The sequence below is a fragment of the Methylibium sp. genome (assembly GCF_013817345.1).
Taxonomy (GTDB): domain Bacteria; phylum Pseudomonadota; class Gammaproteobacteria; order Burkholderiales; family Burkholderiaceae_C; genus Methylibium.
In genome coordinates this window covers 1-57399 of the sequence record NZ_JACDCW010000012.1, presented here as the reverse complement: position 1 = coordinate 57399, position 57399 = coordinate 1, and the positions used below count along the sequence as shown (strand labels likewise).

Annotated in this window: 55 protein-coding genes, 2 tRNA genes and 1 pseudogene; 15 read left to right on the top strand and 43 right to left on the bottom strand. The window is 66.5% G+C overall.

Translation table 11 applies throughout. From position 1 onward, the window contains the following. The 8 genes from H0W40_RS04010 to H0W40_RS03975 form a co-directional block, all read right to left on the bottom strand. Positions 1-175 (bottom strand): ATP-binding cassette domain-containing protein (locus H0W40_RS04010; protein ID WP_292443437.1); only part of this gene is annotated, 175 nt, incomplete at its 3' end. Positions 176-194: 19 nt separating this feature from the next. Continuing rightward, positions 195-1079, bottom strand: coding sequence for a phosphate ABC transporter permease PstA (pstA, locus tag H0W40_RS04005; protein WP_292443429.1), 885 nt, complete (start codon positions 1077-1079; stop codon positions 195-197). Next, positions 1076-2053 carry a phosphate ABC transporter permease PstC gene (pstC, locus tag H0W40_RS04000; protein WP_292443434.1) on the bottom strand — a complete coding sequence of 326 codons (978 nt, stop codon included), beginning with the start codon at positions 2051-2053 and terminating at the stop codon, positions 1076-1078. The genes pstA and pstC overlap by 4 nt, the downstream gene beginning before the upstream one ends. Positions 2054-2182: 129 nt before the next feature. Then, positions 2183-3223 carry a phosphate ABC transporter substrate-binding protein PstS gene (gene pstS, locus H0W40_RS03995; protein ID WP_292443426.1) on the bottom strand — a complete coding sequence of 347 codons (1041 nt, stop codon included), beginning with the start codon at positions 3221-3223 and terminating at the stop codon, positions 2183-2185. 189 nt (positions 3224-3412) lie between these two features. Further along, positions 3413-4747 carry a phosphoglucosamine mutase gene (gene glmM / locus H0W40_RS03990; RefSeq protein WP_292443423.1) on the bottom strand — a complete coding sequence of 445 codons (1335 nt, stop codon included), beginning with the start codon at positions 4745-4747 and terminating at the stop codon, positions 3413-3415. 76 nt (positions 4748-4823) lie between these two features. Then, a complete protein-coding gene (gene folP / locus H0W40_RS03985; RefSeq protein ID WP_292443420.1) occupies positions 4824-5654 on the bottom strand; it encodes a dihydropteroate synthase in 831 nt (276 codons plus the stop codon). Between the two features lie 70 nt (positions 5655-5724). Next, positions 5725-7650 carry an ATP-dependent zinc metalloprotease FtsH gene (gene ftsH / locus H0W40_RS03980; protein WP_292443417.1) on the bottom strand — a complete coding sequence of 642 codons (1926 nt, stop codon included), beginning with the start codon at positions 7648-7650 and terminating at the stop codon, positions 5725-5727. Positions 7651-7827: 177 nt separating this feature from the next. Continuing rightward, positions 7828-8502: an RlmE family RNA methyltransferase gene (locus H0W40_RS03975; RefSeq protein ID WP_292443415.1), complete on the bottom strand. Its 675-nt coding sequence runs from the start codon at positions 8500-8502 to the stop codon at positions 7828-7830. Between the two features lie 20 nt (positions 8503-8522). Between H0W40_RS03975 and H0W40_RS03970 the strand changes: the two genes are divergently transcribed. Beyond that, positions 8523-8999 carry a YhbY family RNA-binding protein gene (locus H0W40_RS03970; protein WP_292443412.1) on the top strand — a complete coding sequence of 159 codons (477 nt, stop codon included), beginning with the start codon at positions 8523-8525 and terminating at the stop codon, positions 8997-8999. On the opposite strand, the gene H0W40_RS03965 is transcribed toward H0W40_RS03970, so the two are convergent. The 5 genes from H0W40_RS03965 to carA all read right to left on the bottom strand — a co-directional run bounded on the left by H0W40_RS03965 (position 9000) and on the right by carA (position 15223). Further along, on the bottom strand, positions 9000-9668 hold the full coding sequence (locus H0W40_RS03965; protein ID WP_292443408.1) for a DUF502 domain-containing protein: 669 nt from the start codon (positions 9666-9668) through the stop codon (positions 9000-9002). 118 nt (positions 9669-9786) lie between these two features. Continuing rightward, positions 9787-10245, bottom strand: a complete 459-nt coding sequence (locus H0W40_RS03960; RefSeq protein WP_292443406.1) for a DUF4149 domain-containing protein — start codon at positions 10243-10245, stop codon at positions 9787-9789. Further along, complete coding sequence (gene greA / locus H0W40_RS03955; RefSeq protein ID WP_292443403.1) at positions 10242-10721, bottom strand: transcription elongation factor GreA; 480 nt, start codon at positions 10719-10721, stop codon at positions 10242-10244. Before greA ends, H0W40_RS03960 begins: the two co-directional genes overlap by 4 nt. 76 nt (positions 10722-10797) lie before the next feature. Next, positions 10798-14070 (bottom strand): carbamoyl-phosphate synthase large subunit, encoded by a 3273-nt coding sequence (gene carB / locus H0W40_RS03950; protein ID WP_292443400.1) that lies wholly within the window; start codon positions 14068-14070, stop codon positions 10798-10800. A gap of 1 nt (position 14071) precedes the next feature. Further along, on the bottom strand, positions 14072-15223 hold the full coding sequence (gene carA, locus H0W40_RS03945; protein ID WP_292443398.1) for a glutamine-hydrolyzing carbamoyl-phosphate synthase small subunit: 1152 nt from the start codon (positions 15221-15223) through the stop codon (positions 14072-14074). Between the two features lie 217 nt (positions 15224-15440). Here carA and bfr point away from each other — a divergent pair, with 217 nt between their 5' ends. Continuing rightward, positions 15441-15920 (top strand): bacterioferritin, encoded by a 480-nt coding sequence (gene bfr / locus H0W40_RS03940; protein ID WP_292443396.1) that lies wholly within the window; start codon positions 15441-15443, stop codon positions 15918-15920. 119 nt (positions 15921-16039) lie between these two features. Beyond that, on the top strand, positions 16040-16264 hold the full coding sequence (locus tag H0W40_RS03935) for a (2Fe-2S)-binding protein (RefSeq protein ID WP_292443431.1): 225 nt from the start codon (positions 16040-16042) through the stop codon (positions 16262-16264). A gap of 106 nt (positions 16265-16370) precedes the next feature. Here H0W40_RS03935 and H0W40_RS03930 read toward each other — a convergent pair whose 3' ends face one another. Further along, a complete protein-coding gene (locus tag H0W40_RS03930; protein WP_292443395.1) occupies positions 16371-16775 on the bottom strand; it encodes a heme-binding protein in 405 nt (134 codons plus the stop codon). 177 nt (positions 16776-16952) lie between these two features. Between H0W40_RS03930 and H0W40_RS03925 the strand changes: the two genes are divergently transcribed. Beyond that, the gene (locus H0W40_RS03925; RefSeq protein WP_292443393.1) at positions 16953-17645 is read left to right on the top strand and encodes a Bax inhibitor-1/YccA family protein; all 693 of its coding nucleotides are present in this window, start codon (positions 16953-16955) and stop codon (positions 17643-17645) included. A 70-nt stretch (positions 17646-17715) separates the two neighbouring features. Here H0W40_RS03925 and rlmD read toward each other — a convergent pair whose 3' ends face one another. The 5 genes from rlmD to surE form a co-directional block, all read right to left on the bottom strand. After that, a complete protein-coding gene (rlmD, locus tag H0W40_RS03920; RefSeq protein WP_292443390.1) occupies positions 17716-19077 on the bottom strand; it encodes a 23S rRNA (uracil(1939)-C(5))-methyltransferase RlmD in 1362 nt (453 codons plus the stop codon). 120 nt (positions 19078-19197) lie between these two features. After that, positions 19198-20229 (bottom strand): RNA polymerase sigma factor RpoS, encoded by a 1032-nt coding sequence (gene rpoS / locus H0W40_RS03915; RefSeq protein ID WP_292443387.1) that lies wholly within the window; start codon positions 20227-20229, stop codon positions 19198-19200. Positions 20230-20244: 15 nt separating this feature from the next. Then, positions 20245-21132, bottom strand: a complete 888-nt coding sequence (locus H0W40_RS03910; protein WP_292443384.1) for a peptidoglycan DD-metalloendopeptidase family protein — start codon at positions 21130-21132, stop codon at positions 20245-20247. Between the two features lie 48 nt (positions 21133-21180). After that, positions 21181-22011: a protein-L-isoaspartate(D-aspartate) O-methyltransferase gene (locus tag H0W40_RS03905; RefSeq protein WP_292443381.1), complete on the bottom strand. Its 831-nt coding sequence runs from the start codon at positions 22009-22011 to the stop codon at positions 21181-21183. 151 nt (positions 22012-22162) lie between these two features. After that, entirely contained in the window at positions 22163-22924 is a 762-nt protein-coding gene (gene surE / locus H0W40_RS03900) for a 5'/3'-nucleotidase SurE (protein ID WP_292443379.1), read from the bottom strand. Between the two features lie 125 nt (positions 22925-23049). Here surE and H0W40_RS03895 point away from each other — a divergent pair. The 4 genes and pseudogenes from H0W40_RS03895 (at position 23050) to H0W40_RS03880 (ending at position 27322) form a co-directional block, all read left to right on the top strand. After that, positions 23050-23744 (top strand): annotated as a pseudogene (locus H0W40_RS03895) (zinc-binding dehydrogenase). A gap of 125 nt (positions 23745-23869) precedes the next feature. After that, entirely contained in the window at positions 23870-24253 is a 384-nt protein-coding gene (locus H0W40_RS03890) for a PhnD/SsuA/transferrin family substrate-binding protein (RefSeq protein WP_292443377.1), read from the top strand. Beyond that, a complete protein-coding gene (locus tag H0W40_RS03885; protein WP_292443375.1) occupies positions 24244-24975 on the top strand; it encodes a response regulator transcription factor in 732 nt (243 codons plus the stop codon). Before H0W40_RS03890 ends, H0W40_RS03885 begins: the two co-directional genes overlap by 10 nt. Before the next feature lie 55 nt (positions 24976-25030). Beyond that, entirely contained in the window at positions 25031-27322 is a 2292-nt protein-coding gene (locus H0W40_RS03880; protein ID WP_292443373.1) for an ATP-binding protein, read from the top strand. Positions 27323-27355: 33 nt separating this feature from the next. On the opposite strand, the gene H0W40_RS03875 is transcribed toward H0W40_RS03880, so the two are convergent. Then, complete coding sequence (locus H0W40_RS03875; protein ID WP_292443371.1) at positions 27356-28654, bottom strand: mechanosensitive ion channel domain-containing protein; 1299 nt, start codon at positions 28652-28654, stop codon at positions 27356-27358. Positions 28655-28862: 208 nt separating this feature from the next. Beyond that, positions 28863-29798 (bottom strand): histone deacetylase family protein, encoded by a 936-nt coding sequence (locus tag H0W40_RS03870; RefSeq protein ID WP_292443368.1) that lies wholly within the window; start codon positions 29796-29798, stop codon positions 28863-28865. Positions 29799-29853: 55 nt separating this feature from the next. On the opposite strand from H0W40_RS03870, the gene H0W40_RS03865 reads away from it, so the two are divergent. The 4 genes from H0W40_RS03865 to mltB all read left to right on the top strand — a co-directional run bounded on the left by H0W40_RS03865 (position 29854) and on the right by mltB (position 35135). Beyond that, positions 29854-30774 (top strand): AAA family ATPase, encoded by a 921-nt coding sequence (locus tag H0W40_RS03865; protein WP_292443366.1) that lies wholly within the window; start codon positions 29854-29856, stop codon positions 30772-30774. Positions 30775-30791: 17 nt separating this feature from the next. Beyond that, positions 30792-31796, top strand: coding sequence for a DUF58 domain-containing protein (locus tag H0W40_RS03860; RefSeq protein ID WP_292443364.1), 1005 nt, complete (start codon positions 30792-30794; stop codon positions 31794-31796). A gap of 73 nt (positions 31797-31869) precedes the next feature. Next, a complete protein-coding gene (locus tag H0W40_RS03855) occupies positions 31870-34053 on the top strand; it encodes a DUF3488 and transglutaminase-like domain-containing protein (protein WP_292443361.1) in 2184 nt (727 codons plus the stop codon). Continuing rightward, entirely contained in the window at positions 34050-35135 is a 1086-nt protein-coding gene (mltB, locus tag H0W40_RS03850) for a lytic murein transglycosylase B (RefSeq protein WP_292443359.1), read from the top strand. Before H0W40_RS03855 ends, mltB begins: the two co-directional genes overlap by 4 nt. A 164-nt stretch (positions 35136-35299) precedes the next feature. Here the strand turns inward: mltB and alaS are convergent, their stop codons facing one another. From alaS to H0W40_RS03835, 3 genes are read right to left on the bottom strand one after another with little or no spacing between them, the layout of a single operon-like run. Continuing rightward, positions 35300-38014, bottom strand: coding sequence for an alanine--tRNA ligase (gene alaS, locus H0W40_RS03845; protein WP_292443357.1), 2715 nt, complete (start codon positions 38012-38014; stop codon positions 35300-35302). Further along, positions 38011-38430: a type II toxin-antitoxin system VapC family toxin gene (locus H0W40_RS03840; RefSeq protein ID WP_292443353.1), complete on the bottom strand. Its 420-nt coding sequence runs from the start codon at positions 38428-38430 to the stop codon at positions 38011-38013. The genes alaS and H0W40_RS03840 overlap by 4 nt, the downstream gene beginning before the upstream one ends. 14 nt (positions 38431-38444) lie before the next feature. Beyond that, positions 38445-38693 carry a type II toxin-antitoxin system Phd/YefM family antitoxin gene (locus tag H0W40_RS03835; RefSeq protein WP_292443350.1) on the bottom strand — a complete coding sequence of 83 codons (249 nt, stop codon included), beginning with the start codon at positions 38691-38693 and terminating at the stop codon, positions 38445-38447. Positions 38694-38801: 108 nt separating this feature from the next. On the opposite strand from H0W40_RS03835, the gene H0W40_RS03830 reads away from it, so the two are divergent. Then, positions 38802-40286, top strand: coding sequence for an NAD-dependent succinate-semialdehyde dehydrogenase (locus H0W40_RS03830; protein ID WP_292443347.1), 1485 nt, complete (start codon positions 38802-38804; stop codon positions 40284-40286). A gap of 44 nt (positions 40287-40330) precedes the next feature. Here the strand turns inward: H0W40_RS03830 and H0W40_RS03825 are convergent, their stop codons facing one another. Further along, positions 40331-41257: a diguanylate cyclase gene (locus H0W40_RS03825; RefSeq protein ID WP_292443345.1), complete on the bottom strand. Its 927-nt coding sequence runs from the start codon at positions 41255-41257 to the stop codon at positions 40331-40333. Positions 41258-41470: 213 nt separating this feature from the next. Between H0W40_RS03825 and H0W40_RS03820 the strand changes: the two genes are divergently transcribed. Both H0W40_RS03820 and H0W40_RS03815 read left to right on the top strand, forming a co-directional pair. Further along, on the top strand, positions 41471-42130 hold the full coding sequence (locus H0W40_RS03820) for a peroxiredoxin (protein WP_292443342.1): 660 nt from the start codon (positions 41471-41473) through the stop codon (positions 42128-42130). Between the two features lie 7 nt (positions 42131-42137). Further along, complete coding sequence (locus H0W40_RS03815; protein ID WP_292443339.1) at positions 42138-43178, top strand: MBL fold metallo-hydrolase; 1041 nt, start codon at positions 42138-42140, stop codon at positions 43176-43178. Between the two features lie 19 nt (positions 43179-43197). Here the strand turns inward: H0W40_RS03815 and H0W40_RS03810 are convergent. The 18 genes from H0W40_RS03810 to tilS form a co-directional block, all read right to left on the bottom strand. Continuing rightward, positions 43198-43271: transfer RNA gene (locus tag H0W40_RS03810), tRNA-Gly, on the bottom strand. Between the two features lie 109 nt (positions 43272-43380). Next, positions 43381-44190, bottom strand: a complete 810-nt coding sequence (locus H0W40_RS03805; protein ID WP_292443337.1) for a transglutaminase family protein — start codon at positions 44188-44190, stop codon at positions 43381-43383. A gap of 92 nt (positions 44191-44282) precedes the next feature. Next, positions 44283-45047, bottom strand: coding sequence for an N-formylglutamate amidohydrolase (locus H0W40_RS03800; RefSeq protein WP_292443334.1), 765 nt, complete (start codon positions 45045-45047; stop codon positions 44283-44285). A 74-nt stretch (positions 45048-45121) separates the two neighbouring features. After that, positions 45122-45583 (bottom strand): LEA type 2 family protein, encoded by a 462-nt coding sequence (locus H0W40_RS03795; RefSeq protein WP_292443331.1) that lies wholly within the window; start codon positions 45581-45583, stop codon positions 45122-45124. A 612-nt stretch (positions 45584-46195) separates the two neighbouring features. Continuing rightward, on the bottom strand, positions 46196-47086 hold the full coding sequence (locus H0W40_RS03790; protein ID WP_292443329.1) for a hypothetical protein: 891 nt from the start codon (positions 47084-47086) through the stop codon (positions 46196-46198). 201 nt (positions 47087-47287) lie between these two features. Beyond that, the gene (locus H0W40_RS03785) at positions 47288-48142 is read right to left on the bottom strand and encodes a hypothetical protein (RefSeq protein WP_292443327.1); all 855 of its coding nucleotides are present in this window, start codon (positions 48140-48142) and stop codon (positions 47288-47290) included. 36 nt (positions 48143-48178) lie between these two features. Further along, a complete protein-coding gene (locus tag H0W40_RS03780; protein ID WP_292443325.1) occupies positions 48179-48898 on the bottom strand; it encodes a hypothetical protein in 720 nt (239 codons plus the stop codon). A gap of 1 nt (position 48899) precedes the next feature. Continuing rightward, positions 48900-49190 (bottom strand): hypothetical protein, encoded by a 291-nt coding sequence (locus H0W40_RS03775; RefSeq protein ID WP_292443323.1) that lies wholly within the window; start codon positions 49188-49190, stop codon positions 48900-48902. 303 nt (positions 49191-49493) lie between these two features. After that, a complete protein-coding gene (locus tag H0W40_RS03770; protein WP_292443320.1) occupies positions 49494-49934 on the bottom strand; it encodes a hypothetical protein in 441 nt (146 codons plus the stop codon). Beyond that, a complete protein-coding gene (locus H0W40_RS03765) occupies positions 49931-50287 on the bottom strand; it encodes a hypothetical protein (protein WP_292443318.1) in 357 nt (118 codons plus the stop codon). Before H0W40_RS03765 ends, H0W40_RS03770 begins: the two co-directional genes overlap by 4 nt. Positions 50288-50570: 283 nt before the next feature. After that, on the bottom strand, positions 50571-52898 hold the full coding sequence (locus H0W40_RS03760) for a phage/plasmid primase, P4 family (protein ID WP_292443316.1): 2328 nt from the start codon (positions 52896-52898) through the stop codon (positions 50571-50573). Positions 52899-52983: 85 nt separating this feature from the next. Continuing rightward, positions 52984-53205 carry a hypothetical protein gene (locus H0W40_RS03755; RefSeq protein ID WP_292443314.1) on the bottom strand — a complete coding sequence of 74 codons (222 nt, stop codon included), beginning with the start codon at positions 53203-53205 and terminating at the stop codon, positions 52984-52986. Next, positions 53202-53492: an AlpA family transcriptional regulator gene (locus H0W40_RS03750; RefSeq protein WP_292443311.1), complete on the bottom strand. Its 291-nt coding sequence runs from the start codon at positions 53490-53492 to the stop codon at positions 53202-53204. The genes H0W40_RS03755 and H0W40_RS03750 overlap by 4 nt, the downstream gene beginning before the upstream one ends. 86 nt (positions 53493-53578) lie before the next feature. Next, positions 53579-54199, bottom strand: coding sequence for a hypothetical protein (locus tag H0W40_RS03745; RefSeq protein WP_292443308.1), 621 nt, complete (start codon positions 54197-54199; stop codon positions 53579-53581). Positions 54200-54213: 14 nt separating this feature from the next. Beyond that, complete coding sequence (locus H0W40_RS03740; protein ID WP_292443306.1) at positions 54214-55500, bottom strand: site-specific integrase; 1287 nt, start codon at positions 55498-55500, stop codon at positions 54214-54216. A 179-nt stretch (positions 55501-55679) separates the two neighbouring features. After that, positions 55680-55772 (bottom strand) — tRNA-Ser (locus tag H0W40_RS03735). A 13-nt stretch (positions 55773-55785) separates the two neighbouring features. Beyond that, positions 55786-57066 carry an aspartate kinase gene (locus H0W40_RS03730; protein WP_292443304.1) on the bottom strand — a complete coding sequence of 427 codons (1281 nt, stop codon included), beginning with the start codon at positions 57064-57066 and terminating at the stop codon, positions 55786-55788. A 97-nt stretch (positions 57067-57163) separates the two neighbouring features. Continuing rightward, on the bottom strand, positions 57164-57399 hold a 236-nt coding region (gene tilS / locus H0W40_RS03725), incomplete at its 5' end, for a tRNA lysidine(34) synthetase TilS (RefSeq protein WP_292443301.1).

Sequence of the window (57399 nt, the reverse complement as noted above, 5' to 3'; positions counted from 1 at the left end):
AACGCAGCAGCGTCGACTTGCCGCAGCCGGAGGGGCCGATGAAGGCAGTGACCTTGTTCTCCGGGATGTCGAGGTCGATGTGCTTGAGCGCCAGGAAGTGGCCGTAGTAGAAATTCAGGCCGCGCACCGAAAGCTTGGGCTTTTCGGTCACCGGCATCTCGACTTTTGCGTCCATGTCGAAGCGTCCTCCGATTTCAGTGTTTGTTGCGGAACAGCACGCGCGCGAGGATGTTGAGCATCAGCACGCCGAAAGTGATCAGGAAGACGCCGGCCCAGGCGAGCTGCTGCCAGTTCTCGTAAGGGCTCAATGCGAACTTGAAGATCGTCACCGGCAAGCTGGCCATCGGATTGCTCAGGTCGCTGGTCCAGAACTGATTGGACAGCGCGGTGAAGAGCAGTGGCGCCGTTTCGCCGGCGATGCGCGCCAATGCCAGCAGCACGCCGGTGACCACGCCGGCGCGCGCCGCCTTCAACGTGACCGTCATGACCACCCGCCATTTCGGCGTGCCCAGCGCATAGGCCGCCTCGCGCAGCGAATTCGGGATCAATGCCAGCATGTTCTCAGTGGTGCGGACCACCACCGGAATCACGATCAGTGCGAGCGCCAGGACGCCCGCCCACCCCGAAAAGGAATTGAACCGCGCCACCACCACCGCGTAGATGAAAAGGCCGATGACGATCGAAGGCGCCGACAGCAGGATGTCGTTGATAAAGCGGGTTACCGAGCCCAACCAGGTCTTCTGGCCATACTCGGCCAGGTAGACGCCGGCCAGAATGCCGATCGGCGTGCCCAGCGCGGTGGCCAGGGTCACCATCAGCAGCGAGCCGAAGATCGCGTTGGCCAGGCCACCGGTCTCCGCCAGCGGCGGCGGCGTCATCTCGGTGAACAGTGAGAGCGACAGACCGCCGACCCCGAGACGCACCGTCTCGATCAGGATCCAGATCAGCCAGAACAAGCCGAAGGACATGGCGGCCAGAGACAGCACCAGCGCGATCGCGTTCACCTGCTTGCGCGCCCGGTGCTTGCTCATGCGGCGCGCCTGATGCTCGGCCGTAGCCGGGGTCGTGATGCTGCTCATGAGCGCCTCCCCTCGCCCTTTTGCAACTGCATCAGCAGCAGCTTCGAGCACGACAGGACGACGAAGGTGATGAAGAACAGCACCAGACCGAGGTAGATCAGCGACGCTTGGTGCAGGCCCTCGTCGGCCTCGGCGAATTCGTTGGCGAGCGCCGATGCGATGCTGTTGGCGGCCTCGAACAGCGACAGCGAATCGAGCTGGTTGAAGTTGCCGATGACGAAGGTCACGGCCATGGTTTCGCCCAGAGCCCGGCCGAGACCGAGCATGATGCCGCCGACCACACCCGTCTTGGTATAGGGCAACACGACCTTGGAGACGACCTCCCACGTGGTCGAGCCCAACGCGTAGGCCGACTCCTTGAGCATCGGGGGCGTGACCTCGAACACGTCGCGCATCACCGACGCGATGAAAGGAATGATCATGATCGCCAGGATGATCCCCGCCGACAAGATGCCGATCCCCACCGGCGGACCGCTGAAGAGAGCCCCGAGCACGGGCACGTCACCGAAGGCGTTTTGCAGCGGCTGCTGCACGAAGGTCGTGAGAATGGGGCTGAACACGAGCAAACCCCACATGCCATAGACGATCGATGGCACCGCGGCCAGCAGTTCGATCGCCGTGCCCAGCGGGCGCCTCAGCCAACTTGGCGACAGCTCGGTCAGGAACAACGCGATGCCGAAACTGACCGGCACCGCGATCAGCAGCGCAATGAACGAGGTCATGATCGTGCCGTAGATCATCACCAGGCCACCGTACTCGTCTTGCACGGGGTCCCACTCGCTGCGCCAAAGAAAGCTCAGGCCGTAAGCGCTGATCGACGGCCAGGCGCCGATGACCAGTGTCACGATGATCGCGCCCAGGATCGCCAGCGTGAAAAGGGCTGCGCCATGCGCGAGGGCGGAAAACAGCGTGTCGACCCACGGCGATGTCCGCCTGCCAGGGGGCGGCCGCCCCCGAGGGTCCGATCGATCCATCTTCTTTTCGTGGTCGTAAGGGGTAGCTGGCAGTGTAGCGGCCACGTTCGGTCCTCCTGCAACGTAAAAGCGGGGCGTGCCTCGACGGCATCACCCCGCTTCCCAGCCCGAAAGCCGGGAGTCAACGCATCACTTGAACGCGATCTGTTTGCCGCCGGCGTCCTTGATGTTGGCCGCCCATTGCTCGCGAACCAGTTCCTTGACCGAATCGGGCATCGGCACATAGTCGAGTTCGGAGGCCATCTTGTCGCCGTTGGCGTAGGCCCAGTCGAAGAACTTCAGCGCATTGGCGGCGTTCTCGGGCTTGTCCTGCGACTTGTACATCAGGATGTAGGTCGCGCCGCTGATCGGCCAGGTGTCCTTGCCGGGCTGCTCGGTCAGGATCTGATAGAAGCTCTTGTCCCACTCGGCGCCGGCCGCAGCCGCCTTGAAATTCGCCTCGTCAGGGGCGGCGAAGTTGCCGTCCTTGTTCTTCAGCAGCACATGCGACATCTTGTTCTGCTTCGCGTAGGCGTACTCGACGTAGCCGATCGAGTTCGGCAGGCGCTGCACGAAGGCCGACACGCCCTCGTTGCCCTTGCCGCCCGCGCCCGTCGGCCACTTGACCGCCGTGCCCTCACCGGCCTTTTCCTTCCATTCGGCGTTCACCTTCGAAAGGTAGTTCGTGAAGATGAACGTCGTGCCGGAGCCGTCGGCGCGGCGCACCACCGCGATCTGAGCGTCGGGCAACGGCACTCCAGGGTTCAGCGCGGTCAATGCCGGATCGTCCCACTTGGTGATCTTGCCCAGGTAGATGTCACCGAGCACCTGGCCGGTGATCTTGATCTGGCCCGGGGCGATACCCTTGATGTTGACCACCGGCACCACGCCGCCGATCACGGTCGGGAACTGGATCATGCCGTCCTTGGCCAGATCCTCGTCCGTCAGCGGCATGTCCGTGGCACCGAAGTCCACTGTCTTGGCCCTGATCTGCTTGATGCCGCCGCCCGAACCGATCGACTGATAGTTCACGCGAGCACCGGTTGCCTTGTTGTAGGCATCGGCCCATTTGGCATAAACGGGCGCCGGGAAGGTCGCGCCAGCACCGGTGATCTCTTGGGCGAGGGCGATGGTCGAGCCGCCGATCATCGCGGCCGCCACGAAGGCCGAACGCAGGAATGTGTGTTTCATGGACTGCCCTTTCCAGAGGTGTTTCGATATGACAGCACTCTAGGCAGTGTTTGTGACAGCGGCATGAATGGCCTGCCGCCTGCAAGAATGGCAGTACGGTCACGGATAAGTCATCGAATCGTCGCCCGTTTGTCACGGGCTTACTCAGGCTGCCGGAGCAAGGCAGCCGCCCTGCTCCCCTGGGGTGGCTCAGCCTTGGCGCACGACCTCGGCGAGCCGCTGGGCGCAGCGCTCGGCCAAGTCCGCATCGTCGGCCTCGACCATCACGCGCAGCAGCGGCTCGGTCCCCGACGGCCGGATAAGCAAGCGGCCGCGCTGACCCAACTCGGCCAAGGCGCTGTGCTGCGCGTCGGCCAGGGCAGTGTTGGTTTTCCAGTCCTGCCCCGGGCGCAGCCTGACGTTGATCAGCACCTGTGGAAAGAGCGTCACACCGTCGAGCAGCTGCGCCAGCGTGCGGCCGCTGCGCACCGCCGCCTGAAGCACCTGCAGGGCGCTGATCAAGCCATCGCCAGTGGTGTGGCAGTCGAGCGCAATCAGGTGCCCGGAGCCTTCGCCGCCGAGCTGCCAACCGCGCGCCAGCAATTCCTCCAGCACGTAGCGATCGCCGACCTTGGCGCGGACGAAAGCCACGCCGCGCCGCTTGAGCGCCTGCTCGACGCCCAGATTGGTCATCAGCGTGCCGACCACGCCGGCGATCCGGTGACCGCGCGCCAGCCGCTCCGCCACCATCAGGTAAAGCAACTCGTCGCCATCGTAGAGCCGCCCGTCGGCATCGACGATCTGCAGCCGGTCGGCATCGCCGTCCAGCGCCACGCCGTAGTCGGCCTGGTGCTCGCCCACCGCACGGACCAGCGCCTCGGGGTGGGTGGCGCCGAAGCCGTCGTTGATGTTGAGCCCGTCGGGGCTGCAGCCGATCGCCACCACTTCCGCGCCGAGCTCGTGGAACACACTGGGCGCAACGACGTAGGCGGCGCCGTGGGCGCCGTCGACGACGAGCTTCAAGCCTTTGAGGGTGAAATCTGCGGCGACAGTGCTCTTGCAGAACTCGACATAGCGGCCTTGCGCGTCGTCGAGGCGGCGGGCCTTGCCGAGACCCCCCGAGTCGACCCACTGCGGCGCCTCTTCCAGAGCAGCCTCGACCGCCTGCTCCCAGGAATCGGACAGCTTGGCGCCCTGTGCCGAAAAGAACTTGATGCCGTTGTCGCCGAACGGGTTGTGCGAGGCGCTGATCACCACGCCCAGATTCAGGCGCAGCGCGCGCGTCAGGTAAGCCACGCCGGGTGTCGGAAGCGGGCCGGTCAGCAACACATCGACGCCGGCCGAGGCAAAGCCGGCCTCGAGCGCGGACTCGAGCATGTAGCCGGAAATGCGGGTGTCCTTGCCGATTAGCACCGTCGGCCTCGCCTCCTGCGCCTTGAGCACGCGGCCCACCGCGTGGCCGAGGCGCAGCATGAAATCGGGAGTGATCGGGGGCTCGCCGACCGTGCCACGGATGCCGTCGGTGCCGAAGTAGCGTCTGCTCATGGGGCGCGATTGTGACCGGCAGCGGCGCGGCGGCAGCACGAGCGGTCCCCCGGCTCGGGCGATCTCGTCGACCCGTTCAGGCGCACAGACCCGCGGCGCGCCATACCTTCAGCGCATCGACCGTTTCCGCCACGTCGTGGACCCGCACGATGCGCGCACCCAGCTGCACCGAGGCCAACGCGGCGGCCACGCTGGCCACCAGACGCTCCTCGACCGGCCGCCCGGTCAAAGTGCCGAGCGACGACTTACGCGACCATCCGGCCAGCAAGGGTGCGCCGAGCGTCAGCAGCTCGCGCTGGCGCGCCAGCAGCTCGAAGTTGTGTGCCGGGGTCTTTCCGAAACCGATGCCCGGATCGAGCGCAATGCGCGAGGGCCCGACCCCCCGCATCAGCAGGGCCTGCAGGCGTTCGCGCAGAAAGTCAGCCACTTCGGCCACCACGTCGCCGTAGTGCGGATCGGCTTGCATGGACTTCGGCTCGCCGCGCATGTGCATCAGGCAAACGCCGCAAGTCGGGTGCGCGGCCACGACCTCGAGCGCGCCGGGCGCTCGCAGGGCATTGATGTCGTTGACGATGTCGCAGCCCACCTCGAGCGCCGCTCGCATGACTTCAGGCTTGGTGGTGTCCACCGACACCGGCACGCCGAACTTCACGGCTTCCTGCAACACCGGCATGACCCGGGCCAGTTCCTCGGCGAGAACGACCGCGTCCGAGCCGGGACGGCTCGACTCGCCGCCGATGTCCAGAATATCGGCGCCCTCGCGGAGCAGGGCTTCGCAGTGCAACAGCGCGGCCTTTGCGCCGGCATGGCGACCGCCGTCAGAAAAGGAATCCGGCGTGGTGTTGACGATGCCCATCACCCGCGGCACCGCGAGGTCGATGGTTTGGCGAGCGGTCTGCCAGATCATGTTCGAAGTGAATGCCGAGGAAAAACGCAAGACGGGGCCGAAGCCCCGTCCTCTGTTATCGGAAAACCGGTCAGACCACCGTCACCGGTGTGCCGTCGGGGTTGCCGCTCGGTGCACCGCCGCTGCCGCTGCCACCATTGACGCCGGCGGCGTTGGTCGAGGTCCAGTCCTTGGGCGCGCGCGGTGGTTTGCCAGACATGATGTCGTCGATCTGCTCGGCATCGATGGTTTCCCATTCGAGCAGGGCCTTGGCCATGATGTGCATCTTGTCCTGGTTGTCCTCGATCAGCTTGCGTGCGATCGAGTACTGCTCATCGATGATCTTGCGGATCTCGCGATCCACCTTCTGCATCGTCTGCTCGGAAACGTTCACCTGCTTGGTCACCGATCGGCCGAGGAAAACCTCGCCCTCGTTTTCGGCATAGACCATCGGGCCGAGCTCATTGGTCATGCCGTAGCGGGTGACCATGTCACGGGCTAGCTGCGTGGCACGTTCGAAGTCGTTGGAGGCGCCCGTGGTCATCTGGTTCATGAACACTTCTTCGGCTATGCGCCCGCCGAACAGCACCGAAATCGTGCTGAGCATGCGTTCCTTGTCGAGGCTGTAGCGGTCACCCTCGGGCAGCTGCATCGTCACGCCGAGCGCACGGCCGCGCGGTATGACGGTCACCTTGTGCACCGGGTCGGTCTTGGGCATCAGCCGCGCAACCAGCGCATGGCCGGACTCGTGATAGGCCGTGTTCTTGCGCTCTTCCTCCGGCATGACCATCGACTTGCGCTCGGGGCCCATCATGATCTTGTCCTTGGCCTTCTCGAAGTCGACCATCTCGACCACGCGCGCACTGCGCCGCGCTGCGAACAATGCCGCCTCGTTAACCAGATTAGCCAGATCGGCGCCCGAAAAACCCGGCGTGCCGCGCGCCAGGATGTCGGCGCGGATGTCCTGGCCGATCGGTACCTTGCGCGTGTGCACGTTGAGGATCTGCTCGCGGCCGCGAACGTCCGGCAAGGTCACATAAACCTGCCGGTCGAAGCGGCCGGGGCGCAGCAGCGCCGGGTCGAGGATGTCAGGCCGGTTGGTGGCCGCCATGACGATCACGCCGACGTTGGTCTCGAAGCCGTCCATCTCGACCAGCATCTGGTTCAGGGTCTGCTCGCGCTCGTCGTTGCCGCCTCCCAGACCGGCGCCACGGTGGCGGCCGACCGCATCGATCTCGTCGATGAAGATGATGCAGGGTGCGTTCTTCTTGGCTTGGTCGAACATGTCGCGCACGCGGGCGGCGCCCACGCCGACGAACATTTCAACAAAGTCGGAGCCCGAAATGCTGAAGAACGGCACCTTGGCCTCGCCCGCAATCGCCTTGGCGAGCAGGGTCTTACCGGTGCCGGGGGGGCCAACCAGCAGAACCCCGCGCGGGATGCGTCCGCCGAGCTTCTGGAACTTTTGCGGGTCCTTGAGGAAGTCGACCAGTTCCTTCACCTCTTCCTTGGCCTCGTCGCAGCCGGCAACGTCCTGGAAGGTCGTGGAGTTGTTCGCCTCGTCGAGCATGCGCGCCTTCGATTTTCCGAAGCTGAAAGCGCCGCCCTTGCCGCCGCCCTGCATCTGACGCATGAAGTAGATCCACACGCCGATCAGCAGGAGCATCGGGCCCCAGCTAAGCAGAATGCTCATGAGGATCGACTGTTCTTCACGGGGCTTCACGTCGAACTTGACGTTGTTGTCGATCAGGTCGCCCACCAAGCCGCGGTCGAGATAGGTCGCCGTGGTGCGTAGAGTCTTACCATCGGTGGTTTGCGCGCGGATATCGGTCGCCCCGCTGCCGCTTTCCTGCAAGGTCACCGAAGCAATCCGATTGGTGCGCACTTCTTCCAGAAAGTCGGAATATCCGATCTGTGCGCCGGCCGTGGCAGTACGGTTGAACTGGTTGAATACCGTGAACAGGACCAAGGCAATGACCAGCCAGACAGCGACCTTAGAGAACCATTGATTGTTCACCGCGTCTCCTCCACCGAATCTCGCCCGCAAAGGGCGTTGAACATTTGCTGCAAGAAAATTCCTACATCTACGGGCAAGTGAGGTTGAGTTTAGTCGAGTCAACCCCTTCGTCCGATCGGCTTTGCCATGGTCGGTGATAGGTCTTGCCGACCTCCGCGTTTTGTTTCGACCGGGTTTTCACCTTTTCTTGGGACCGATGCCGACCAAAAAGGTTTCGGCTGATTTGTCGCGGGAAGCTTTCGGTTTGATGGGCTTGACGACGCGAAAGCTCTTCTTGAACAGCTCGACCAACTGGCTGTGCCCGCTGCCATGGAAAACCTTGCAAACCAAGGCCCCCGTCGGCTTCAGGTTGATCAAGGCGAACTCGAGCGCCAGCTCGATCAGCAGCGCCATGCGCGCCGAGTCCGAAGCGGCGATGCCCGACAGGTTGGGCGCCATGTCGGAAACAACGACGTCAACCGCCCGGCCGCCCAGTGCAGCTTGCAGCTCGGCCAAGGTGGCCGGCTCGTGGAAATCGCCCTGGATGAAACGCACGCCTTCGATCGGCTCCAGCTCGGCCAGGTCGAGCGCAATGATCGTGCCGTCGAGCTCGCCGACCGCCGCACCGCCCGAGCCGGCCTTCGCAGGCGCGAAGCGGCGCCGCAGGTACTGGCTCCAGGCGCCCGGAGCGGCGCCCAGGTCGACCACCAATTGCCCGGGGCGGATCAACCCCAGCGCCTCGTCGATCTCCTTGAGCTTGTACGCGGCGCGGGCGCGGTAGCCCTCCTTGCGCGCCAGCTTCACATACGTATCGTTGACATGGTCGTTTAACCAAGCCTTGTTGACCTTCTTGCTCTTGGTGTTTGTCTTCATCTGCGATCGATAATAGGGGCATGCCTGCCCTTTCACTCACGCCTGCCGAGCGCAAGGCCCACCGCGCCGAAGCGCACCACCTCGATCCGGTCGTCATGATCGGCGCAGAGGGCCTGACACCCGCGGTGCTCAAGGAGGCCGACGCCGGTCTCTCGGCCCACGGACTGATCAAGGTGCGTGTCTTCTCCGACGAGCGCTCAAGCCGCGAAGCCCTGTTCGCCAGCCTGTGCGATCAGCTCGGTGCCGCTCCCATCCAGCACATCGGCAAGCTGCTGGTGCTGTGGCGACCGGTCACACCGAAGCCGAAAGTCGAGGACGAGAGGCGAAAAGCCGGGCCACGAACCGTGAAGATCCTGAAGTTCTCCAAGAGCGGCAATCACCGCGCCCAGGTGAAGAAGCTGACCGTGCTGGGCAACCAGCGACTGACGGCAGGTGGCATCGTCAAGCGCGCCAAGCGGCGCGTGCCCAGCAGCAAAAAGGGGGGTGGCGGCGCCTGATCACGCCGCCGGCGCCGCCATCGGCAGATGCTGCGTCGAGGTAACGCCCATCGACACGTAGATGCTGGTGAGCGCCTCGATGCCGATTTCGGCTGGCGTCACCCAGGCCTGCGGCACATACAGCAGCCCGCCGCCCACAGGCACCGGCGAGGTCGGCAGCAGCACCGCATGAAAAGGCGCGCCGTTCAGCAAGATCGGCTCGGCGCACGACAGCAGGCCGAGCACCGCCACGCCACCCGGCCCGCCGAAGTGACACCACACCGGGCGCATCGACTGCAACCCGCCCGTCTCTCGCGTCGACAACAGGCCGACGAAACGCTCGACCAGACTGTAGATGTTGCGCACCACAGGGATGCGCTGTACCAGGGCGTTGGTGGTGCGTCCGAGCCAGCTCCGCAGCTTTGTCTGAACGAGCAGGCCGAGCGCAAAGATCGCCAGCAGCACGATCGCCACGCCGATCAGGTAGCCCACCACCTCGGATCCCGCGCCGCCCAGGCCGAGCGCGACGAGCAATTGCCCGATGAAGCTGCCCGGCCCGACGTAGTCGAACAGAAGCCGCAGCACCCACACCACGACCAGCAGCGTCGCGGCAAGTGGCAGGGCGGCAATCAAGCCTGCGAAGAAAATGCCGGCCAGTGTTCGGGCGGGCGGATGCCTGGCGTCGCTCATGGTTCTCGGCTCCTAACCGAAGGGCAAAGGCGAACGGGTTGCCGCCACAAACGGCGGATGGCGGGCATCCAGCCGCCGGTTTTCCGCGCTTTGCGGCACGCCACGACCCCGGCACGGGTCATGACCGCGCGCCTCGCCACGCCAACGCAGCGACGAGCAGCGTCTTGAGGCCATAAAAGCCGACCGAGACCGCATGCAGGACTCCAAAGGACCAGCGCCCCTCGCCGGCACGGGCGGCTTCCATCAATGGCTGCAACGCGAACTGACCGCACACCGTGCAAAACAGCGCGCCGAGCACCAGCAGCAGTTCGGCGCTGATTCGCGAACCGTGACCAGCGGCAGCCCGCAGCGAAGCGCGCCGGCGCTCGATCAATCCCAGGGCGATGCACAAGGCAAGACTGAGCTGCGCCTCTAGGGCAAACAGCCGACCGGCCACCCGGCCGGCCGCGGCCCGTTCGAGCTGGGCAAACAGGGTCGGCGCTGCGATCAGGGCGATGGCCAGCAACACGCCCAGCCACAGGGCCGGGAACAGCCGGCGCAGGCGCTCGCCGAAGCCGCCGGGCTGCGCCAGGCTCACTGGTAACGCACCTCGACGATCTCGTAGCGGCGCACCCCGCCCGGTGCCTGGAATTCGGCGACCTCGCCGGCTTCCTTGCCGATCATGGCGCGGGCGATCGGCGAGCTGACCGAGACGAGGCCCTGCTTCAGGTCAGCCTCGTCGTCGCCGACGATCTGGTAAGTCACCGCCTCGCCCGAGGCCTCGTCTTCCAGGTCTACCGTGGCGCCGAAAACCACCTTGCCGCCGGCCTCGAGCGCCTGCGGGTCGATGATCTGCGCGGCGGCCATCTTGCTCTCGATCTCGGCGATACGGCCTTCGATGAAGCCTTGCTTGTCCTTGGCCGCCTCATATTCGGCGTTCTCCGACAGGTCGCCCTGGGCACGCGCCTCGGCGATGGCCTGGATCACGGCGTGGCGCTCCACGGACTTGAGCCGCTGCAGCTCGTCCTTGAGTTTTTCGGCGCCGCGCAGGGTGAGCGGGATGGTGGTAGCCATGGCTGTCTCTCGAAAACGTCAGTCTCAAAAAAGTCAGCCGCCCCGGACTCCGGGGCGGCCGCATCGAGTCTGCAGTTTAGTGGAGTTGCGCGTGCAATTCCTGCAGCGACAGCACGGTCAAGTCGTCCTGGTGCTTGAGCGCCTCGACTGCCGCCTCGCAACCCGCCATGGTGGTGTAGTAGCTGACGCGGTTGGCGATCGCCGCCGTGCGGATGTAGCGCGAGTCGGCGATCGCGGTGCGCGTTTCGTCCACCGTGGTGAACACGAGCTGGATCTCGCCCGCCTTGATCATGTCGGCGATGTGCGGGCGGCCGTCCTTGACCTTGTTGACCGTCTTCACCTCCACGCCGGCTTGGCTGAACGCCGCCGCCGTGCCTTTGGTCGCCGCGATCGTGAAGCCGAGCGCGACGAGTTCTTTCGCCACCACCAACGCGCGGGCCTTGTCGGCGTTCTTGACGGTGATGCACACCACGCCCTTGCTCGGCAGCTTCGAGCCGGCGCCGAGCTGGCTCTTGAGCATGGCCTCGCCGAAGCTGCGACCCGCGCCCATGACCTCACCGGTCGAGCGCATTTCCGGGCCGAGGATCGGGTCGACGCCGGGGAACTTGTTGAAGGGGAACACCGCCTCCTTGACGCTGAAGTAGGGCGGCACCGTCTCGCGCGGCGGCCTGCCGCCCAGCGCTTTCTGCGAATTCAACTTCTGACCGACCATGCAGCGCGCCGCGATCTTGGCCAGCGGCTGGCCGGTCGCCTTGGACACGAAAGGAACGGTGCGCGAGGCCCGGGGATTGACCTCGAGCACGTAGACGACCGCGTTCTCGCCCTCCCCCTGAATCGCAAACTGCACGTTCATGAGGCCGACCACCTTCAGAGCCATGGCCATCGCCGCGGTCTGCCGGCGCAGTTCGTCTTGCAGACGCTCGCTCAGCGCGTAGGGCGGCAACGAACAGGCCGAGTCGCCGGAGTGCACCCCGGCTTGCTCGATGTGCTCCATGATCGCGCCGATCATCACCTGTTCGCCATCGCTGATGCAGTCGACATCGACCTCGACCGCATCGTCGAGAAAGCGGTCGAGCAGCACCGGCGACTTCTCGCTGACCTTGACCGCCTCCCGCATGTAGCGCTCCAGGTCCTTGTCGCCATGCACGATCTCCATGGCGCGGCCGCCGAGCACATAGCTCGGCCGCACGACCAGCGGGTAGCCAATCTCCTGCGCCAGAACGAGCGCCTGCTCTTCTGTGCGTGCAGTGCGGTTGGGCGGCTGCTTCAAGCCCAGCTTGTGCAGCAGCTGCTGGAAGCGCTCGCGGTCTTCGGCGATGTCGATGCTGTCGGGACTGGTGCCGACGATGGGCACGCCGGCCCGCTCCAAGTCGAGTGCCAGCTTGAGCGGCGTCTGGCCGCCGTACTGAACGATCACGCCGGCCGGCTTTTCCTTGTCGACGATCTCGAGCACGTCTTCGAGCGTCACCGGTTCGAAATACAAGCGGTCCGAGGTGTCGTAGTCGGTCGAAACCGTCTCCGGATTGCAGTTGACCATGATGGTCTCGTAGCCGTCCTCCCGCAAAGCAAGCGCAGCGTGCACGCAGCAATAGTCGAACTCGATGCCTTGGCCGATGCGGTTGGGGCCGCCGCCCAGGACCATGATCTTCTTGCGATCGGTCGGCTCGGCCTCGCATTCCTCGTCGTAGGTCGAGTAAAGGTAGGCGGTCTGCGTCGCAAACTCCGCCGCGCAGGTGTCCACGCGCTTGTAGACCGGGCGCACTCCCAGAGCATGCCGCGCAGCGCGCACCGCGTGCTGGTTCGTGGCCATCAGCTTGGCCAGGCGCTTGTCGGAGAAGCCCTTGCGCTTGAGAAAACGGAGCTCTTCCTTGCTCAACCCCGCGAGGCTTCGACCCCTGAGCGCGGTCTCGGCCTGCACGAGCTGCTCGATCTGCGCCAGGAACCAGGGATCGATCGCGGTCTCTTCGAATATCTCCTTGCGGCTCATGCCGATACGAAAGGCATCGGCCACGAACAGGATGCGCTCGGGCCCGGCCTCGCCGATCTCCTGCACGATCTCTTCGCGATCGCTGCTGCGCTCGTCGAGGCCGTCGATGCCGGTCTCCAGACCGCGCAGCGCTTTCTGAAAACTTTCCTGGAAAGTGCGGCCCATGGCCATGACCTCGCCCACCGACTTCATCTGGGTGGTCAGGCGTGAGTCGGCGGCCGGAAACTTCTCGAACGCGAAGCGCGGGATCTTCGTGACCACATAGTCGATGCTCGGCTCGAACGAGGCCGGCGTGGCACCGCCCGTGATGTCGTTCTTCAACTCGTCGAGCGTATAGCCCACCGCCAGCTTGGCGGCCACCTTGGCGATCGGAAACCCGGTCGCCTTGGAGGCCAATGCCGAGGAGCGGCTCACGCGCGGGTTCATCTCGATGACGACCATGCGGCCATCAACCGGGTTGATCGAGAACTGCACGTTGGAGCCGCCGGTATCGACGCCGATCTCGCGCAGGATCGCGATCGAGGCGTTGCGCAGCAGTTGGTATTCCTTGTCGGTCAGGGTCTGCGCGGGGGCCACGGTGATCGAGTCGCCGGTGTGGATGCCCATCGGGTCCAGGTTCTCGATCGAGCACACGATGATGCAGTTGTCCGCCTTGTCGCGGACCACCTCCATTTCGTATTCCTTCCAGCCGATCAGCGACTCCTCGATGAGCAATTCCTTGGTCGGCGAGAGATCCAGACCCCGCTTGCAGATCTCTTCGAACTCTTCCGGGTTGTAGGCGATCCCGCCGCCGGTGCCGCCCAGGGTAAAGCTGGGACGCACGACCATCGGAAAGCCGGAGCCGCCGATGTCCTTGGTGATGCGCCGCTGGACCTCGAGCGCTTCGTCCATGGAGTGGGCGATGCCGCTCTTGGCAGAGGCCAGGCCGATGCCGGTCATCGCGTCCTTGAACTTGAGGCGGTCTTCGGCTTTCTCGATGGCGTGTTCGTTGGCGCCGATCATCTCGACGCCGTGCTTGGCCAGCACGCCATGCTTGTGGAGATCGAGCGCGCAGTTGAGCGCGGTCTGCCCGCCCATCGTGGGCAGCACCGCCATCTTCTCGTCGGGCCGGGCCTGCCGTTCCTTGGCGATGATCTTCTCGACCACCTGCCAGGTGATCGGCTCGATGTAGGTGGCGTCAGCCATCTCCGGATCGGTCATGATCGTCGCCGGATTGCTGTTCACGAGAACGACGCGAAAGCCTTCCTCGCGCAGCGCCTTGCAGGCCTGAGCGCCGGAATAATCGAACTCGCAGGCCTGTCCGATGACGATCGGGCCGGCGCCGATGATGAGGATGCTTTGAAGGTCGGTGCGCTTGGGCATGTCAGTGTTTTTCCATCAGCGCAATGAAGCGATCGAACAGGTAGCCGATGTCGTGCGGACCGGGCGATGCTTCGGGATGGCCCTGGAAGCAGAAGGCGGGCTTGTCGGTGCGGGCGAGGCCCTGCAGCGTGCCGTCGAACAAACTCACGTGCGTGGTCCGCAAGTTGGCCGGCAACGTGCTCTCGTCGACTGCGAAGCCGTGGTTCTGGCTGGTGATGCACACGCGCCCGTTGTCGAGGTCCTTCACGGGGTGATTGGCACCGTGGTGGCCGAATTTCATCTTGAAGGTCTTCGCGCCCGAAGCCAGCGCCATGATCTGGTGGCCCAGGCAGATGCCGAAGGTAGGCAGGCTGCGCTCGATCAGTTCTCGGGTGGATTCGATGGCGTAGTCGCAGGGCTCGGGATCACCCGGTCCGTTGGCGAGGAAGATGCCGTCGGGTTTCAGCAGCAAGGCTTCCGAAGCCGGCGTACGCGCCGGCACCACCGTGATCTGGCAGCCGCGCTCGGCGAGCATGCGAAGGATGTTGCGCTTGACGCCGTAGTCGTAGGCCACCACGTGGAAACGCGGCTCGCGTTGAGTGCCGCAGCCGCTGCCGAGGACCCATTCGGTCTCCGTCCACGCATAGGGCATGGCGGTACTGACCACCTTGGCGAGATCGAGGCCGGCCATGTTGGGCGCCGCCTTCGCTTTGGACAAGGCAGCATCGACATGCGCCGGCGTTACCGCCACGCCGCCGGGCAGCGCCAGGATGCAACCGTTCTGCGCGCCGCGCGTGCGCAGCAAGCGCGTGAGCCGGCGCGTGTCGATGTCGGCGATGGCCACGGTCCCCTCGTCGCGCAGATACTGGCCAAGGCTGCGCGTGCTGCGGAAGTTCGATTCGACCTGCGGCAGATCGCGGATCACCAAGCCGGCGGCATGTACCTTGCCTGCCTCGACGTCCTCGTCATTGACGCCGGTGTTGCCGATGTGCGGGTAGGTCAGCGTGACGATCTGCAGCGCGTAGCTCGGGTCGGTGAGGATTTCCTGATAGCCGCTGAGCGAGGTGTTGAACACCACCTCGCCGACCGTATGGCCGGCAGCGCCGATCGAGGTTCCTTGAAACACCGTGCCGTCTGCGAGTACGAGAAGGGCGGAAGGCAGGTCGGGCAGCACGGGATTCTCCGTTGTTGCACGCGCCGACTCGGCGCTCGAGCAGCGTCGGTCGGGGTCTTCCGGAGGGACAGACGGAGCGGCCTCTGGGCGAAAGAGTAGGCGCGGGCAGGATGATGCGGGTAAACCTGTAAATTATAGCCAGCCACCCCCGCCGCACCGCCGCCATTGCCTGCGGCGGTTTGCCGGGGACTCGGCTTCACCACTCAAGGAGACTCTCATGCAAGGCGACGCCCAAGTCATTGCTCACCTCAACGCGCAGCTCAAGAACGAGCTGACGGCGATCAATCAGTACTTCATGCACTACCGGCTCATGAAGCATTGGGGCTACGACAAGTTCGCCAAGAAGGAGTACGAGGAGTCGATCGGCGAAATGAAGCATGCGGACAAGCTGATGGACCGCATCCTCATGCTCGACGGCCTGCCCAATCTGCAGGACCTCGGCAAACTGATGATCGGGGAGGACCTGATCGAGGCGCTGCGCAGCGACCTCGGGCTCGAGCGCGGCGCCCAGGCCACCATCAAGGACGGCATCGCTCATTGCGAGACCGTGCGCGACTATGTCTCGCGTGAAGTGCTGCAGGACATCCTCGACGACACCGAGGAACACATCGACTTCCTTGAAACCCAGCTCGGCCTGGTCGACCAGGTGGGCGTGCAGAACTACCTTCAGTCGCAGATGGGCGAAGTGGACGGCTGACCCATCCATTCGGCAGATCCAAGCGAGCCCAGGAAATCCTTTACTGCGACATGGGCATTGAAGTACGAATCATTCCTATTTATAGTCCGTTCGTTCCCTCTTCCGCCGGACTACGCGCCATGATCGTCTGCGTTTGCCACCGCATCTCTCACCGTGACATCGAACGCCATGCCGTGGCCTGCGATAGCTTCGACGAATTGCAGTTCAGCACGGGAGTAGCAACCGGTTGTGGCCGCTGCGGCGACTGCGCCCGGGCGGTTTTCGACGACGCGCGCGAAGGCTCTTCTTGCGGCGCGGCAGCCCATGGCGCGGGGCTGCATGTACTGACGTTGGCCCAGGCGTGACACCCAATGTGGTGGCTCGCCTGCCTGCCGGTTGTGATCGTCGGGGCGTGCTGGGTACTGTCTGCCCTGCCATCGGTCGGAAGGCCAAGCGGGCCGGTAAGGAGCCTCAGCCCAGGGCTGCCAGGCCGGCGCGTGCGATTTGCACGTCCTCGTTCGATTTCACGCCGCTGACCCCGATAGCGCCCACGCAGTGCCCTTCCACGATGATGGGCACGCCGCCCTCGAGCATGCCGTGAAGGGTCGGGGCGCTCAAGAAAGAGACACGGCCCTGATTGATCATTTCCTCGTAGATGCGGCTCTCACGGCGTCCGACAGCCGCCGTATGCGCCTTGGCCGGTGCGATGTGCGCGGAAGCGGGTGCAGCGCCATCCAGGCGCTGCAGCCACAGCAGGTGACCGCCGTCATCGACGATCGCGATCGTCACCGGCCACTGGTTGGCCAGTGCCTGCGCTTCGGCAGCGGCGGCGACGCGCTTGATATCGGACAGGGAAAGACAGGGTTTGGTGTGCATGGCGTCTTGACCAGCAGTGGAAAGCCCGCACTTTATAGCGACGAGTAGGTCATGTCGGCGAGCAGCGCCGGCGACCTGAGTTCGCGCTACAGCGGAGACTACAACGACACCCGCAGACCGGAACTAGAATTCCCCTATTCGCTCCAATCGGGCGGTGCTACTTACAAGGAGGTTCTGATGAACGAAACCCTGCAGACCGGCTACCTGGGTGCCGGCGCGGTCAGCGAGCAGCGCAATCGCGTGCTGCGCAACACTTACTGGCTCCTGGCCCTGTCGCTGGTCCCTACAGTGTTCGGAGCCTGGGTTGGCGTGAGCACCGGCTTCAGCTTCTTTGCGGGCAGTCCGTTCATCGGATTCCTGCTGTTCATGGGCATCGCTTTCGGCTTCTTCTTCGCCATCGAAAAGTTCAAGAATTCGGGCATCGGCGTGGCATTGCTGCTCGGATTCACCTTTTTCATGGGCCTGATGCTGTCGCGCCTGATCGGAGCCGTGCTCGGTTTCAGCAACGGCGCTTCGCTCATCGGTTTTGCCTTCGGCGGCACGGCGGTCGTGTTCTTCGGTATGGCTTCACTGGCCACGACGATCAAGCGCGATATTTCGGGCATGGGCAAGTGGCTGATGGTCGGCGTGATCGGCATCATCGTTGCGGCGGTGGCCAACATCTGGCTGCAAATGCCGGCGCTGATGGCCACGATCTCGGCGTTGGCCGTCGTGATTTTCTCGGCCTTCATCCTCTATGACATCAAGCGCATCATCGATGGCGGCGAGACCAACTACGTGACCGCCACCCTGGGCATCTACCTCAGCATCTACAACATTTTCCAGAGCTTGCTGAGCCTGCTGGGCATCTTTGGAGGCGAACGCGAGTAGTCGCGTGCTGCTGCTGATCAAAGAAAACGGGGCCTTCGGGCCCCGTTTTCCGTTGTACGCGCGCTAGGGCTCACCCCCGCTCTTGCTCGAACACCGCGATAGATTCCACGTGCGCCGTGTGCGGAAACATGTTCACGGTTCCAGCTTTTGTGCAGCGATAGCCGGCTTGATGGACCAGCAAGCCGGCGTCGCGTGCCAGTGTCGACGGGTTGCAGCTCACATAGACGATGCGCCGCGGCGGCAGCCAGGCATTGTCCGGGTCCGGCGCCTGCACGGCATCGATCAGCGCCTTGACAAGAGCCAGGGCCCCCTCGCGCGGCGGATCGACCAGCCATTTGTCGGCCAGCCCGTGTTGCAGCAGATCTGACGGGCTCAACTCGAACAGGTTGCGCATCTCGAAGGCAGCCTTGCCGGCCAGGCCGTTCACGGCCGCGTTCTCGCGAGAACGCACCACCAGCGCGGCACTGCCTTCGATGCCGAGCACTTCGCGCGCCCGGGTGGCGATCGGCAGCGTGAAGTTGCCCAGGCCGCAGAACCAGTCGATCACCCGCTCGTGCGGCTGCACGTCGAGCAGGCCGAGCGCCCTGCCCACCAGCGCGCGGTTGATGCTGTGGTTGACCTGGGTGAAGTCGGTTGGCTTGAACGGCATTACGATGCCGAACTCAGGCAAGGTGTAAGCCAGCGGCGGGCCGTTCTCGTCGAGCCGGTGCACGCCGTCGGGCCCCTTGGGCTGGAGCCACCACTGCACGTCGTGCGCAGCGGCGAAAGCACGCAGGCGCTGCCGATCTGCGACGCCGAGCGGCTCCAGGTGCCGCAGCACGAGCGCGGTGACCCGGCCCTCGGGTGCTTCGCCGATCGCCACCTCGATCTGGGGCAACCGGTCGCGGCCGTCCATGCCCTCGATCAAACTGCGCAACGCTGGCAGCATCGCACTCAAGTGCGGCGGCAGGATCTCGCACTGCGTCATGTCGGCCACATGGCTCGACTTGCGCTCGTGAAAGCCGATCAGTACCCGGCCCTTCCTGACCACGTGCCGCACCGACAGGCGGGCGCGGTAACGATAGCCCCAGGTCGGCCCCTCGATCGGACGCAGCACTTGCTCGGCCTTGACCTTGCCCAGGTGCCACAGGTTGTCTTCGAGCACGCGCTGTTTCACCGCGATCTGCGCGCCGATGTGGAGGTGCTGCATCTTGCAGCCGCCGCAGACGCCGAAGAACTCGCAGCGCGGCACGACGCGCTGTGAACTCTCGTGCCGCAACGCCACCACGCTGGCCTGTTCCCAGTTGTTCTTGCGCCGGCCTACCGCCACCTGTGCCTGTTCGCCGAGCAGCGCACCGTCGATGAACACCACCTTGCCTTCGGCGTTGTGTGCCACGCCCTGCGCTTCGAGATCCAGCGATTCAACCGTCAGCCATTCGTCTCTTGCCGTCATGCCACAATTATCTCGGGCGAGCCGAGCGCGCGAACGGATGAACAGGCGGTTGACGCCACGTTGCAGCGAACATCGTGGAACCCCCGCGTGCTCGACGGGCGCTCGGGCGGCCGAGGCCGTTCAAAACACCGAGTCGCGGTCGATGCCCTTGCGGGCCATGCGGCGCTTGAGCTTGCCGAGCGCCTCCTGCTGAATCTGGCGGATGCGTTCGCGCGTCAGACCCAGCCGCTCGGCCAGCACTTCGAGTGTCTCCGGCTCGCGGTCATGCAGTCCGTAACGGCCGGACAGCACCTCGCGTTCACGCTCGCTGAGTTCGTCGAGGCCGTGCTGCAGCAACACGTCCAGCTCGTGGCTGAGACGCTGGCCCAGCGGGTCCGCGGCCTGTTCGTCGACCACCATGTCGATCACGGTCTCGGCGCCGTTTTCACTGGGGTGGCGCTCCAGCGGCGCGTCGAGCGAAGTCGGTTGTTCGGCGAAACGCAGCAATTCGCTCACCTCCTGCACCGGGCGGCCGAGCGCAGCGGCCACCGCTTCTGCACTGACGGCGCGACCTGTGGCGCCGGCGGCCGCCACACCTTCGAGCACACGCCGGGCCTTGAGCACCTGATTGAGCTCGCGCACCACATGCACCGGCAGTCGAACCAGCCGGGCCTGGTGCATGATCGCGCGCTCGATGCCTTGGCGTATCCACCACGACGCGTAGGTCGAGAAACGGAAACCGCGCTCCGGCTCGAACTTGCCGATCGCGTGCATAAGGCCGAGGTTGCCTTCTTCGATCAGGTCGGTCATGGGCAGCCCGCGGCCGAGGTAGTTCTTGGCAATGCTGACGACCAGCCGCAGGTTGCGCTCGATCATCTGCTGGCGCGCCGCAAAGTCGCCTGCGCGCGCGCGAGTCGCGGTGGCGAACTCCTCGGTCGGCGTGAACAGCGGTGCACGGCGGATCTCGCGCAGGTAGACCTGCAGCGTGTTGCCGATCTCGCTTTCGCCCGCGGCGAGGGCGACTGGAATCGTCAGATCAGGAATGTCGTCGTCCCCGCCGGTCGGCGGGAAAGCCTCCCCGTCTGCCGGCAGCCCGGCGGCCGCGCCGTTGCCTGCATGACCCGCTCCCGGAAGCGCGCTGCCGTTGTGCAAGTGGCGCTTCCTGTCGGTCATGATCGGGCCAGCGCCTCAGCGCGGCGGTAACAAGCGCGTTGGATCAACGGGCTTGCCGAGCTTTCTGATCTCGAAGTGCAGCTGCACGCGATCGGCATCGGTCGAACCCATTTCGGCAATCTGCTGGCCACGCCGCACTGGCTGGTCTTCCTTGACCAGGAGCGCGCGGTTGTGTGCGTAGGCACTCAGGTAGGTCGGGTTGTGCTTCACGATGACGAGGTTGCCATAGCCGCGCAGCCCCGAGCCGGCGTACACGACGCGACCGTCCGCTGCCGCCAGCACAGCGTCGCCGGGCTTGCCCCCGATGACCACTCCCTTGGTACGTGCCTCGTCGTATTGCGCAAGCACTGGGCCACTGGCCGGCCAGGCCCAGCCGGGATCGTTCTCGTCCTTCACAGCGGGAGGCGTCGGCGCAGGCGTCGGCAGGACCACGGGCGCGGCAGCGCTCGGGGCAGCCGGCACCGGCGCGGCGCTCGCCGGCGCTTCGGGAGCCGGCGTCGTGCCGCGCAGGTCGAGCGGCCGCGGCTCCACACGCGCACTCGTGACCGGTTGGGTGGCGACCGCCGCCGGGTCGGGCAGCGGCGGCACGACCCGCATGACCTGGCCGACCTCGATGACGTTGGCGTTGTCCATGCCGTTCCAGCTGGCGATGTCACGCCAGTTCTGGCCGGTTTCGAGCCCGATTCGGATCATCGTGTCGCCGGGCCGAACCGTGTAGTAGCCGGGCTTGCCGGCGTTTTCGGCACCGGGCATCAGAGCCGGATCGACGAGCGGACCGGTGGCCGGCATGGCGCCGGGCGCCACGTTGCGCAGCGAACGGTCTTCAACGGGCGGTGCGGTCCGCGGCCCGGAAGCACAGGCCGCCAACGACAACACGGCGGCGGCCACGAGTGCTGCACGCACGCGTGATCCGCGAGGAAACTGGAAATGCATGAGCTTCGTCACTCTCGTTCAACCAACGCCGGATTTTAGGGGGACGAACCGCACCGCCTCGTACAGGGTGCGCCGCAGGCTGCCGTCGGGCCGTCGGTCGATGACCACCAGCACCTGGCCGCCGCTGCGCGCGTCGTGCATCGGTGCCACCAGCCGGCCGCCCTCGGCCAACTGCTCGCACCAGGCGCCGGGAATGCCGTCGCCGCCAGCGGCGGCAATGATGCCGTCGTAGGGCGCATTGGGCGCATGGCCCAGGCGGCCGTCACCGTAAACAAGCCGCAGGTTGTCGTGGCGCAGTCCAGCCAAGTTGTCGCGGGCCTTGTCGTGCAGCGGCTTGAGCCGTTCGATCGAAACCACCTGACGTGCGAACTGCGCCAGCACCAACGCCTGGTAGCCGCAACCGGTGCCGATCTCGAGCAAGCGCAGCCGGGCATCGGGCCGCTGTTCGGCGATCAGCAGCTCGATCATTCGAGCCACTACCGACGGTTTGGAGATGGTCTGCCCCAGCCCGATGGGCAGGCTGGTGTCCTCATAGGCCTGGTAGGCCAGCGCGGTATCGACGAAAACGTGGCGGGGCACCGCGCGCATGGCGCTCAGCACGCGCAGGTCGCGCACCCCCTCGGCCGCGAGGCGCGCGAGCATGCGTTCACGCACATGGTGCGAATCGAAACCCAGGCCGGCCGGCACGGCGACCCGCCGGCTGTCGAGCGCGGCTTCGTGCAGCGGACGCTGCGGGCGGATCAGCGGGCCTTGCGGCGCAGGCGAGCAGGGTCGTGCCGGCTTCGTCTCCGCAGTCCCCGAGCGCTGCGCAGCGGTGGGCACCGCCAGCCTGCGTGCCTGGGCTGTCATGCGGTCCAGTCGCAAGGGAAACTTCGGCGCCGCTCGCTCTGCGTCGCTCATCGACGCGCCCCGACGCGCAGCGCTGTCCCGCCGGGGGGGAGCGAGCCCTTTGAGGATCCGGAGGAGCCGCTTCGCGCGCCGTGGTGGCCAGGCAGAGGGCTCATGCGCGAGCCGCCAGCATTTCCCGCCAGGCGGGAAGTCCTGCATGGTCTGTCAGGTCCACTTGCAAGGGCGTCACCGAAACACAACCATTGGCGACCGCGTGAAAGTCGGTGCCCTCGCCCGCCTCACGCGCGTCGCCTGCCGCGCCGATCCAGTAGATCGGCTCACCGCGGGGGTTGCTTTGGCAGATAACGGGCTCGCTGGCATGGCGGCGCCCGAGCCGCGTGATGCGCAGGCCGTGCAACTCGGCGTGCCGGCGATCGGGAATATTGACGTTGAGCAGCCACGCGCCGCGTGCCGAGGCGGGGAACGACTGCAGGGTCACCTGCTCGATCAGCGTGCGCGCCACGCGAGCCGCAGCATCCAGATGCGTCCAGCCGCGCTCCGCAAGCGAGAACGCGATCGACGGAATACCGAACAGATAGCCCTCCATCGCCGCCGCCACGGTGCCCGAATACAGCGTGTCGTCACCCATGTTGGCGCCGTTGTTGATGCCCGAGACGACCAGATCCGGCTTGTACGGCAGCAGGCCGGTGAGCGCGACATGCACGCAGTCCGACGGCGTACCGTCGATGAAGCGATAGCCGTTGGACGCCGTGCGCACCGACAGGGGCCGGTGCAGCGTCAGCGCATTGGAGGTGCCGCTCGAATTCTGTTCGGGCGCCACCACGTCGAGCTCGCCCAGGCCGCGGCAGGCCTCCACGAGCGCCGCCAGTCCGGGGGCGAGATAACCGTCGTCGTTGGCGATGAGGATGCGCACCGCGTCGATTGTAGGGAGCGCGCAAGACGCCTTTGTGCGTCACCTGCGCGACCGCTGCGAAGCCCCACGCTGCCTATGATGGCGGCGACCGCTGCGACAACGACGCCCCTTTTGCAGGAAAGCCCATGCACGCCTGGCTTTGCGACGACCCCATCGGCCCCGACGCCCTGAAGTGGACCGAGCTGCCCACGCCCGAACCGAAGCCCGGTCAGGTGCGCGTTGCCATCCGCTGCGCCAGCCTCAACTTTCCAGATCTGCTGATCGTGCAGAACAAGTACCAGATGAAGCAGGCGGCGTCGGCACCACGGCGATCCAGATCGCCAAGGCGAGGGGCGCCTCGGTGATTGCGGCGGCGTCTAGCGAGGAGAAGTGCGCGCTGTGCCGCCGGCTCGGTGCCGATGCCACCATCGATTACAGCCGGGGCGATCTGCGTGAGCAGATCAAGGCCACCACCGCCGGCAAGGGGCCCGATGTGGTCTACGACCCGGTGGGCGGCGAACTGACCGAGCCGGTGTTTCGCTCGATCGCCTGGCGCGGCCGCTACCTCGTCGTCGGGTTCGCGGCAGGCGCCATTCCCAACCTGCCGCTCAACCTGGCGCTGCTCAAGAGCGCCTCGGTGGTGGGCGTGTTCTGGAGCAAGTTCGCGCGCCGTGAACCCGGCAACAACGCCAAGGTGCTGGCCGAGCTGTCGAGCTGGTATCCGAACGGCAAGATCAAGCCGGTGATTTAGCAGCAGTTGGCCATGCAGGAACTGCCCCGCGCGTTCGAGCTGGTGGCCCGCCGGCAGGTCCACGGCAAGCTGGTGCTGCGCAACGACTGAACACGGTCATCCCCACGGCGGGGGAAGCCGGCTAGAACGGACCCTCTTGCGGGCGAAGAAGGCCGGTCGCGCCGGGGTCGGGTGCTAAATTCGCGGCGTCCCCCCTGCTGCCGAGGAACGCCGTCGTGCGACGAACGCTGCTCAAGCTGACCGTGCTTGCACTCGCCGGTCTCGCTGCGCGTGCCACGCCGGCAGCCGAACCGCCTCCCCTGGCCTTCGGCGTGATCACCACCACGCTGGGCGAAACGCAGGCAGCGTGGGAGCCCTTTTTCGAATTCATGCACCGCTCGACGGGGCTGGACGTGCGCGGCATCCATCACGCCACGTATGAAGCAGCCGTCGATGCCTTGGCGACCGAGCTGGTGCCGCTGGCCTGGGTTTCCAGCAAGGCCGCGCTCGATTGCATCGAGCGTGCCAACGTCGAAGTGATCGCGCAGCAGGTACACCGCCCCGATGCGAACAGCAGAACCCGCGCGCATTTCAATCTAAGGAGCCTGTCATGGCCGTGAAGGTGTTGATCGTCGAAGACAACCCGGTAGCACGCAATTTTTTGACGCGAGTGGTCCGCGAGAGCTTTTCCGACGTGACCGGCATCGCCGAAGCCGGCGATCTGGAGTCTGCACGCCGCCAGCTCGGCATCGGCCACGCAGCGCCGGGCGGCGAGCCTTTCAAGCTGGTGCTGGTCGACCTGGAGCTGCCCGACGGCAACGGCCTGGAACTGCTGACCGAGCTGGCCCATCACGGCGCCACCAAGATCGTCACCACCCTGTATTCCGACGACGACCACCTGTTCCCGGCGCTGCAGTGCGGCGCCGACGGCTACCTGCTCAAGGAAGACCGCTTCGAGGTGCTGGTCGAGGAGCTGCAGAAGATCGTGCGCGGGCAGCCGCCGCTCTCACCGGCCATTGCGCGCCGGCTGTTGTCGCACTTTCGCCAAGGCGGCGACTCCGGGGCAATGTCGCTCGACAGCGCGCATGCGCCCGGCGATTTCCAGACCGCGCGCCCGGCCCAGCCACCGGTCTACGCCGAGCCCGATCACGAGCGCCTGACGCCGCGCGAGACCGAGGTACTCACCTACCTGAGCAAGGGCTTCACCATCAAGGAAATCGCCGGGCTGATGGGCATCAAGTGGTTCACCGTCAACGATCACATCAAGGCGATTTACCGCAAGCTCAACGTCTCGAGCCGCGCGGAGGCCGCCGTGCTGGCCAGCAAGCAGGGCCTGGTGTGAGCGGGCGCCCCGCCGCCTGAGCGGGCTCGGCAGCGATCGAATCGACGGTCTTCCCGTGAACAGAGCGCCCCGGCCGATCCCCGCGCTGAGCTCCGCGCATGAAGGCCCTGCCGGCGGCGGCGCGGACGACAACGACATCGACAGCACGCTGCTGCATAAATGGCTGCCCTCCGGCCTGCGCAGCTCGCCTTGGCTGCGCTGGCGACTTCGGCTCCTGATCGCCGCGGCACTGCTCGGTTGCGTGACGCTTTTCCTGCTGACGCGCGCACTCGCCGCGCAACCGCATCTGGACGCGGTGTGGCACGCCAATGCGCAAGGCCAGCTCGAACTGGCGGCCAGCGAGACGCCGGCGCTGCAGCCCTTCATCGGCCGAGCCCTGCTCGGGGTGATCGGCGACGATGCGCGTATTGCGGTGTTCGACGCGCTGGCACTGCAGCGCTCGCCGCGCTGGACGCCCGGCGACGCAGAGCGTGCGCGACACCGCGAACTGCACCTGCAATTGCATGCGGCGCTTTCGCAGCAGCAGGTGCGGCTGTTCTTCGCCGACGGCGGCACCGCCCAGCTGCGGCTTGCGCCGCGCAGCAGCCTGCGCCTGGGTCTGCTGTACTGGCTGGTCAGCGCCCTGGCGTTGCTGCTGTATCTGGTGGCGCTGGTGGTCGTGCTGGTGAGACCGTCGATGCGCAATACGCTGTACGCGCTCATGGCACTGGCGCAGTGCGGCAACCTGCTTTTCATCGCTGCCGGCACTGCGCTCGACCTGACGCTGCCGCCGTTCTACGCGCGATGGGAGGTGCATGCGCGCACCGCTTTCGACCTGCTCACGGGGGCTGCGATCCTGCATGCCGCCTGCGTGCATCCGCGCCGGTTGCCACAGGCCGTGCTGATCGCATCCCTCGGCTGGATGGCCGCCGCGACGTTGCTCATTCTTCACCTCGCTGGCGCATTGCCGCAAGCCTGGTGGTGGACACAGATTGGCGGCGGACTGTTCGGCCTGGGCGCGATCGCGCTGTTGAGCTGGTCTTATCGGATCGAGCCGCACCCTTTCGCCGTGGTGCTGCGGCGCTTCGGCAGCGTCACGGCCGGGACCTGGATCCTGCTCACCGCGGCCATTGCCGCGGCGAACCAGCAGCCGGGCGTTCAGCAGGGCATCGCCACGGTCGGCTCGATGATCTGGGTGGTGTTCCTGGCCTCGCTGCTGCTGCTGATGCCTTTTCTGGCCAAGTCGCAGCAGGTGCTGCGCGAGTTCTCGCTGCTGGCCGGCATCAGCACCGTGGCGACCTCGCTCGATCTGCTCTTCGTCGCCGCGTTCTCGTTCGGCCAGTTCACCTCGATCACCTTGTCGGTATTCCTGTCGCTGGGGCTGTATGCCGGCGTGCGGCAGTGGATGCTTAACCACCTGCGCGGCGCCGGCATGGTGAGCATGGAGCGCCTGTTCGAGCGGCTGTACCGCATGGCACGCGAGGTCGAGGCCAGGCCGCAGCGCGCTGCGGCGACGCTGCTCAGCCTGCTGCGCGAACTGTTCGAGCCGCTCGAGGCCGCCATCACGCCGCAACTCACTACCGACGCGCGCACCAGCGGCGACGGCTCGACCCTGCTGGTGCCCGTGCCCGACCTGAGCCGCAGCAGCAGCGAGCGCACGGAACAGACGCTGGTGCTGCGCTTCTCGCAGCGCGGCCAGCGCCTGTTCACCGACGAAGACGCGCGGCTGGCCGACCGCATCGTCGAGCAACTGAAGCGCGCCGTCGCCTTCGACCAGGCGGTCGAGCGTGGCCGAAGCGAGGAGCGCAGCCGCATTGCACAGGATCTGCACGACGACATCGGCGCGCGCCTGCTCACGCTCATGTACCAGGCGTCGAACCCCGAGCAGGAGGACTACATCCGCCACACGCTGCAGGATCTGAAAACGCTCACGCGCGGCCTGGCGGTCGGCAGTCATCGGCTCTCGCATGCCGCCGGCGAATGGAAGGCCGCCGTGCAGCAGCGCCTGCAGCTCGCCCACGTGGCGCTCGACTGGCAGTCCCACTTCGACCGCGACGCCGAACTCACGGTGGTGCAGTGGTCCGCACTCACGCGGGTGCTGCGCGAACTGGTCAGCAACGCCATTGCGCATGCGCAGGCCACCCGATTGGTCGTGCGGCTGCGCCTGAGCAACGATCGCCTCGAACTCACGGTCCGGGACGACGGCTGCGGCCGCAATCCGCAAGCCTGGGCGCACGGGCTGGGACTGGGCGGCGTGAGAAAGCGCGTCAAGCAGCTCGGCGGTGAGGTCGATTGGCGCGAAGCCGAACCGACCGGCATCGAGTGCACTGTGCAGTTCGCCCACTGGTCGCTCACGGCGACCGGCTGAAGGCCGCGCCGCGCTCGGGCGTGGCCTTTCGAATCAAGGCGCCACAGGCGGTGCGGCCCCGGCCGCAGGCATCGATCGGTGGTGCACGGTTCGCTGCGCATTCGCGATCTCTATGCCTTCGGCGTCGAGCACGCCGAGGATTGCAAGATTTACCTCGGAGCGCAGGTTCGACTGCCCGTTCAGCGGATCGCCGTTCCAGTACCACACGGTCAGCTCCAGGCCGTGAGCCGCGAAGTCGGTCAGGTGCACGTCACTGACGTGTTCGCCGTCTTTCGCCACGCGCGAAACGTCGGCCAGCGCCACGAGGATCTTCTCGCGCAGCGCCGCCACGTCGGTGCCGTAGGCAACCTGCACCACGGTCGAGGTCATGACAGCCGGCTCTTGCGCCAGCGAGGCGTTTTCGACGCGCAGGGTGGTCAGCATTTCGTTAGGCACGATCGACTCGCGGCCGTTCGCCGCGCGGATGATGGTGGCGCGGGTCTTGATGTCGGTGATGCGGCCTTCGAAGTTGTCGACCCTCACCGTGTCGCCGATGCGAAGGTTGCGCTCGGCGAGGATCACGAAGCCGCTGACGTAATTGCTGGCGAGCTTTTGCAGCCCGAAACCCAGGCCCACGCCGATCGCGCCGCCCAGCACACCGAACGCGGTGATATCGATGCCCGCGGCCGAGAGCGCGAGCATCAGGCCGACGAACAACAGCAGTGCGCGCGCCGCGTTGGCCGCCATCTTGCGCACCGACAGGTTCTCGATGGCTCCTGCGAGCAGCCTGGCCTCGATCGCCGCCGAAACCCACAGCACGATCATGAGCACGACCACCGCCGACAAAACGCCCTCGACCAGGTTGCGCAAGGACAGTTGCGTGCCGCCGACCTTCCAGTTCAGGCTGTCGAGCCCGGCGAGCATCAGCGGCAGCACGCCGGTGAGCCACAGCACCAGCCCGAGCCAGACCAGCCACGACACGCTGCGCTCGATGACACGCACGAACCGCAGTCGCGGCAGCGCGGCCGACAGCACGCGCACGACGACCCGAATCACCACCAATGCCAGGAGGATCGGTATGGCCAGCCGGAACACCGCGATCGGCACCACGCCCTCCAGCGCGTGCCTCGCGACAACCGCTGCGAGCAATGCCAGCGCGGGAAACAGCACACCGTCGACAAGGTGCTTGCCGAACCAGATCGACGAACTCGGCTGCGGCGCACCGCCGCGCACAAGGCGTGTCGCCAGCAGGGCCAGCAGGAGACAGGCCGCCAGCACGGCGAACTCGGCCAGCGCGGTCGCATGGGTCAGTGCCGCGAGCAGTGCCGGCAGACCGTCGATTTGCTTGTTCATTGCGGCGGCAGTCTAGGGCCTGTCAACGCAATGAGGATTCGTGTGATCCAGCAAACAGGCCCTTGGCCCATCCGCCGCGCGTGCCGGCGATTCCCGAGCCGCATGTGCATGCCCTGATGCTGCTCGGCCTGGGCGCGCTGGCATGAGCCCGAGCCCGACGGCGGTGAATCGCCGTGGCCGCGCCGCGCCGCGGCCCGGCCGCTTTCGGTCAGGCGCCCGTCAGCACCCGCAAATGCGCCGCGACGCTGCGCGCCAGCGCACTAAGGTTGTAGCCTCCCTCCAGGCATGAGACGACGCGCCCTTGCGCATGGCGCGCGGCCATCTTCATCAGCCACTGCGTCATCCATGCATAGTCGGCCTCGACCAGGCCGAGCTGACCCAGATCGTCTTCGCGGTGGGCGTCGAAGCCGGCCGACACGAACAGCATTTGAGGCTTGAAGGCGTCCAGGCGCGGCTGCCATTCGGTCTCGATCAGCTCGCGGATCTCCGGGCCCTTGGTGTAGGCGGGCACCGGCACGTTGACCATGTTGTCGCCGAGCGGCACGGTGCCCGACCCAGGATAGAACGGGTACTGGAAGAAGCTCAGCATCAGCATGCGCTCGTCGTCGGCGACGATGTCTTCCGTGCCGTTGCCGTGATGGACGTCGAAGTCGATGATCGCCACGCGCTCCAGGCCCCGCACCTCCAGCGCATGGCGCGCCGCGATGGCCACGCTGTTGAAGAAGCAAAAACCCATCGCCTGCCCGCGCGTTGCATGGTGTCCCGGCGGGCGCACCGCACAGAAGGCGTTCTCGACCTCGCCGTCGAGCACGGCATCGGTGGCCGCCACCGCCGCGCCGGCGGCATGCAGCACGGCGGCCCAGGTACCAGGGCCGGCGATGGTGTCGGGGTCGAGCGCGCGATGCGTGCCGGACGCATCGACCCGCTGCATCAGCTCGCGCAAGCGCGCCACATGGGCGGCGTCGTGGACCCGCATCAGGGCCGCTTCCTCGGCGCGTGGCGCCTCGCGGCGTTCGAGCGCGAGGTCCAGGCCCGTGGCGATCAGGTGGTCGGCGATCGCGTCGAGCCGCTGCGGGCTCTCCGGGTGGCCGGCGCCCATGTCGTGGCCGCGGCACGCGGGGTGGGAATAGTAGGCGGTGGCCATTTGTCTTTGACTTGAGAGGTCGGTCGAGGCAGGGCTTTGGGCTATGGTGCGCGCCATGAGTCTGCACACCCGGCTGCACCAGCTCGTCGATCAGATCGACACCATTATCGTCGGCAAGCGTGCCCGCATCGAAGACTCGGTGGCCTGCATGCTGGCCGGCGGCCACCTGCTCATCGAAGACGTGCCCGGCGTCGGCAAGACCACCCTGGCGCATGCGCTCGCCGTCTCGCTGGGCCTGCGTTTTTCACGCGTGCAGTTCACTGCCGACCTCATGCCTTCCGACCTGCTCGGCGTGTCCATCTACGAGCGTGGCAAGGAAAGTTTCGTGTTCCACCCCGGCCCGGTGTTCGCGCAGGTGCTGCTGGCCGACGAGATCAACCGCGCCGGCCCCAAGACGCAAAGCGCGCTGCTCGAATCGATGGAGGAGCACCAGGTCACCGTGGAAGGCGAGACCCGTGCCCTGCCCGCCCCCTTCTTCGTGATCGCCACGCAAAACCCGAGCGATCAGCTCGGCACCTACCCGCTGCCCGAAAGCCAGCTCGACCGCTTTTTGATGTGCATCACGCTCGGCTATCCCGACCGCGCCAGCGAGCGTGCGTTGCTCGCCGGGCGCGACCGCCGCGAGGCGATTGGCGATCTGCGGCCGGTCATGAGCCCGGCCGAATTGCAGGCGGCCCAGCAAACCGTGCTCGCGGTGCATGCCAGCGAGCCGCTGCTCGACTACCTGCAGGCGCTGATCGAGGCCACCCGGGGTGGCCAATGGTTCACCGAGGGCCTGAGCCCGCGCGCCGGCATCGCGCTGCTGCGCGCCGCCAAGGCGCGAGCCCTGATGGCCGCGCGCGACTACGTGGCCCCCGACGATCTGCAGGCGGTCATCGCGCAATGCATCGCGCACCGCCTGATGCCCGTGGCGGGCGCCGGACGCGGCCCGCGCGAGCAGGTGCGTGCGATGGTCGAGGCCGTCGCATTGCCCTGAGCCGCAGGGTCGCAACGGTGGCAGCCTTGCCGCGCCCTGCACTCGCCGGCTTCGGCGACGCGCTGCGCGCCCGCGCTCGCGCCTGGTGGCAGGCGCGCCATCCGCGCACCGACACGCTGCTGCTGACGCAGCGCAACGTCTACATCCTGCCCACGCGCGCGGGCTGGGCGTTCGCGCTGACCCTGCTGGCGTTGCTCGTCGCGTCGATCAACTACCAGCTCAGCCTGGGCTACCTGCTGACCTTCCTGCTCGCGGGCAGCGGCGTGGTTTCCCTGCATGTCACGCACAACACGCTGCGGGCGCTGACCTTGCACCTGCGCACGCCGGCCGCCGTGTTCGCCGGCGACGCGGCGATCGTCGAATGCGTGCTCACCAGCAGCAGCCCGAGGGCTCGCTACGGCGTCGGCCTGCGACTGGCCAGCGCAGACAAAGCGCGGCGATGGAGCTGGGTCGACGTGCCGGCCGGCGGGCAGGCGACAGCGCGCCTGAGCTTCACCGCAACGCATCGCGGCCGGCTGGCGCTGCCCGACGTGGTGCTCGAGACCCGCTTCCCGCTCGGCCTGTTTCGCGCCTGGAGCGAATGGCGGCCGGCCGCCAGCGTGCTGGTCTATCCGCAGCCCGAACGGCCCGCAGCACCGCTGCCGGCGGCGCGTTCTTCCGGCAGCGGCAAGGAGGCAGCACGCCGCAGCGAAGGTGGCGAGATCGAGGGCATCCGCAGTTACCGGCGCGGCGACCCGCTCAAGCTCGTCGTGTGGAAAAAGGCTGCGCGCGCATTGGAAACCGGCGGCGAACTGGTCAGCCGCGACACCAGCAGTGCCACACATCAGGCGCTCTGGCTGGAATGGGCCGCCGCCGGCGCCCACGGTCCGGAACAGCGTCTGTCTCGGCTGGCGGCGTGGGTACTGGCCTGCGAACGCGCCGGAATCGACTGGGGGCTGCGGCTGCCGGGTCGTGAACTGGTGCCCGCCCAGGGCGAGGCGCACCAGCGCGCCGGCCTGGAAGCGTTGGCGCTGTACGCATGAACCGCCGCCGGGTCCCCACCAGAGGGTTCGTTCTCCCATTCGGGGACGACACCGCAGGCAGCAAAAGCACGCCATGAGCGCAGGCCCTCCCACGGTGGAACGGCGTGCGACGCCGAGAGTGCGCACCGCAAACGCCGGCGCGGCTGCCTTTGCACTGCCCCGCCTCGCCTGGCCACGCTGGCGCCATTTGCCGCGCGAGGCGCGGGACACGCTTTTCCTGCTGGCGGTCATCGGCTGGACTGTGCTGCCGCACACCGCCCATCTGCCCTTCTGGTGCAGCGCGCTCACGGCGACCATGCTGCTGTGGCGCGGCGCACTCGCGCTCAGAAGCGCGGCGCTGCCCAGCCGTTGGGTGCTGGTCGCCATCCTGCTGCTGGCCTTGGCGCTGACGGCGTGGACGCACAACACGCTGGCCGGCAAGGAGGCCGGCGTGACTCTGCTCGTGGTGCTGGTGGCCCTGAAAACGCTGGAGCTGCGCGCGCGTCGCGACGCCTTCGCCGTGTTCTTTCTCGGCTTCTTTCTCGTGCTCACGCACTTTCTCTACTCGCAATCGCTGGCCATCGCAGCGGCAACCGTGGTGTCGGTCTGGGGACTACTCACCGCGCTGGTGCTAGCGCACATGCCGGTGGGCCAACCCAGCCTGCGCCAGGCCGCTCGGCTGGCCGGGCGCTTCGCCCTGCTCGGCGCCCCGGTCATGGCGCTGCTGTTCGCGCTGTTCCCCCGGGTCGGGCCGCTGTGGGGACTGCCGCGCGACGCCGGTGCAAGCACCGGCCTGTCGGGCGAGATGCGCATGGGCAGCATGGCCGAGCTGGCTCTGGACGAAAGCATTGCGCTGCGCGTGCGCTTCCTCCAAGGCAAGCCGCCGCCGCCCGAGGCACTGTATTTCCGCGGTCCGGTGCTCGGCCGCTTCGACGGCGACGCGTGGCGCGTGCTGCAGCCGCGCTTCGCAGCCCACACGGGCTCGGACGCCGAGCTGCGGCCACTGGGCGAACCCGTGGACTACGAACTGACCCTCGAGCCGCTGCGCCTGGCCATGATCCCGGTGCTCGAAGCGACGCCCGTGTTGCCGCCGCTCGACGATCTGCGCACCGTGCAGCGTGCCGATCTGCACTGGATCACCCACCGCCCCGTCACGGAACGGCTGCGCTATACCGCACAGGCCTGGCCGCGCTTCGAGCACGGCCCGCTCGAGGCGGTGCCCGACTTGCAGGACTACCTCGAGCTGCCCGCGGGCTACAACCCGCGCCTGCTGGCCTGGGCCTCGGCGCTGAAGCGCGAGGCACGCCTGGCGGCGGACGATGCGGATGGCTTGGCCGCCCTGCTCTACCGCCGCATCCGCAGCGAGGGCTACAGCTACACGCTCACGCCGGGCACCTACGACGACGACGGCAGCGGCGACGCGATCGACGAGTTCTGGTTCGATCGCAAGCAAGGCTTCTGCGAGCACTTCGCCGCCGCCTTCGTGGTGGCCATGAGGGCGGCAGGCGTGCCGGCGCGCATCGTCACCGGCTACCAGGGCGCCGAGCGGGACGAGGAGGGCACGAGCCTCGTCGTGCGCCAGAGCTATGCCCACGCCTGGGCCGAGTACTGGCAGGCCGGCACGGGCTGGACGCGCGCGGACCCCACCTCGCAAGTGGCGCCGGAGCGCATCAGCCGCAGCCAGGCGCTGCTCGCGCGGCCGGGTTTCGTGGCCGGCGCCATCGACGGGCTCGCACCGGGCCTGCTCACGAACGTGCGAGCGCTGTGGGAGGGCTTCGACAACGGCTACCGGCAGTGGGTGCTCAACTACTCGCGCGGCAGCCAACTGGACCTGATGAAGAACCTGGGCTTCAGCTCGCCGAGCTGGCAGGACCTCGGCATCGTGCTGGCCGGCGTGGTCGCGGTGGCTGGCCTGCTCGGCGCGGCCTGGGCCTGGCTGGATCAGCGGCGCAGCGATCCCTGGCTGCGCGCCTATGCCCGTATCCGCCGAGCCGCGCTGGCTCATGGCGTCTGTGCGAGCGAAAGCCTGCCCCCGCGCGGCCTGGCTGCCACACTCGAGCACGAACTCGGCGCAAACGCCGCGGCGCCGGCGGCCCAGGCACTGCGGGCACTCGACGTGCTGCGTTACGCAAAGCCCGACGGCGCTACCCTGTCGGCTCGTGCAGCGGGAGCTCAGGCTCGCCGTCTGGCCGCCGAAGGCGTGCAGGCCCTGCAGGCGCTTCCCAGACCGCCGGCTCAGCAACCCCTCTCCCACCCTTTCGCCCAGACATCCCGATGACCCGAACCGTCTTTCCGCCCGCCGCACTGGCCGCCTGTCTCGTGTGCCTTGCGGCGACGGCCTGCGCGGCCGGTGTCGATGGCCCGCGCGCAGTGCAGGCGCCACAGACCAGCGACAGCACGAGCTACGGTGCGCGCAGCGAGCTGCCGGCAATGGCCGCCGGCATCTCCGAGCGCCGCGGGCTGGATCCCGCCTGGGTCGAAGCCACCCTGGCGAAGGCACGCTACGAGCCCAGCGTGGCGCGGCTGATTGCCCCGCCGCCGACAACGCCCGGCACGGCGAGGAACTGGGCCGCTTACCGCGCGCGCTTCGTCGAGCCGGTGCGCATCCGCGCCGGGGTCCAGTTCTGGCGCGACAACGAGCCTGCCTTGCGCGAAGCCGAGGCGCGCTGGGGCGTGCCGGCCGAGATCGTGGTCGGCATCGTCGGCGTCGAAACGCTGTATGGCCGCCACATGGGCAGCTACCGCGTGCTCGACGCGCTGGCGACGCTGAGCTTCGATTTCCCGAAAGAGGCCCGGCGCGACCGCAGCGGCTACTTCCGCAGCGAACTCGAGCACTACCTGCTGCTTTGCCGCAGCCGGGACATCGATCCGCTGTCGGTGCTCGGCAGTTATGCGGGGGCGAGCGGCATGCCGCAGTTCATGCCGAGTTCGATCCTCTACTACGCGGTCGACTTCGATGGCGACGGCCGCACCGACCTTCACGGCAGCCCGACCGATGTGATCGGCTCGGTGGCCAACTATCTGGCCGAGTTCGGCTGGCAGCCCGGCATGAACACGCACTACGGTGTGAACGTGCCGGTCGAGGAGAGCAACCGCAGGGTCCTGCTGGCACCCGACATCCTGCCGAGCTTCAGTGCGGCGGAATTCACCGAACGCGGCGCAGCACTCGACGCCGCTGGCCGCGCGCACCAAGGCCCGCTGGCATTGGTCGAAGTGCACAACGGCGATGACCCGCCAAGCTACGTGGCCGGCACGCAGAACTTCTACGCGATCACGCGCTACAACCAGTCGAGCTACTACGCGCTGGCCGTGATCGAGCTGGGGCGGGCCATCGGGACTGTGGTCGAAGCGACTCGCTGAGCGTCGCGGCCGTGCAGCCCAGTCGGCTCCCTCTCCCGCTTGCGGGAGAGGGTTGGGGTGAGGGGCGGCATCGCGCGGAGCACCCTCCTCCCCTGCCTTCTCCCGCAAGCGGGAGAAGGAGCCAACACCCTGCAACAATCGTTTCGGCAAGCTCGGTTTTTATCCTAGACCCGCTCACCCACCCAGCCGACCACCGACGCCAGCGCAGCGCCGAGCTTGGCCGGCTCGCTGCCCCCGGCCATGGCCAGATCCGGCTTGCCACCGCCCTTGCCCCCGACCTGCTGCGCGACGAAGTTGACGAGTTCGCCGGCCTTGATGGTGCCCATCCGATCGGCCGTCACGCCGGCCGCAAGCTGCACCTTGCCACCGTCCACCGAGGCCAGCACGATCGCCGCACTCTTCAGCTTGTTCTTGAGCTGATCGAGCGTGTCACGCAATGACTTCGCATCTGCCCCGTCGAGTTGCGCGGCGAGTACCTGGATGCCGCCCACGTCGATTGCCTGGGCAAGCAATTCGTCACCCCGCGATGACGCCAGCTTGCCCTTGAGCACGGCCAGTTCACGCTCGAGCGCGCGCACTTCGCTTAGCACCTGCGCCACGCGCCCCGGCACCTCGGCCGGCGCGGCCTTCAAGGTGCCGGCGATGCCGTTGACGGTGGCTTCGAGCGACTGCAGGTAAGCCAACGCGTTGTCGCCGGTGATCGCCTCGATGCGGCGAATGCCGGCCGCCACGCCGCCTTCCGCCACCACCTTGAACAGGCCGATGTCGCCGGTGCGCTGCACGTGCGTGCCGCCGCAGAGTTCGCGGCTCGTGCCGATGTCGAGCACGCGCACCTGGTCGCCGTACTTCTCGCCGAACAGCATCATCGCGCCGAGTTTCTGCGCCTCTTCGATGGGCAGTACGCGCGCCTCGGCGGGCGCATTGGCCAGCACCTCGGCGTTGACGATGGACTCGACCTTGCGGATCTGCTCGCCCGTCATCGGCGCGTTGTGGGCGAAGTCGAAACGGGTGCGCTCGGCGTTGACCAGCGAGCCCTTTTGTTGCACATGGCTGCCGAGCACCTCGCGCAGCGCCTTGTGCATCAGGTGGGTGACGCTGTGGTTGCGCACGGTCTTGGCGCGCAACTCGGCATCGACGAGGGCATGCAGCACGTCGCCGACCTTGATCTCGCCCTCGACGACGCGGCCGTGATGGCCGAAGACCTCGGCCTGGATCTTCTGCGTGTCTTCCACCAACATGCGCGAGCTGGCGTTGCGCAGCTCGCCGCTGTCGCCGACCTGGCCGCCGCTCTCCGCGTAGAAGGGCGTGTGGTCGAGCACCACGACCGCGTCGTCGCCGGCCCTGGCGCCAGGCACGGACACGCCTTCCACGTAGATGGCCGTCACGGCGGCCTGCTCATGGAGCAGCGCTTCGTAGCCGTGGAAGGTGGACGCTGCGCCGCTGTATTCCAGTCCCTGCGCCATCTTGAACTTGCCGGCCGCGCGAGCTTGTTCGCGCTGGCGCTTCATGGCCGAATCGAAGCCGGCGGTATCGACTGTCACGCCGCGCTCGCGGCAGACGTCGGCGGTCAGGTCGAGCGGGAAGCCGAAGGTGTCGTGGAGCTTGAAGGCCAATTCGCCGGAAAGAACGGCTCCCTCTCCCGCACGCGGGAGAGGGTTGGGGTGAGGGTGGTTCTGCCCTGCACGACCCTCACCCCCGCCCTCTCCCGCGTGCGGGAGAGGGAGTGAAGCCAGGGCCGCTTCGAGGATCTCCATGCCATTGGCGATGGTCTGAAAGAAACGCTCCTCTTCCTGCCGGAGCACTTCGGTCACGCGGGCCTCGTCGCGCCGCAGCTCCGGATAGGCATCGCCCATCTCGCCGACCAGTCCGGCGACCAGCGCGTGAAAGAAGGGCTTGCGCGCACCGAGCTTGTAGCCGTGGCGGATCGCGCGGCGTGTGATGCGGCGAAGCACATAGCCGCGGCCCTCGTTGCCCGGGATCACGCCATCGACCACCGTGAAGCTGCAGGCACGGATGTGATCGGCGATCACCTTCAGCGAGGGCGCGTCGGCGTCGCAATCCCTGGCCCCCGCCGCATCGACCGCCTTCTTGGCCGCGCCCAGCAAGGTGACGAACAGATCGATCTCGTAGTTCGAATGCACGCGCTGCAGCACCGCCGTTAGGCGCTCCAGACCCATGCCGGTGTCCACGCTCGGCTTCGGCAGCTTGTGCATCACGCCCGCTTCGTCGCGGTTGAACTGCATGAACACGTTGTTCCAGATCTCGATGTAGCGGTCGCCGTCTTCCTCGGGCGATCCCGGCGGGCCGCCGGCGATTTCGGGGCCGTGGTCGTAGAAGATTTCGGTGCAGGGACCGCAGGGGCCCGTGTCGCCCATCATCCAGAAGTTGTCGGACGCATAGCGCGCCCCCTTGTTGTCGCCGATGCGCACGATGCGCTCGGCGGGCACGCCGATCTGCTTGTTCCAGATCTCGTAGGCCTCGTCGTCTTCGGCGTAAACCGTGACCCAAAGATTGTCCGCCGGCAGCTTGTAGACCTCGGTCAGAAGCTCCCACGCAAATGCGATCGCCTCCTTCTTGAAGTAATCGCCGAAGCTGAAGTTGCCGAGCATCTCGAAGAAGGTGTGGTGGCGTGCGGTGTAGCCCACGTTCTCCAGATCGTTGTGCTTGCCGCCGGCGCGGATGCACTTTTGCGCCGTGGTGGCGCGCGCGTAGGCCCGCTTGTCGAAGCCGAGGAACACGTCCTTGAACTGGTTCATGCCGGCGTTGGTGAACAGCAGCGTCGGGTCGTCGCCCGGCACCACGGGCGACGAGGCCACGACCTGGTGGCCCTTGGACGCGAAGAACTGCAGGAAGGTGGAGCGGATCTCGGAGGCTTTCATGCGCGGCTCTCGACTAGGGAGGCAAGGTAGAGGGGAACACCGATGCGGCGTGCGACCGCGATCAGTTGGCGGTCTTTCGTGGCGAGCGGCAGACGCTGGCGTTGGGCGAGATCGAGGTAGCAGGCATCAAAGGCCGACAGGCCCCAATCGCCGGCCCGCTGCGTCCAGTGTCGGCCATCGCCGGGAACCGCGATCGACTGCAGGGACACGACCTCGATGCGCGACCAGCTTTCTTCCACCGCCTGCGTCGTGATACGACCGGCCTTGAGCGCCCGCGACAGGATACTGCCCATCTCCAGGTGCCACAGCGCTGGCACGAAGGCCCGCGCTTCGTCGAGCGAACGCCACACCGCGAGCGAGTAGGCGTCCTGCTCGTCCTCGAAAAAGGCGCCGAGGGCGACCGAGCTGTCGAGCACGAACCCCGCCACGCTCACCGTCGACCGTCCTCGCTCAGCGCTTCCCGGTCCAGCCCGAGCTTGCGCCCGCGTGCCGATCGCAGTAGCGCGTTGACGGCGGCGCGTCGTGCCTCAGGGTCGTGGTCGGAGGAAACGATCGGCACGATCTTGGCGACGGGACGGTTGTGCCGGGTGATCACCACCTCCTCACCGGCTTCGACACGAGCGACCACTTCCGACAGATGAGTCTTGGCCTCGAACAAGCCGATGGTCTGGGTGGTCATTGGGGCATGATTTTGGTTGGAACGACCAAATTTTATCCATTTCGCCCCCCTGTCGTGGCGGGTCCATGCCGCACGCTACAGTGATTCGACACAAGGAGAAACTCGTTCATGGACACAAAAACTTCGCCTCTCGCCGCTCTCGCCGATCCGTCGCTGCTCAAGACCGATTCGCTGATCGGCGGCGAATGGGTGAGCAGCGGCTCCCGATTCGCAGTCAACGACCCGGCGACCGGTCAGGAGCTCGCCCAAGTCGCCAACCTCGGCGCGGCCGAGACCGAGACGGCGCTCGCCGCCGCAGCGGCCGCCTGGCCTGCATGGCGCGCCAAGACCGCCAAGGAGCGCGGCGCCGTCCTGATGAAGTGGTTCCATCTGCTGCACCAGCATGCAGACGATCTGGCGCGGATCATGACCGCGGAGCAAGGCAAGCCGCTGGCCGAGGCCAAGGGCGAAGTGACCTACGGCGCGAGCTTCCTCGAATGGTTCGCCGAGGAAGCCAAGCGCGTATACGGCGAGACGGTGCCGACCACCGACAACAACAAGCGCTACCTCGTGCTCAAGCAGGCCATGGGCGTGGCCGCGGCGATCACGCCGTGGAATTTTCCGATCGCGATGATCACGCGCAAGGTCGCGCCGGCGCTGGCCGCGGGCTGCCCGGTCGTCATCAAGCCGGCCGAGCAGACGCCGCTCTCGGCGCTGGCAGTCGCCGAACTGGCGCAACGGGCGGGAATGCCGGCGGGCGTGCTCAATATCGTGACCGCAGATGCCGAGCGCTCGATCGACATCGGCAAGATCCTGTGCTCGAGCGATACGGTGCGCCACCTCAGCTTCACCGGCTCCACCGAAGTCGGCCGCATCCTCATGCAGCAGTGCGCACCGACCATCAAGAAGCTTTCGCTCGAACTCGGCGGCAACGCGCCCTTCATCGTCTTCGACGATGCCGACATCGACAGCGCCGTCGAGGGCGCGATGACCAGCAAGTACCGCAACGCCGGCCAGACCTGCGTGTGCGCCAACCGGCTCTACGTGCAGGACGGCGTGTACGACGCCTTCGTCGCCAAGCTCGCCGAGAAGGCCGAGGCCATCAAGGTCGGCAACGGCTTCGAGGCGGGCATCCAGCAAGGGCCGATGATCGACGCGCCGGCGCTGGACAAGGTCGAGCGCCACGTCGCCGACGCGCTCGGCAAGGGTGCCAAGCTCGTCATCGGCGGCCAGCGCATCGGCGAGCGCTTTTACGCGCCGACAGTGCTGGCCGAGGCGACGAGCGAGATGCTGTGCGCCCGCGAGGAAACCTTCGGGCCGGTGGCTCCGGTGTTTCGCTTCAAGACGGAAGCCGAAGCGATCGCCATGGCCAACGACACCGAGTTCGGTTTGGCGAGTTACTTCTACAGCCGCGACATCGGCCGCATCTTTCGGGTTGGCGAGGCGCTGGAGTACGGCATGGTCGGCGTCAACACCGGTCTGATCTCGACGGCCGAAGTGCCGTTCGGCGGGGTCAAGCAGTCGGGGTTGGGACGCGAAGGTTCGCACCACGGCATCGACGACTACATCGAGATCAAGTACCTGTGCCTGGGCGATATCCAGCACAAGGCCTGATGCATCGCCTGCCTTTTTCCTGAGCTCGCGCAGCAAGGCGCCGCTCAGGCGGGGGGAGCCTCGTCGTTGGCGGCTGCAGACATGCCGCGTTCCACGATGTTCGCGAAGCCGGCGCGCCCCAACGCCGTGCCACCCGCCGCCTGGGCGAACGCCTGTTGCAGCAAGGCCTGCGCTTGCTTGCCGTGTCCCGGGTAGTGCGCGATCCCGATGCTCACCGCCACGGCGGTCTCGCTGGTGCCGATCTGCAGCGGGACCGTCAGGGCCAGCGTCAGCTTGGCAGCCACGCGCTCGGCGGCCTCGGGCGCATCGATCCAGGCCAGCAGCGCAGCAAAGGCGTCAGCGCCCACCGAGGCCACCACGTCGCTGGCACGCAGGCTCGCCCGCAGCCGTACGGCCAGCTTGCGGCGCAGCGCGCCGGCGGCGGCGGCGCCGAGCGAAGCCTGCGCCGTGGCCAGCCCTTCGATGCGCACCAGCAGCAGGGCCATCGGCGCCGGCTCCCGTTCGCGCAGGGCCAGCAGGTGGTCCATGTGTTCCAGCAGTTGGGTCTGGTTCGGCAGCCCGGTGGCCAGGTCGGTCACATGGGCGCTGCGCGCTTGGTACTCGATGCGTTTGCGAAGCAGCGCGAGGTGCATCGCCCGGGCCAGAGACTCGGTCGAAGCTTCGGTCAGTGCCACGACGTCCTGCACGCCTCGCTCGAGCAGCGCGGCGGCGAGTGCCGCATCGGGCTGCTCAGTCGCTACGACCACCGCAGCGCCCTGCACGGCCTGCGATAGCGCCGTCCAGGAAAGCAGGCGTCGGGCTTCGTCGCCCGCCGGCAGCACCAGCAACAGGCCGTCGAAGCGGAGGGCGGCGAGGCGTTCGCGAGCGGCCTCCAGATCGCCGCAGGCATCGATCTCGAACGGGCCCCACGGAGAGCCGGCAAGCCCTTTCGGTGGCAGGCCGACGATCAGGAGCCGCCAGGGTTCGGTCATTCGTTGAAGCTCCTCGTCTCAAAGCCGCATTGCGCTCGCGCTTCGCGCGGCGTTGTCCAGCCGTGGTCTTGCTGGCTGCCGGTTGGCAAGTGGGACAGCAGGGCAAATAATGCCCTAGCCCTGCGGCGCCCGACCGGTACTGCGCCATTCGCACCACGGCAGAGTTGTCTCGCCGCTTCGTCAGGCCCTTTACACATCGCTCTAGGAGCAGCCATGTCACTACGCATCAACGATACAGCCCCGGACTTCACCGCCAACACCACCCAGGGCAGCATCCGCTTCCACGACTGGATCGGCGACGGCTGGGCGATCCTGTTCTCGCACCCGAAGGACTTCACGCCGGTCTGCACCACCGAACTCGGCTATATGGCGGGCATGGAGTCGGAGTTCAACAAGCGCAACTGCAAGCTGATCGGCCTGTCGGTCGATCCGGTCGAGAGCCACGGCAAGTGGGTCGGCGACATCGAGGAAACCCAGGGCCATGCCGTCAAGTACCCGATGATCGGCGACACCGAGCTCGAGGTCGCCAAGCTCTACAACATGCTGCCGGCCGAAGAGCCCGGCACGTCCGAAGGCCGCACTGCAGCGACCAATGCCACCGTGCGCTCGGTCTTCGTCATCGGCCCCGACAAGAAGATCAAGCTGATGATGACCTACCCGATGACCACCGGGCGCAACTTCGACGAGATCCTGCGTGCGCTCGACTCCATGCAGCTAACCGCCAAGCACAAGGTCGCCACGCCGGCCAACTGGAAGCAGGGCGATGACGTCATCATCGCCGGCTCGGTGACCGACGAAGACGCGAAGAAGCTGTTCCCGGCCGGCTGGAAGGCGCCGAAGCCGTATCTGCGCGTGGTCAAGCAGCCGACGTGAGCTTGTCTTGATCTTCGAGCAGGTCGCCACCGGCGGCTGCCAGTCCTACCTGGTCGGCTGCGCCGACACCTGCGCTGCCGCGCTGATCGACCCGGAGGTCAGCCAGATCAACCGCTACCTCGCGCTGGCCGCGCGCGAGGGCCTGCGCATCCGCTTCCTGATCGACACGCACACGCATGCCGACCACTTCTCGGCCACGCGCCGGCTCTCGCAGCAGCTCGGCGTGCCGACGGTCATGCACCGCACGAGCCCTTCGCCGCTGGTCGACATGCGCGTGGACGACGGCGAGATGGTTGCGCTCGGCAAGCTGCGGCTGCGCGTGCTGCACACGCCCGGCCACACCGGCGACTCGATGTGCCTCGTGGCCGAGGATCGCGTCTTCACCGGCGACACGCTGCTGATCGGCGCCACCGGCCGCACCGACCTGCCGGGCGGCGATCCGCAGGCGCTGTTCGACAGCCTGTTCCAGCGTGTGCTCAAGCTCGACCCGGCGCTGCGCGTGTACCCGGCGCACGACTACAAGGGCCGCAGCCATTCGACCATCGGCGACGAGCTGCGCGACAACCCGCGCCTGCAGGTGCGCGAGCGCGAAGCCTTCGTGGCGATGATGAGAAGCCTGGATCTCGGCATGCCCACGCACATCACCGAGGCGTTGCGCACCAACATGAGCGGCGGCAAGACGGTTTCCGAGATGCTGGCCGAGGCCGCCGCGTCGGTGCCTTTCATGTCGCTGGAGGAGCTCAATTCGCGCGTGACGGCGGGCGACACCGAATTGATCATCCTCGACGTGCGCGAACGCGACGCCTATGAGCAGGGCCACATCGAAGGCGCCCGGCTGCTGCCGCGCGGACAGCTCGAACTGCGAGTCAATGAAGAACTGCCCGATCCAACACGGCGCATCCTCGCGTGCTGCGAGTTCGGCCGCATCTCGACCTTGGCCGCAGCGACCCTGCAACAGATGGGATTTCAGCGCTCGGTCGCGCTGGATGGCGGCATGAAGGCCTGGCGCGAGGCCGGCTATGCGGTCAGGACCGGCAAGTCGCCTTGATTGAAGGCGGCGCAAGCGGTGGAGCGGGTGAAGGGAATCGAACCCTCGTATGAAGCTTGGGAAGCTGCCGTTCTACCATTGAACTACACCCGCCGCGCCGCCGAAGTTTAACGTGCGACTTACGTGCCGTGGAGCGCCGTCGGCCAAGGCCGCGAACGCGGGTAGTCCGGCTTTTCCACAACCGCCTCATCGTGGCGTCTTCTCAGGCCGCCACCTCGTCGGTCCACACCTTGAAGCCTTCCAGCGTGTTGGGCCCGAAGGTGCTCGACAGCGCCACGTCGGAGGCATCACGCCCCCGCGCCATCAACACGCGGCCGATGCGCGGCGTGTTGTTGCGCGCGTCGAAGGTGTGCCAGCGGTCGCCCAGAAAGACGTCGAACCAGCCCGCGAAATCCATCGGCCCGTGCGGCGGCGGCACGCCGATGTCGCCCAGGTAGCCGGTGCAGTAGCGCGCCGGAATGTTCAGGCAGCGGCACAGGGTGATGGCCAGATGCGCGTAGTCGCGGCACACACCCTTGCCTTCCTTGTACGCTTCCCAGGCGGTCTTCGTCGCCCGCGCATGCGGGTAGCCGAACTCGATGTGCTCGTGCACGAAATCGCAGATGGTCTGCACGCGGGCCCAGCCGGTCGGGCCGTTGCCGAACAGGCGCCAGGCCTCGTCGGACAGCAGGTCGGTCTCGCAGTAGCGGCTGCCGAGCAGGAAGAGCAGCGTTTCCTCAGGCAAGTATTCGACCGGGATCTGCTGCGCATCGGGCACCACCGGGTCGGGCTCGCCGCTGTCGTTGACCAGCGCATCGGTGGTCAGCACGGTGCGCCCGGGCGGCGCGACGATGCGCGTGCACCAGTTGCCGAACAGGTCACGGTAACCGCGCACCGGCACCGCCGGGCTGGTTATCAGGTGGTCGGGCCGCACGATGTCGGAGGCGCGCGAATAGTGGATATTGAGCGCCAGGATCATCGGCGTGGGCTGAGGACACTGGTAGACGAGTTCGTAGCCGACTCGGATCAGCATGGCGGGCTCCCGGGCAGAAGGTGAAGGCAAGGACGCGCCGAGGGGCGGGGCAAATCGAAACGGCGCTCGCGCGGCCGGACCGTTCGCAAGCTTCATGCCGCAGTGTGCGCCTGCGCGCCGGCTGCGTCTGTGCGGTCCGGGACGCTGCCGCGCGGTGTCGCCTCGTCGAGTGCCTCGCGCAGCGTGTCGATCAGTGCGCCGCGCAACTCCGCCCAGGCACGGCCGCCCCGCAGCACGTGGCGTTGATTGACTTCGAGCTCGATGCCGACGTACGCCTCGGCGGGGTGGTGACTGCGCAGCAGCGCGGTCAGGCCGTCGCCGCGGCCCGCGTACGGGTAGTTGCGCCGCACGCTCAAGCCCGGGCAGCGCCTGGCAAGCGCCTGGCGCCAGCGTGCTGCGAACAACGCCTCGCCGGGGCGCACCGGGTCGTAGAGCAGGCCGATGTCTGCATTGCGCACGACGCCGCCCCACACCGGCGTGAAGCTGTGCGAGGCGATGTGCACCACGGGCCGGCCTTGCGCCAAGGCGCGCTGCACTTCCGCCAGTACGCGGTCGCGGTGCGGCCGGTGATAGCGGCTGGCGATCTCGGCCCGCTCGGCCGCACTGAGCGCTCGCGTCGCCTCGGAGTAGAGCTGCCGATGGCCGATCGAGCGGTTCAGATCGATGAGCAGGCGAGTGGTGCTCGACGCATGCAGCGGCGCGCCAAAGGCCACGGCCATCTCGCGGGCCAGTTGCAGAGCGCCGAAATCCCAGCCCCGGTGCGTCTCGAGCAGCGCGCCGTGCTCGGCGAACAGGGTCCGGTAGCGCGGCGGCACGCGTCGCCCACCGTGCTCGCACGTGATCAGCAACCGGTCCACGAGGCGCTTCGGGCAGGGGGCGACCACTTCAGGATCGACGAGGCAGGAAGCGATGCCGCCGGCTCGCGATGGGTTCAGCGCCCCAGGGCGTCGGACCAGTCGAGTGCGCCGCGGGACTCGAAGGGCATGTCGACGAATCCTGCGCCGGCCAGCTTGCCCCGCAGCACGTAGTCCAAGCGGGACATGTCGCTGCGGCCAACCGCGCCTATCGCCTGGCGTACTGCTTGCAGGGCCGACACCGTGACCGGTATCGCTACAACGGCCTCGCCATATCGCGGCACGCTGCCCGCGGCATCGGACACGCCGCTGGCGAAGGGCTGGCCGCGCACATCGAGCTCGATGAAAGCGCCGTTGAAGTCGAGCGCCACATCGTTCGGGTTCTGCAGGCGCAGTTTGACGAGGAAGCGCAACTCCAGACCCTCGCCTGGCAAGGGCTCGACGGCAGCGATCGCCACACGCACCGGCTCGTGCCGCGTCAAGCCCGCGCACGCACTCAGAGCGAGGGTGAGGAGCAAGGCGACGAGGCGGATCGGCATGGCGGATGAGGAAAAAAAGCCCGCCGAAGCGGGCTTTTGCAGGGGTGGCGGAGACGAAGTCTCCTGTCAACGAGCATTCGCGCGGGTTTGCGCGCCGTGTGCATCGTAACCCCCTTCCCTCCCCCGCCCTGGCGCGTGCCATAGTTGGCTCGAGAGGAACAGGCATGGCAACAGAAGACGCGACTGCACAGCTACGTGCGGGAAAGGCGAACATCGAAGCCGCGTTGGTGGCAGAGGCCCGGCAGCACCTTCGTTTCACGTGGGGCCACGAGCCGGGGGCTGCTAGTGCGACAGTGCCGGAGTCCTACTCGCTTGAGGTGGCGTCCGCCTCACGTACCGCCCATGAAATCTTCACCAGAGAAGAGCTAGAGGACTGCGCAGATCGAGTAGATCGCGTCCGAGTGCTTAAAGCGGTCCAACGCATGGCCGGCAACCTCGCACACGGCTAATGTGGCGCATCGCGCCCTAGGACGAACGGCAGCAAGCGTCCGCCGAGCTGTGAGCGAGCAAAAGAACTGGCACCGGTTCGCACCGAAGGTCGTGGCCGTCGCTTGCCTACGCCAGGGCCGGCTCTCGCATTGACGTGCGCCTCTGCTGACCTGGTCGGTCGCCTTATAAGGCTGGGGCGTCTCCCAAACCCGTCCTAAATATGACGCTGCCCCCCGTCATGTTGATAGTGCCCGTGATCGGATTGATTCCCGCGGGAGCGTCTATATGCCAATCGCCAAAGAAGCGATTACCGTGTACATATTGAGGCCCGTAGGCGACTTCTCTTTTCCCGGACACAAAATGGAAGGTACTGACTTGCCGGTTAGGAGGTCCAAATTCCACCCGTAGGCCCGTGTCGTTATTGGCCACCGCCTGTCGCGGAACACACGACACCATAACGTCGTTTCCGACGGACTTATAACTACGTGCAACCTCGCGGACAGCCTCGACCATCAGTCGCGCCGCCGATTGAGGGCCAGCTCCCGCACGAAGGAGTCTGACGATATTTCGTCTAAGCTCCTTGAGCTGACTTTCTCGTACGTTCTGGCCTGCGGTGCTCAAATGTAGCAGTCCCTTTCCCCGGAAAAATCCCCACCCCCAGTTGAAGTCATCACGAGCAGCAGCGGTCCAACGGAGCTGCTGATTGAGCGCATTCGAGACAAACAGGTAGATCGGACACAGCTCTGCGACGGTTTGCTCAGGATCACCTATTCCGCAATAGGCCCAGCCGGCTCCAACGAAGGCGTGACGATACAGCGTCCCGGTATCTTTTCTTAATCGAGCGAAACCCAGCGTGGCCGCATTGGCAATACGTTCGAGACAACGCTTTAAATCGTCCCCACCTTCGTTTGAATGAGCAGCTATTAACTGCCTGCATAGCCAGTAGTCCGCACGCTCCTTGTCAATTTCAGAAATTCCAGTGAAGGCAAAGGCAATCCTAAAATCCTTTACGACAGCTTTATTGCACTCATCGGTTAATATTTCTCCATGACGCGGTCCAGGCAAATGCGTCAATCTACGGTCAGAAACCTGTAGGACGTACTCGTCGGTAATGCAGGTAATTATTAACGTCATAGCGAGAGGGGCGGCGGAGCCACGTTTAGTGTCTCAGCAAATGCCCATTGGCTGCATCCGATCAGAGAGCGTCTGCTCCCGTGTCCGCTGATCGCAAGCGCTAGCGCGGCTTTGTGCTCAAGAGGCCCTGCCGTCCGCCGCTCAGACCCCGGCCGGCGTCTTGAGGCACGAAATCTTGCTTGTGGCGGGGCCGTGTGAATCGAACGACTGAACGACGCTGGTCGCTTTGTAGTTGCCATTCAAGCGAGGCGACAGGGCGGACGCAACGCGCACCGTGTCGCCCGGCTTCACGCCCGGAGTGAACAGCGCCAGCAGTTCGACGCCCGTCTGAGCTTGCAGCGGCCCGGCGAGTATCGGCGTGAGGCTGAGCAGGTTGGATTCCGATGCGAAGCTATAGACCGTGCGCAACGCCCGCGTATCGCTGAGGGCCTGAAACCTGCCGCCCTGCACCGACCACGAAAAGCCGAAATGATCGGCGAGCTTGTTCAACTGGCCCGCGGTCGCCCCGGCGAACTGCATGCCCTTGGCATTCAAGCGGCCGTCCACATCGATTTCGCCCACCGTCACACCGGGCAGCGCGCCGGCAAGATCGCGAACGATTTGCGCAACGGGAGTGCCGCCGCTAAAGGCGCGCGAGTAGGCGCCGCGGGCCATGGCGCCGCCACCGTCAAGGACGGTGCAATGGGTGACCACGTCGGCCCCCTGGCGGCTCGTGAACGCCCCTAGCAAGCCGCCGGCAGCCACGACTTGCGCATTGCTCGGATCGCTGCTGTAGCCGGCCACGACTTGCACACTGGTGTAGCCGCCCCTCAAAGCGTTCTGCGTGTCCCGCGCGAGGCCCGTGATGAGCAGGTCCGTCTTGTTCGGCGAGCCGGTCAGGCTCTTTTGCGCGTTGAACTGCACGCGCAAGCGCTCGTTCGATCCGTCGGCGATCACTCGCACCGCATCGCCCCGGTTACCCGGGCCCTGCCAATCGGCGAGCGGGCCGAGCAGCACCTCGGCGAACCGCAGAAACTGCTCAGCCATGGCGGTTCAACTATGAAGCTGGGTGAATCTCGCCGCGTTTGCCACCTCACGCGCCTTCTCGGCAGCCGTGTCGCGAAGCGCGGTATGGCTGTGATCGAAGGCGTCGCCCCCGGCAACGGCACTGCGCAGCGCTGCGAAGTCATGCGCTGCGAATCCAGGCGCCTCGGCCGACGGCGCCAGGTCGCCCAGCATCTGCGTGTCGTCATGCTGGTGCTGCGCATCGCTCAAGAGCTGGCCGAGGTCGAGCACCATCTCATCCGCGAGCTTCAGCAGCTCGTAAAGGTCGCGCGTCAGCAGCTCGGTATCAAGCCAGCTCGACGCATCCGGCAACCGCGCCACGATGTTGCGAGCGGCCACACCGTGCACGCCGAAGTCGCGCACGGTGGCAAGCACGGCTGGGCGCACAACATCCCTATCCAGGGCTTGCCTCGCGCCCATACGGGCAAGGCGGCCCCGCAGGTCGCTCACGGCAATCGGCAGCATGGGGTCGGCCGGATCGATGGCGTCGGCCGCCTGGCGCACTGCATCGGCCATCGCAGCCTGAAGCTGGGCCGATAGCTCGGCTACGTGCGCGGACATCAGCGCGAGCAGGACCGGGCGCCGAGCGGTAGCCATCGCGCGAGACGCATCGCGGCCGGCTTGCAGCGCGGCGATACCCGCTTCGTAGCCCTCGTCTTCAGCCTTCAGGCGGTTGGCTTCGAGAACAGCTTGTGCGTAGGTATCCATGTCAGTTCGCTCCGTAAAGTCGTTGCAGCCTGGCGGCCTGGGTACCGTTGCCGCGGGCGACGCGGATGAGTGAGTGGTATTCCGCGAGCGCGTTCAGCACGCGGTGCTGTTGCGGCACGGTGCTGGCGAGATCAGCAGCCACCTTGTCGAGCCGTGCGCAATCCGCTGCGTTTTCCGCTCGGAGCTCTTTAAGCCCGGCATCCAACGCAGCGTAAAACTCGGCGGCGTTGAGCACACGCACGGGTCGCGTAGGGGTGTTGAAAATGCGAACGTGAGACGTGGGGTAGGTCATGATTCACCTCGTGGGATAGGCGTTTGAAGATCGGCCGGGGTCATTGCGGCCGTAGCGGGGGACATGATCGGAGGCAGGCCTCTGGTGTGCACATCGCACTTGCAGGGTCGGGCGGCGGCGCGCTGCACTCGCAGACTCGCAGGTGCCAGGCTTCGCGCAAGGCTGCGTATTGGCAAAATCCTCGCTCGCGCATCAACGTCTCAGCGACGGCGCACACCGCGTCCAAATCGGCCTGCTCGCGCGACGAAAGGTTCAGAGTAGGAATCGCAACAGCTTCCACAGCGGCAAGGCGTCGTTGAACGGTCATTTGCGCTCCTGCAGTGCTCGTTCCACAGCGTCAAGCCTTGCGCCGTACTCATGCACCTCGATTACGCGGGCGTGACTGGCGAGCATCGCGGCCAGGTGATCGCCCTCCGCGGGAGTCAGCTCGCCAGCACTGACGGCGGCGAGGATCGCGGCCGACTGCTCGGCGAGCGTTCCGTCCGGCAGGGCGAACTCCACCGTGTGGTGCTTTTCCGGCGGCGGAAGGCATCGCGATAGCAGGTCGCGCAGCACAAAGCTGTCGGGGTTCTTTTCGTCGAGTGCGACGGCCACGGCTTTGCTCAGCAAGAGCACACCCATGGGCTCAAGCTGCGCGAGCAGCTCGCGGCCTCGACGGCCACGGCTGCCGATCGGCCTGCCGGCCGGGTTCAACGGCGCGCTGCCGGGCAACACACGGCCGAGAGCATCGCGGGCAACGGTCACAACGCCGACTCCCGGCCTGAAATTAATTGGGTGGCCGGCCGCGCCCATGCGAGATAACGCTCGCGGGGGACGTGCTCGGCTTCCGGCTGTACCCACTGCGGCAACTTCGCGGCGCCCTTGCTGTTCGCCTTGTCGTGCGAGGCGTTGCGCCGGGCCAGCTCATCAAGAATGGCCGCACCGTCCCCCGAAGCGATCAGCGTGGGGAGCGCGTTGCAGAGGGGCCTCGTGTCGGCCCCTCGGAGGTCGCCGGCCGCGATGCGGGCGCGGTGACGATCACGATAGGCCTGCGCTCGGCGCGCTTGCTCCGCGAGCTGGTCACGCGTGGCCCTCAGAGTCGGGATGTTCTTGCCCATGGGGCATGACTATATCGCCGACCGAACAATATGCAAGCATATTTCGCACGCGCTTTATTGTCCTAGGACATTGACCGCGCCGTCAACTGATCATTTGTAACAGCGACCGACACATGCCGTCAGCGGAGTCAGCAGCAGTTGACCGCTGCGGCTGGCCTTGCGTGTCGGGCGCGGGGGATGGGAGTCCACCACAGGGGCCGCCATTTCAGGGAGGGTAGGGAGAGTTCTTACTTATGACCGTCTATACGTGAGGCATCTGAACGTCTCATATATCGAACCCTCCCTACCCTCCCTGACGCTGCCCGAACACGTGAACGCCCGCCAGATGGCGAAGCGTCAGGCCGCTGTATTTCATAAGTCCGTCCGATTTCCGCTTCTCAGCTCCCGGCACTGCGGCCATGCGAGCGCCCCACGTCGTCATTGATGGCGCCTGCTCGCCGCGCGTGGCCTTCCACAGTTTGAAGTCGGTATAGAGCGCCGTCGCCGTCGCCTCGCCGTTGCGGTCGCACCGCTCGCCGATCCACAGCGTCAAGTCGTCGTGATCGTCGAGATACTCGCGACTGGCCGCCGTCACACAGGCAGGCGGCTGCAGGCCCCCCCACTGCCAATCGACTGCACCGCCGATCATTGCCGCCAGGATGCCCGGCGCTTCGCTCTTGAGCTGCGTGAGCAGGTTCGCATTGCGCTGCGGGCCTGCGAACGTGGCATCGAATGGCACGAGCAACAGCCGGCGCGCCATCGCCGGATCGCCGCCACGCAGCCGCGGCTTAAAGTTGCCGACGATCAAGTGTTTCTGCGTCATGGCGAACTCGATGTAATCCTGCCGCATCTTGCGAGCGGTCAGCGTCTCGTCACCCGTCAGGCCCTTCAGCAGTACCTCATTGAAAAAGGCCGTCTCGGGCAGTTCGCTGCTCACCGCCAGGCGCTTGCTGTGCAGCATGGCGAGTTCGGTGGGGTGGCGCTCGCCGCGCTGTTCCAACAGGGCCGCCGGCGGCATCGTGATCGCATAGGCGCCGAGCACATGCTTGACCACGTCCACGAGCGTGCTCTTGCCGTTCGCCCCGACCCCGTGGAAGAACCAAAATTTCTGTTCGGTGCGATCGCCCGTTAACCAATAGCCAAGCGAGCGCAGCAGGAAGTCGATAAGCGCCCGATCCCCGCGGGCGATGCCGGCCAGGAAGCCGTGCCAGCGGGGCGTAGGCAGTCCGGCATCGGGCGTGACGGCCGTCACCTGCGTGAAGCGGTCCGATGCGCTGTGTGGCCGCATTTGGCCCGTCCGCAGGTCAACCACGCCGCCGGGAGTGTTCAGCGCGAAAGGATCGGCGTCCCATTCTTTGATCGAGGTCACGATGCGGCGATCGGACCGCGCCATGGTCAGCACCGCATTGACCGTGTTCGCTTTGCCAAGCCCCTGCATCTGCAGCTCGCGCCCTCGCGTGCGGCACAGCGCGCGCGCGGCGTCATAGCGATTCAGCTCGCCGTCATGCGCCCACACCGGGCCGTCGCGTCGGAGCCAGTCGAGGCCGTGCGTCCATCGAAATCTGTCGGCGTGGTGCTGCGCGAACATCAGCGCGAGCTCGTCTTCGCTGCCAGGCAGCGACGATCCGCCATCCGGCCCCATTGCGCCGACGGTAAGCGCCGACGGCTGCGAGCGGCGATCTTGCAGCACTTGAGTTTTGTCGGCGACGGCCTTTGCGATCGTGCGCTCGCGCAGGTAGGTCGGATGGGTGTCCCACTTCTCACGCACAAGGCCGGATTGCCGCATCAGCCGTTCGACACGGGCGCAATCACGGCCGGTGAAATAGCCGAGGTGACTGGCAAGCGCGAAGTCGGCCGAGCTGGCGTCATAGCCGCGGCTGCCGGCCGTGTCAGGGTACGCGCGCGCGAGGGCGTCGGCGTCGGCGTGCCACAGGTCGGCGAAGCTTGCACGGTCGCCGAACACACTTGCGGCCGATTGCCAGCGCAACGCTAACTCGATCAGCTCGGCGTCATCGATAGGCCCGCTCCACTCAGCGCAGGGGCCATCCGTCCAGGCGGCCGGCGCAACAGCAGCGGTTGGCGGGAAGTACGTTGCAACGGCCCACGCGAGCGCCGCAGTGTGATCGGTGCCGGCGTCACCCTGCGCGTGCAAGCCGGTCAGCGCAACGAAGCGCCCGGAGCTGTACAGCTCGATCCTGAGGGCTGTGTTCTTGCAGCCGTGCGGCGGGATAACTCCGCGGCCGAACAGGTGCAGCCCGCGGCCACTGCTCGATACCTCCACAGCGGCGCCGGGGAACGCGGCGTGCAGCTGCAGCGCGAGCGGCGACCAGGTGCCATCGTCCTGTGCGCATGCATCGATATCGAGGAACCAGAAACCCGCTTCGGCGGTGAACACGAAGCCGAGGCAGTACGTCGGCCCGAGCCGTTCGACTGCAGCGCCCGCGGTTGCCGCATCGGTCCATACCGCCAGGTCGTGCGCGTTGCACACGGCGCCCGTACGATGGTCGGCGGGGAATTTGTCGAGCTTGCCCGGCTTCCCCGGCACCAGCAGACACACGATCCATTGCCGGTAAGCTCGCATTGCCGCGAAGGCGGGCGCGTTGACAGTTTCGTCAGCACGAGTAGCATTCATCTTGTTCCCTTATCGTTCTGCACGGACGATCGATCCCAAAGGCCCCCAGCGTTTGCAGCGCTGAGGGTCTTTCTCTTTGCGCCCGTCATCGGGCGCGCTCCCGATGCCAACGCAGCATGTCGCGCGCGACGGCATCGCCCCGCTCGGCCTCTTGGCACAGCTTGCGCAGCAGCTCGCGGCGATGCCGTCGCCCTCCATGCTGCAGAAGCCATTGCGTGTGAACGACACCGGAATCCACGATCGGGATGCCAAAGCTGCGCGTCGGTGACACGAAACCGCCGGCGAGGGGGTTGGTCGGCGGGTTCATGGCCGCACTCCCTGCGCAGCCGCGTCGCGCTTGGCTGTCAACGGCGTGCGTGTCTGCCGACGGGCCAGCGCCGCGGGTTCAGGCAGCTTGCCTTGCAGCGTCGGCCGAGACGCGATCCAGGCGGACACATCTTCGGCGCGCCATCGCAGAGTGCGGGGCCCGAGTTGAATCGGCCGGGGAAAATCTTCGGTGTCCCGAAGCAACTTGAACTGACGATCGCCGACGCCGACCAACTGCCTTACGGCTTCGGTCGAGAGCAACGGCGGAGGGAGAGAGACGGCTTGCATGGTGGGCTCCACAAGGGGTTGTTTAGGGCCCCTGCATGATTCCCACCGCCGCTCACGCCGTCCCGTGAGCTTTCGAAAACTGCCGGTTACGTGCTACGCCTCGCCTTCGAAGACTTCGCCTTCAGCGCGCGCCGCAGCACAACGTGCTCGACCAGCGCGCTTGCATGGTCCGGTTCCACACCCAACGACACAAAGCGGAATGCCTCGCTCAGAGCGTGCGCGTGTTGGTCAGGCGTGCCACCTGGCCGGAACCAATAGAACAGGTCGTGCGCGCCGTCGTAGCCCCATTCGCGGCCGTCTGTGGCCGACCACTTGATACCTTTGCGGATGAGGCTGATGTGTCTCGCGTCGGCTTCCAGTGTCGGCCGGCCCTCGCCATCCTCGCTCATCGTCCTGGCTGCTGCAGTGTTGCCGGGGCAGTCGCTGCGCAGCGCCGCGCGTGCAAACCTTTCGTTTGCGGGGCGACGCTTCTCGCCGTTCGCACCGCGCGTTGGCTTACGACTGTCGGCCACGCGAGCGTTGCGCCAGCCGGCCGCCACGCCGAGCACGTACTGCGCACGCCCGAGCGCTTCGACGGCGCCGGCATCGTTGCCATTCGCCATGCACTCGCGGGCACTCTCAGCGGCAGCGCGTGCGGCGTAGATCGCCGGGTTATCCGGCGCGCCTGGGCCCGCGGCGAGCACACGCTCGATTTGCGCGGCGAGCACCGCATGCAGGGGGCTCATGCGCGCGCCGCTCGACGGGCGGCCAGGTCAACCACGTCTGCACCCGCTTCGCCACCACAGTGGCGCGCCCATGCGGTCAGCAGCGCCGCCCTTTCCTGCAGCAACTCGCTGCGGTTGTATGCCGCGCGCACAGCGTTCGGCTCGGCGTGTGCAAGACACTTTTCGATTGCATCCGACCTTCCGAGCGCAACCTCATTCGCCCAACTGCTGAACGTGGCGCGGAAGCCGTGCACGGTGCAGCGGTCGGCGATTTTCATTCGCCGAAGTAGCGTGAGCATCGCCATGTTGCTGAGCTGCCGAGCGCCCTCGTTTGCGCCCACGCTGTCGGGCGACGGGAACACGAATACGGCGTCTTGCCCGACCTGACCGCGCACCACTGTGAGCGCGGGCTCAGTGAGATGCACAAGGTGCGCTTTGCGGCCCTTCATGCGCGCCACCGGCACGAGCCAAGTAGCCGCGTCGAGGTCGAACTCGCTCCATCGCGCGCCGATCGCCTCACCCGTGCGAGCCGCGGTCAGGATGGTGAATTCAAGCGCACGGGACGAGGTGCCGGGCAGCTCGCGCAGGCGTGTCACGAACGCAGGCACCTCGGCATAAGGCAGCGCGGCGTGCATGCCCTTCTCGACGTTGCCACGGGCCTTCTGCAGGTCGTCTGAAATTGCGTCGGCGAGGTCGGTCGTGGCGAGGCCGTCACGAATGGCGCGCTTGAAGACCTTCGACAGCCTTTGCTTCACGCGCTTGCCCGTCTCCGGCCGTGAGCGGATCAGCGGGGCGAGGAATTCGAACATCTCGCGCCACTGGATATCGCCGATCGGTTTCGCTGCGAGCGCGGCCGGCACATGCTGTTCCAACGAATTCACCCATTGCGCGGCGTGCTTTGTGGTGCGCACCGGCTCGACCATCTCCGCGTGATACGCCCGCCACGCGCGAGCCAGCGTCACGCGGTCCCGCTTCGTCTCGGCCTTCTTCGCGTCCGCAGCCGCCCGGGCCGCCTCGCGTTGCGCCTCCCGGTGCTCGATCGGGTCTATGTTCGCCTTGACCAGCCGGCGCGCCTCTATGGCCGCCTCGCGCGCTTCGTCGAGACTGCGCTGAGCGGCGGGCGTGCTGCTCCGGTCCGCGGCGCCGAGCCCTAGCTCGCGGCGGTTGCCCGTCGTGGGTGAGGTGAATCGAAAGACCCAGGACGCGAGGCCGTCGCGTGCACGAAGGGTCAAGCCCTCGCCGTCGGAATATTGACCGTCAGCAGCGTGCTGAACGGACTTCGCTTTAAGCAGGTTGATTGCCATGGCACCCCCTCAGTCCACCAGCCATCCCCCGATTTTGCGGGGGCTCCGTACCGATGCGGTACGGAAGCTGAAGAACCTAAAAGATCGAAGGCCCACCTATTTCACGAATCCCGACAAGCACTTAGCTCACTTTATCGGGGCCTACGTGAACCCGTACGGGGGCCTAACGGGGTGCATATTGGCGGAGACGAAGGGATTCGAACCCTTGATGGAGTTTTAAGCCCCATACTCCCTTAGCAGGGGAGCACCTTCGGCCACTCGGTCACGTCTCCTCGCCGGCGTCCATTATGCAGCAGGCATCGGGGCCGGCGCATCGAGGCCGAAGGCCTTGTGCAGGGCGCGAACCGCCAGCTCCATGTACTTCTCGTCGATGACGACGCTGGTCTTGATCTCCGAGGTGGAGATCATCTGGATGTTGATGCCCTCCTCCGAGAGCACCCTGAACATCTTGCTGGCCACGCCGACGTGGCTCCTCATGCCGATGCCGACGATGCTGACTTTGCAGATCTTCGGATCGCCCGTCACCTGCTCGGCGCCGGTGGCCGGCAGCACCGAAGCCTCGAGCAACTCGATCGTGCGCACGTAGTCATTGCGGTGCACGGTGAACGAGAAGTCGGTGCGGCCGTCGTGCGAAACGTTCTGGATGATCACGTCCACATCGATGTTCGCGTCGGCCACCGGGCCGAGGATCTGGAAGGCGATGCCCGGCCGGTCGGGCACGCCCGTCACGGTGACCTTGGCCTCGTCGCGATTGAAGGCGATGCCCGACACGACAGCTTGTTCCATGTTCTCGTCTTCCTCGAAGGTGATCAGGGTGCCCGACGCCGCCTCTTCCGCCAAGTCGATGTCCCAGGGCGTGAAGCTCGACAGCACGCGCAGCGGCACGCGGTACTTGCCGGCAAATTCGACCGAGCGGATCTGCAGCACCTTGGAGCCCAGGCTGGCCATCTCGAGCATTTCCTCGAAGCTGATCGCCGCCAGGCGCCGCGCCTCGGGCACAACCCGAGGGTCGGTGGTGTAGACGCCGTCGACGTCGGTGTAGATCAGGCATTCGGCGGCCTTCATGGCCGCAGCCACCGCCACCGCCGAAGTGTCCGAGCCGCCGCGGCCCAGCGTGGTGATGTGGCCTTCGGGGTCGATGCCCTGAAAGCCGGTGATCACCACCACCTTGCCGGCGCCGAGATCTGCGCGCACGCGCGCGTCGTCGATGCGCTGGATGCGCGCCTTGGTGAAGGCGCTATCGGTTTGCACCGGCACCTGCCAGCCGGTGTAGCTGACCGCCTCCAGGCCCTCGGCCTGCAACGCGATGGCCAGCAGGCCCACCGAGACTTGCTCGCCGGTGGCGGCAATCATGTCGAGTTCGCGATTGAACGATGCGGTTTCGACGCCCGGCGCGAGTTCCCTCGCCAAGCCGAGCAGGCGGTTGGTCTCGCCGCTCATCGCCGAAGGCACGACCACCATCTGATAGCCGGCACGGTGCCATTTGGCGACGCGCTTGGCCACAAAGCGGATGCGCTCGGTCGAGCCCATCGACGTGCCGCCGTACTTGTGAACGATCAATGCCATGAGGAAAGCGCGAAGAGGTTGAGGCGCGGTACCTGGCGCCGCGAAACCCGCGAGTTTAGCGGGCCGCCACGGCGTGCCCCACCGGCCGGCGGTCGGCTTAGGACGAGCCGGCCGTCTCCCAGCGCAGCACCAGCTGCGGCTCGCCGGGGGCAGCGATTGCACGTGCGTCGATGCCGAGGCCGGGCACGAAGACCAGCTGCCCTGCGTCGAGCAGCAGCGGTCCCTCGCGCGCCCAGGCCGGTAGCGCGGCCGCTTGGAACTGCTTCTTGAGGCTGCGCGGCGGACGCCCGGGCGCGCCCTGGAACCGTTCGCCGCCGCTGCGCGGCGCAAGCT

Coding starts and splice junctions, on each gene's coding strand:
- H0W40_RS03765 (WP_292443318.1), bottom strand. CDS start 50,287: ATGGGCAAGAACATCCCGACTCTGAGGGCCACGCGTGACCAGCTCGCG.
- H0W40_RS03820 (WP_292443342.1), top strand. CDS start 41,471: ATGTCACTACGCATCAACGATACAGCCCCGGACTTCACCGCCAACACC.
- glmM (WP_292443423.1), bottom strand. CDS start 4,747: ATGAGCAGACGCTACTTCGGCACCGACGGCATCCGTGGCACGGTCGGC.
- H0W40_RS03865 (WP_292443366.1), top strand. CDS start 29,854: ATGAGTCTGCACACCCGGCTGCACCAGCTCGTCGATCAGATCGACACC.
- rpoS (WP_292443387.1), bottom strand. CDS start 20,229: ATGACCGACAGGAAGCGCCACTTGCACAACGGCAGCGCGCTTCCGGGA.
- H0W40_RS03965 (WP_292443408.1), bottom strand. CDS start 9,668: ATGAGCGACGCCAGGCATCCGCCCGCCCGAACACTGGCCGGCATTTTC.
- pstA (WP_292443429.1), bottom strand. CDS start 1,079: ATGAGCAGCATCACGACCCCGGCTACGGCCGAGCATCAGGCGCGCCGC.
- pstC (WP_292443434.1), bottom strand. CDS start 2,053: ATGGATCGATCGGACCCTCGGGGGCGGCCGCCCCCTGGCAGGCGGACA.
- H0W40_RS03830 (WP_292443347.1), top strand. CDS start 38,802: ATGGACACAAAAACTTCGCCTCTCGCCGCTCTCGCCGATCCGTCGCTG.
- alaS (WP_292443357.1), bottom strand. CDS start 38,014: ATGAAAGCCTCCGAGATCCGCTCCACCTTCCTGCAGTTCTTCGCGTCC.
- H0W40_RS03930 (WP_292443395.1), bottom strand. CDS start 16,775: ATGCACACCAAACCCTGTCTTTCCCTGTCCGATATCAAGCGCGTCGCC.
- H0W40_RS03925 (WP_292443393.1), top strand. CDS start 16,953: ATGAACGAAACCCTGCAGACCGGCTACCTGGGTGCCGGCGCGGTCAGC.
- H0W40_RS03755 (WP_292443314.1), bottom strand. CDS start 53,205: ATGAACCCGCCGACCAACCCCCTCGCCGGCGGTTTCGTGTCACCGACG.
- H0W40_RS03760 (WP_292443316.1), bottom strand. CDS start 52,898: ATGAATGCTACTCGTGCTGACGAAACTGTCAACGCGCCCGCCTTCGCG.
- H0W40_RS03855 (WP_292443361.1), top strand. CDS start 31,870: ATGAGCGCAGGCCCTCCCACGGTGGAACGGCGTGCGACGCCGAGAGTG.
- carB (WP_292443400.1), bottom strand. CDS start 14,070: ATGCCCAAGCGCACCGACCTTCAAAGCATCCTCATCATCGGCGCCGGC.
- H0W40_RS03975 (WP_292443415.1), bottom strand. CDS start 8,502: ATGAAGACAAACACCAAGAGCAAGAAGGTCAACAAGGCTTGGTTAAAC.
- H0W40_RS03835 (WP_292443350.1), bottom strand. CDS start 38,693: ATGACCACCCAGACCATCGGCTTGTTCGAGGCCAAGACTCATCTGTCG.
- pstS (WP_292443426.1), bottom strand. CDS start 3,223: ATGAAACACACATTCCTGCGTTCGGCCTTCGTGGCGGCCGCGATGATC.
- H0W40_RS03905 (WP_292443381.1), bottom strand. CDS start 22,011: ATGACAGCCCAGGCACGCAGGCTGGCGGTGCCCACCGCTGCGCAGCGC.
- H0W40_RS03805 (WP_292443337.1), bottom strand. CDS start 44,190: ATGCTGATCCGAGTCGGCTACGAACTCGTCTACCAGTGTCCTCAGCCC.
- H0W40_RS03750 (WP_292443311.1), bottom strand. CDS start 53,492: ATGCAAGCCGTCTCTCTCCCTCCGCCGTTGCTCTCGACCGAAGCCGTA.
- H0W40_RS03885 (WP_292443375.1), top strand. CDS start 24,244: ATGGCCGTGAAGGTGTTGATCGTCGAAGACAACCCGGTAGCACGCAAT.
- H0W40_RS03740 (WP_292443306.1), bottom strand. CDS start 55,500: ATGGCAATCAACCTGCTTAAAGCGAAGTCCGTTCAGCACGCTGCTGAC.
- H0W40_RS03825 (WP_292443345.1), bottom strand. CDS start 41,257: ATGACCGAACCCTGGCGGCTCCTGATCGTCGGCCTGCCACCGAAAGGG.
- mltB (WP_292443359.1), top strand. CDS start 34,050: ATGACCCGAACCGTCTTTCCGCCCGCCGCACTGGCCGCCTGTCTCGTG.
- H0W40_RS03875 (WP_292443371.1), bottom strand. CDS start 28,654: ATGAACAAGCAAATCGACGGTCTGCCGGCACTGCTCGCGGCACTGACC.
- greA (WP_292443403.1), bottom strand. CDS start 10,721: ATGGCTACCACCATCCCGCTCACCCTGCGCGGCGCCGAAAAACTCAAG.
- H0W40_RS03870 (WP_292443368.1), bottom strand. CDS start 29,798: ATGGCCACCGCCTACTATTCCCACCCCGCGTGCCGCGGCCACGACATG.
- rlmD (WP_292443390.1), bottom strand. CDS start 19,077: ATGACGGCAAGAGACGAATGGCTGACGGTTGAATCGCTGGATCTCGAA.
- H0W40_RS03970 (WP_292443412.1), top strand. CDS start 8,523: ATGCCTGCCCTTTCACTCACGCCTGCCGAGCGCAAGGCCCACCGCGCC.
- bfr (WP_292443396.1), top strand. CDS start 15,441: ATGCAAGGCGACGCCCAAGTCATTGCTCACCTCAACGCGCAGCTCAAG.
- H0W40_RS03775 (WP_292443323.1), bottom strand. CDS start 49,190: ATGACCTACCCCACGTCTCACGTTCGCATTTTCAACACCCCTACGCGA.
- H0W40_RS03795 (WP_292443331.1), bottom strand. CDS start 45,583: ATGCCGATCCGCCTCGTCGCCTTGCTCCTCACCCTCGCTCTGAGTGCG.
- H0W40_RS03780 (WP_292443325.1), bottom strand. CDS start 48,898: ATGGATACCTACGCACAAGCTGTTCTCGAAGCCAACCGCCTGAAGGCT.
- folP (WP_292443420.1), bottom strand. CDS start 5,654: ATGATCTGGCAGACCGCTCGCCAAACCATCGACCTCGCGGTGCCGCGG.
- H0W40_RS03935 (WP_292443431.1), top strand. CDS start 16,040: ATGATCGTCTGCGTTTGCCACCGCATCTCTCACCGTGACATCGAACGC.
- H0W40_RS03730 (WP_292443304.1), bottom strand. CDS start 57,066: ATGGCATTGATCGTTCACAAGTACGGCGGCACGTCGATGGGCTCGACC.